This window comes from Methylobacterium dankookense, assembly GCF_902141855.1.
Classification (GTDB): Bacteria; Pseudomonadota; Alphaproteobacteria; order Rhizobiales; family Beijerinckiaceae; genus Methylobacterium; species Methylobacterium dankookense.
In genome coordinates, this window is the sequence record NZ_CABFVH010000019.1 from 55842 (window position 1) to 107024 (window position 51183).

Annotated in this window: 48 protein-coding genes (1 of these 48 cut by a window edge); 25 read left to right on the forward strand and 23 right to left on the reverse strand. The window is 71.8% G+C overall.

All coding sequences use genetic code 11. The features are described from left to right. Both MTDSW087_RS15495 and mnmA read right to left on the reverse strand, forming a co-directional pair. Positions 1-311, reverse strand: partial view of a class I SAM-dependent methyltransferase gene (locus MTDSW087_RS15495; protein WP_144765409.1) — the 5' portion only. The gene continues 343 nt to the left of window position 1, outside the view; only the first 311 of its 654 coding nucleotides appear in the window; it begins with the start codon at positions 309-311; the stop codon falls past the left edge of the window. Between the two features lie 32 nt (positions 312-343). After that, a complete protein-coding gene (mnmA, locus tag MTDSW087_RS15500) occupies positions 344-1501 on the reverse strand; it encodes a tRNA 2-thiouridine(34) synthase MnmA (RefSeq protein ID WP_144765411.1) in 1158 nt (385 codons plus the stop codon). A gap of 277 nt (positions 1502-1778) precedes the next feature. Between mnmA and MTDSW087_RS15505 the strand changes: the two genes are divergently transcribed. The 8 genes from MTDSW087_RS15505 (at position 1779) to flbD (ending at position 9792) form a co-directional block, all read left to right on the forward strand. Then, positions 1779-3185, forward strand: a complete 1407-nt coding sequence (locus MTDSW087_RS15505; RefSeq protein WP_144765413.1) for a flagellar hook-length control protein FliK — start codon at positions 1779-1781, stop codon at positions 3183-3185. A 184-nt stretch (positions 3186-3369) separates the two neighbouring features. Beyond that, a complete protein-coding gene (locus MTDSW087_RS15510; RefSeq protein ID WP_144765415.1) occupies positions 3370-4053 on the forward strand; it encodes a flagellar hook assembly protein FlgD in 684 nt (227 codons plus the stop codon). Positions 4054-4144: 91 nt separating this feature from the next. Then, the gene (gene sciP, locus MTDSW087_RS15515; protein ID WP_142585083.1) at positions 4145-4420 is read left to right on the forward strand and encodes a CtrA inhibitor SciP; all 276 of its coding nucleotides are present in this window, start codon (positions 4145-4147) and stop codon (positions 4418-4420) included. A gap of 177 nt (positions 4421-4597) precedes the next feature. Beyond that, on the forward strand, positions 4598-6214 hold the full coding sequence (gene fliF, locus MTDSW087_RS15520) for a flagellar basal-body MS-ring/collar protein FliF (protein WP_144765417.1): 1617 nt from the start codon (positions 4598-4600) through the stop codon (positions 6212-6214). A 37-nt stretch (positions 6215-6251) separates the two neighbouring features. Further along, positions 6252-7298: a flagellar motor switch protein FliG gene (locus MTDSW087_RS15525; protein WP_144765419.1), complete on the forward strand. Its 1047-nt coding sequence runs from the start codon at positions 6252-6254 to the stop codon at positions 7296-7298. Beyond that, the gene (locus MTDSW087_RS15530; RefSeq protein WP_144765421.1) at positions 7295-7930 is read left to right on the forward strand and encodes a FliH/SctL family protein; all 636 of its coding nucleotides are present in this window, start codon (positions 7295-7297) and stop codon (positions 7928-7930) included. Before MTDSW087_RS15525 ends, MTDSW087_RS15530 begins: the two co-directional genes overlap by 4 nt. Then, complete coding sequence (fliN, locus tag MTDSW087_RS15535; protein ID WP_144765423.1) at positions 7930-8265, forward strand: flagellar motor switch protein FliN; 336 nt, start codon at positions 7930-7932, stop codon at positions 8263-8265. Before MTDSW087_RS15530 ends, fliN begins: the two co-directional genes overlap by 1 nt. 162 nt (positions 8266-8427) lie before the next feature. Then, positions 8428-9792, forward strand: coding sequence for a sigma-54-dependent transcriptional regulator FlbD (gene flbD, locus MTDSW087_RS15540; RefSeq protein ID WP_144765425.1), 1365 nt, complete (start codon positions 8428-8430; stop codon positions 9790-9792). 63 nt (positions 9793-9855) lie between these two features. On the opposite strand, the gene MTDSW087_RS15545 is transcribed toward flbD, so the two are convergent. Both MTDSW087_RS15545 and MTDSW087_RS15550 read right to left on the reverse strand, forming a co-directional pair. Continuing rightward, complete coding sequence (locus MTDSW087_RS15545; protein WP_144765427.1) at positions 9856-10146, reverse strand: hypothetical protein; 291 nt, start codon at positions 10144-10146, stop codon at positions 9856-9858. 101 nt (positions 10147-10247) lie between these two features. Beyond that, complete coding sequence (locus MTDSW087_RS15550) at positions 10248-11558, reverse strand: KpsE/RkpR family capsule polysaccharide export protein (RefSeq protein ID WP_144765429.1); 1311 nt, start codon at positions 11556-11558, stop codon at positions 10248-10250. 307 nt (positions 11559-11865) lie between these two features. On the opposite strand from MTDSW087_RS15550, the gene MTDSW087_RS15555 reads away from it, so the two are divergent. From MTDSW087_RS15555 to MTDSW087_RS15595, 9 genes are all read left to right on the forward strand, one after another. Next, positions 11866-12228 (forward strand): hypothetical protein, encoded by a 363-nt coding sequence (locus MTDSW087_RS15555; RefSeq protein WP_186383860.1) that lies wholly within the window; start codon positions 11866-11868, stop codon positions 12226-12228. Next, positions 12225-13337, forward strand: a complete 1113-nt coding sequence (locus tag MTDSW087_RS15560; protein ID WP_373322006.1) for a lysylphosphatidylglycerol synthase domain-containing protein — start codon at positions 12225-12227, stop codon at positions 13335-13337. The genes MTDSW087_RS15555 and MTDSW087_RS15560 overlap by 4 nt, the downstream gene beginning before the upstream one ends. A gap of 47 nt (positions 13338-13384) precedes the next feature. Beyond that, a complete protein-coding gene (fliP, locus tag MTDSW087_RS15565) occupies positions 13385-14068 on the forward strand; it encodes a flagellar type III secretion system pore protein FliP (RefSeq protein ID WP_238179334.1) in 684 nt (227 codons plus the stop codon). Between the two features lie 53 nt (positions 14069-14121). Beyond that, a complete protein-coding gene (locus MTDSW087_RS15570) occupies positions 14122-15405 on the forward strand; it encodes a beta-ketoacyl-ACP synthase (RefSeq protein ID WP_144765433.1) in 1284 nt (427 codons plus the stop codon). After that, on the forward strand, positions 15402-16157 hold the full coding sequence (locus MTDSW087_RS15575) for an SDR family NAD(P)-dependent oxidoreductase (RefSeq protein ID WP_144765435.1): 756 nt from the start codon (positions 15402-15404) through the stop codon (positions 16155-16157). Before MTDSW087_RS15570 ends, MTDSW087_RS15575 begins: the two co-directional genes overlap by 4 nt. Positions 16158-16165: 8 nt before the next feature. Next, positions 16166-16435 carry an SH3 domain-containing protein gene (locus MTDSW087_RS15580; protein ID WP_144765437.1) on the forward strand — a complete coding sequence of 90 codons (270 nt, stop codon included), beginning with the start codon at positions 16166-16168 and terminating at the stop codon, positions 16433-16435. A 36-nt stretch (positions 16436-16471) separates the two neighbouring features. Continuing rightward, positions 16472-17494 carry a zinc-binding dehydrogenase gene (locus MTDSW087_RS15585; protein WP_144765439.1) on the forward strand — a complete coding sequence of 341 codons (1023 nt, stop codon included), beginning with the start codon at positions 16472-16474 and terminating at the stop codon, positions 17492-17494. Positions 17495-17671: 177 nt separating this feature from the next. Beyond that, on the forward strand, positions 17672-18691 hold the full coding sequence (locus MTDSW087_RS15590) for a lipid A biosynthesis lauroyl acyltransferase (protein ID WP_144765441.1): 1020 nt from the start codon (positions 17672-17674) through the stop codon (positions 18689-18691). 14 nt (positions 18692-18705) lie between these two features. After that, positions 18706-19455: a DUF1223 domain-containing protein gene (locus MTDSW087_RS15595; RefSeq protein WP_144765443.1), complete on the forward strand. Its 750-nt coding sequence runs from the start codon at positions 18706-18708 to the stop codon at positions 19453-19455. A gap of 120 nt (positions 19456-19575) precedes the next feature. Here MTDSW087_RS15595 and tatC read toward each other — a convergent pair whose 3' ends face one another. The 6 genes from tatC to argS all read right to left on the reverse strand — a co-directional run bounded on the left by tatC (position 19576) and on the right by argS (position 25825). Then, positions 19576-20376, reverse strand: a complete 801-nt coding sequence (tatC, locus tag MTDSW087_RS15600; RefSeq protein WP_144765445.1) for a twin-arginine translocase subunit TatC — start codon at positions 20374-20376, stop codon at positions 19576-19578. Continuing rightward, positions 20373-20906 (reverse strand): Sec-independent protein translocase protein TatB, encoded by a 534-nt coding sequence (tatB, locus tag MTDSW087_RS15605; RefSeq protein WP_144765447.1) that lies wholly within the window; start codon positions 20904-20906, stop codon positions 20373-20375. The genes tatC and tatB overlap by 4 nt, the downstream gene beginning before the upstream one ends. 108 nt (positions 20907-21014) lie before the next feature. Then, positions 21015-21287, reverse strand: coding sequence for a twin-arginine translocase TatA/TatE family subunit (locus MTDSW087_RS15610; protein ID WP_144765449.1), 273 nt, complete (start codon positions 21285-21287; stop codon positions 21015-21017). A gap of 146 nt (positions 21288-21433) precedes the next feature. Then, positions 21434-22441, reverse strand: coding sequence for a beta-N-acetylhexosaminidase (gene nagZ, locus MTDSW087_RS15615; protein ID WP_144765451.1), 1008 nt, complete (start codon positions 22439-22441; stop codon positions 21434-21436). A gap of 256 nt (positions 22442-22697) precedes the next feature. Then, complete coding sequence (locus MTDSW087_RS15620; protein WP_144765453.1) at positions 22698-24038, reverse strand: SPOR domain-containing protein; 1341 nt, start codon at positions 24036-24038, stop codon at positions 22698-22700. Positions 24039-24070: 32 nt separating this feature from the next. After that, entirely contained in the window at positions 24071-25825 is a 1755-nt protein-coding gene (gene argS, locus MTDSW087_RS15625) for an arginine--tRNA ligase (RefSeq protein ID WP_144765455.1), read from the reverse strand. 228 nt (positions 25826-26053) lie between these two features. Between argS and MTDSW087_RS15630 the strand changes: the two genes are divergently transcribed. Next, the gene (locus MTDSW087_RS15630; RefSeq protein WP_144765457.1) at positions 26054-26581 is read left to right on the forward strand and encodes a hypothetical protein; all 528 of its coding nucleotides are present in this window, start codon (positions 26054-26056) and stop codon (positions 26579-26581) included. Positions 26582-27069: 488 nt separating this feature from the next. Here the strand turns inward: MTDSW087_RS15630 and MTDSW087_RS15635 are convergent, their stop codons facing one another. Continuing rightward, positions 27070-28317 (reverse strand): deoxyguanosinetriphosphate triphosphohydrolase, encoded by a 1248-nt coding sequence (locus MTDSW087_RS15635; protein ID WP_238178825.1) that lies wholly within the window; start codon positions 28315-28317, stop codon positions 27070-27072. 158 nt (positions 28318-28475) lie between these two features. On the opposite strand from MTDSW087_RS15635, the gene MTDSW087_RS15640 reads away from it, so the two are divergent. Next, positions 28476-28802: a HesB/IscA family protein gene (locus MTDSW087_RS15640; RefSeq protein ID WP_144765461.1), complete on the forward strand. Its 327-nt coding sequence runs from the start codon at positions 28476-28478 to the stop codon at positions 28800-28802. 250 nt (positions 28803-29052) lie between these two features. Then, positions 29053-31005 (forward strand): hypothetical protein, encoded by a 1953-nt coding sequence (locus tag MTDSW087_RS15645; protein WP_144765463.1) that lies wholly within the window; start codon positions 29053-29055, stop codon positions 31003-31005. Positions 31006-31014: 9 nt separating this feature from the next. On the opposite strand, the gene MTDSW087_RS15650 is transcribed toward MTDSW087_RS15645, so the two are convergent. The 3 genes from MTDSW087_RS15650 to MTDSW087_RS15660 are packed head-to-tail and all read right to left on the reverse strand — an operon-like array spanning position 31015 to position 33505. Beyond that, positions 31015-31767: an ABC transporter ATP-binding protein gene (locus tag MTDSW087_RS15650; RefSeq protein WP_144765465.1), complete on the reverse strand. Its 753-nt coding sequence runs from the start codon at positions 31765-31767 to the stop codon at positions 31015-31017. After that, positions 31748-32485: an ABC transporter permease gene (locus MTDSW087_RS15655; RefSeq protein ID WP_144765467.1), complete on the reverse strand. Its 738-nt coding sequence runs from the start codon at positions 32483-32485 to the stop codon at positions 31748-31750. The genes MTDSW087_RS15650 and MTDSW087_RS15655 overlap by 20 nt, the downstream gene beginning before the upstream one ends. 30 nt (positions 32486-32515) lie before the next feature. Next, on the reverse strand, positions 32516-33505 hold the full coding sequence (locus tag MTDSW087_RS15660) for an ABC transporter substrate-binding protein (protein WP_144765469.1): 990 nt from the start codon (positions 33503-33505) through the stop codon (positions 32516-32518). Between the two features lie 212 nt (positions 33506-33717). Here MTDSW087_RS15660 and MTDSW087_RS15665 point away from each other — a divergent pair, with 212 nt between their 5' ends. Beyond that, positions 33718-34095, forward strand: coding sequence for a 4a-hydroxytetrahydrobiopterin dehydratase (locus MTDSW087_RS15665; protein WP_144765471.1), 378 nt, complete (start codon positions 33718-33720; stop codon positions 34093-34095). Between the two features lie 145 nt (positions 34096-34240). Further along, positions 34241-35593: a guanine deaminase gene (guaD, locus tag MTDSW087_RS15670; protein ID WP_144765473.1), complete on the forward strand. Its 1353-nt coding sequence runs from the start codon at positions 34241-34243 to the stop codon at positions 35591-35593. A 222-nt stretch (positions 35594-35815) separates the two neighbouring features. Here the strand turns inward: guaD and MTDSW087_RS15680 are convergent, their stop codons facing one another. From MTDSW087_RS15680 to MTDSW087_RS15715, 8 genes are all read right to left on the reverse strand, one after another. Further along, a complete protein-coding gene (locus MTDSW087_RS15680) occupies positions 35816-37288 on the reverse strand; it encodes an NAD-dependent succinate-semialdehyde dehydrogenase (protein WP_144765475.1) in 1473 nt (490 codons plus the stop codon). Next, entirely contained in the window at positions 37281-39278 is a 1998-nt protein-coding gene (locus tag MTDSW087_RS15685; protein WP_144765477.1) for an acyl CoA:acetate/3-ketoacid CoA transferase, read from the reverse strand. Before MTDSW087_RS15685 ends, MTDSW087_RS15680 begins: the two co-directional genes overlap by 8 nt. A 36-nt stretch (positions 39279-39314) precedes the next feature. Then, a complete protein-coding gene (gene phaC / locus MTDSW087_RS15690) occupies positions 39315-40415 on the reverse strand; it encodes a class III poly(R)-hydroxyalkanoic acid synthase subunit PhaC (RefSeq protein WP_144765479.1) in 1101 nt (366 codons plus the stop codon). After that, the gene (locus MTDSW087_RS15695; RefSeq protein WP_144765481.1) at positions 40412-41212 is read right to left on the reverse strand and encodes a poly(R)-hydroxyalkanoic acid synthase subunit PhaE; all 801 of its coding nucleotides are present in this window, start codon (positions 41210-41212) and stop codon (positions 40412-40414) included. Before MTDSW087_RS15695 ends, phaC begins: the two co-directional genes overlap by 4 nt. A gap of 172 nt (positions 41213-41384) precedes the next feature. Further along, positions 41385-42563, reverse strand: a complete 1179-nt coding sequence (locus tag MTDSW087_RS15700) for an iron-containing alcohol dehydrogenase (protein ID WP_144765483.1) — start codon at positions 42561-42563, stop codon at positions 41385-41387. 171 nt (positions 42564-42734) lie between these two features. Further along, positions 42735-44393, reverse strand: coding sequence for an acetolactate synthase large subunit (locus tag MTDSW087_RS15705; RefSeq protein WP_144765485.1), 1659 nt, complete (start codon positions 44391-44393; stop codon positions 42735-42737). A 173-nt stretch (positions 44394-44566) separates the two neighbouring features. Further along, positions 44567-45913 (reverse strand): MFS transporter, encoded by a 1347-nt coding sequence (locus MTDSW087_RS15710; protein ID WP_144765487.1) that lies wholly within the window; start codon positions 45911-45913, stop codon positions 44567-44569. A 154-nt stretch (positions 45914-46067) separates the two neighbouring features. Then, complete coding sequence (locus MTDSW087_RS15715) at positions 46068-47453, reverse strand: 2-hydroxycarboxylate transporter family protein (RefSeq protein WP_144765489.1); 1386 nt, start codon at positions 47451-47453, stop codon at positions 46068-46070. A 247-nt stretch (positions 47454-47700) separates the two neighbouring features. Here MTDSW087_RS15715 and MTDSW087_RS15720 point away from each other — a divergent pair, with 247 nt between their 5' ends. From MTDSW087_RS15720 to MTDSW087_RS15730, 3 genes are read left to right on the forward strand one after another with little or no spacing between them, the layout of a single operon-like run. Next, positions 47701-48396, forward strand: coding sequence for a response regulator transcription factor (locus tag MTDSW087_RS15720; protein WP_144765491.1), 696 nt, complete (start codon positions 47701-47703; stop codon positions 48394-48396). Continuing rightward, positions 48393-49841 (forward strand): sensor histidine kinase, encoded by a 1449-nt coding sequence (locus MTDSW087_RS15725; protein ID WP_144765493.1) that lies wholly within the window; start codon positions 48393-48395, stop codon positions 49839-49841. Before MTDSW087_RS15720 ends, MTDSW087_RS15725 begins: the two co-directional genes overlap by 4 nt. Further along, complete coding sequence (locus tag MTDSW087_RS15730) at positions 49838-50923, forward strand: ABC transporter substrate-binding protein (RefSeq protein ID WP_144765495.1); 1086 nt, start codon at positions 49838-49840, stop codon at positions 50921-50923. Before MTDSW087_RS15725 ends, MTDSW087_RS15730 begins: the two co-directional genes overlap by 4 nt. A gap of 157 nt (positions 50924-51080) precedes the next feature. On the opposite strand, the gene MTDSW087_RS15735 is transcribed toward MTDSW087_RS15730, so the two are convergent. Continuing rightward, on the reverse strand, positions 51081-51183 hold a 103-nt coding region (locus MTDSW087_RS15735; RefSeq protein WP_144765498.1), incomplete at its 5' end, for a hypothetical protein.

Sequence of the window (51183 nt, forward strand, 5' to 3'; positions counted from 1 at the left end):
TCCATCACCTGCAGGCCGTGCACGTGGCCGAGGCCGCGCCGCCGCACCTTGGCGCGGGCGCGTTTCAGCATGTCCTCCGAGAGGTCGACGCCGCAGACGAAGGCGTCGCGCGGGTAGTAGCCGAGGGACAAGCCGGTGCCGACGCCCGCCTCGAGGATGCGCGGCCCGCAGGCCGCCGCGGCGCGCACGGCGGCGCGGGCGGCGGGTTCGGTGAGCTTGTCGTAGACCACGTCGTAGACGGGGGCCCAGCGCGCATAGGCCTTGCGCATCAGGGCCGTGCTCGGGCCCCTCACCTGCGGCTCGCTCAACATGGTCTGCGGTCGTCCTGCGCTGGAGGCCGGGGTCAGGCGGCCTGGGCGGGGTGCGCCGACACCGTGTCGACGCGGGCGATGGTGCCGCCGCCGAGCACCCGCGCGCGGGGATCCTCGTCGGCGTAGATGACGCAAGCCTGACCGGGCGAGACGCCGTCCTCGGGCGTGGCGAGGTCGACCATCAGGCTGCCCTGCGCCGCGTCGTAGGCGAGACGGGCCGGGCGCGGCTCGCGGGTCGAGCGCACGCGTACGGCCACTTCCAGCCCGTCGAGGCTCTCCACGGCCTGCGAGCCGAGCCAGTTCAGGTCGCTCAGGCGGACGCGGCCGGTGGCGAGCGCGCTGCGCGGGCCCACGACGACGCGGGCCGTCTCCGGCTCCAGCCGCACCACGTAGAGCGGCTCGCCCACCGCGAGCTTGAGGCCGCGGCGCTGGCCGATCGTGAAATGGATGATGCCCTCGTGCCGCCCGAGCACGCGGCCGCCGAGGTCGACCACCTCGCCGGGGCGCGCCGCGTCCGGGCGGAGCTTCGCGATCACGTCGCTGTAGCGGCCCTGCGGCACGAAGCAGATGTCCTGGCTGTCCGGCTTCTCGGCGATGGCGAGGCCGAGCTCGCGCGCCAGCGCCCGGGTCCGGTCCTTCGGCAGCTCGCCCAATGGGAAGCGCAGATAGGCGAGCTGCTCGGGCGTGGTCGCGTAGAGGAAGTAGCTCTGGTCGCGGGCCGGGTCGAGGGCGCGGTAGAGGCCGCGGCCCCCCTCCGGCAGCGGCCGGCTCGCCACGTAATGGCCGGTGGCCAGCGCGTCGGCGTCGAGGTCGCGGGCGAGGCCGAGCAGGTCGCGGAACTTGAGCGAGCGGTTGCACTCGACGCAGGGGATCGGCGTCTCGCCGGCGAGGTAGCTCTCGGCGAAGCGGTCGATCACGGCGTCGCGGAAGCGGTCCTCGTAGTCGAGGACGTAGTGCGGGATGCCGAGATGGGCGGCGGCCGCCCGGGCGTCGTGGATGTCGCGGCCCGCGCAGCAGGCGCCCTTGCGGTGCGTCGCGGCGCCGTGGTCGTAGAGCTGCATGGTGACGCCGACCACGTCGTAGCCATCGCGCTTCAGCAGCCCTGCGACCACGGAGGAATCGACGCCGCCGGACATGGCGACGACGATGCGCGTCTCGTGAGGGGCTTTGGGCAGGTCGAGGGAATTCATGGCCGGATCCGGCGGCCCCTCTCGCGAGGCGGGGCCGCCCGCGGGCTTCTATAGCGACTGGAACCGCCACTTTCCAGGGCAGGCGGGCGGCCATGCGCGCGGGGGCCGGCCCGGGGCCACGACCCGGCAAGTCCTGCCGCCCGGTCGGCAGCTTCCGCCGGGACGATGCCGGGCGTCGTCCGGCGCGTGCGACGTTATCCTTTTCTAATCAATGACTTGCGGCGGAATTGCCGCTGGCTCGCGCCTTGCTCCGGTGCCGTCCGAGGAGCAGGGATGCATGGCGCTCGGACACACGGCACGGATGGATGCACCGGCAAGCGCCGCGAGCCGGACGCCCGTGCGCGCGACGGCGCGCGGCACGGCCGGCTTCGCGGCCGCCCTCGACGCGACGCGCGGGGCCGAGGCCAAGCCCAAGGCCGAGCGGCCACCCGAGACCACGGCCGAGCACAGGACGATGAATCCCGAGCCGGCCGCCGCGCGTCCCACCGAGGCGCGGCGCGAGACCCGGCCCGACGCGCCCAAGCCCGCAGGGCGTCCCGCTGCCGCCCGCAGCCCGGATGGCAAGGTGCGCGCCGGCACGGCCGAGACCGTGGAGACCGCCACACAAGAGAATGAGAGCCCGGCGGGCACCGCCGCGGCTCCGCAGGCCGTGACGGCGCAGCCCGCCCCGCGGGCCGGCACCGTGCCCGACGACGGCACGGTCGCGCGGCTTGCCGGGCTCGTCCTGGACGAGGCCGGTGCGGACACGGCGGAGACGGATAAGGAGACGCCCGCAAGCGAGGCCGCGGCCCCGGCGCCGGGCGCGGTCCCGATCCTGCCGATCCTCGCGGTGCTGACGGCTCCGACTCCGGCGCCGGCCGCGGCGACCGGCACGGCGGCGACCGCCGGCATCCAGGGTGCCGGATCGCCCATATCGGGACCCTCCAGCGGTCCTGTGCCGGGCACGGCCGCAATGCCGACGGATGCCGAGGGTGCGCAGCCCGCGGCCGGCGTCGCGGATGGAATGCAGGCCCGAGCAGTCGCGTCGCTTCCCGGCGAGGGCCGGGCCGAGCGGGGCGAGCGCGCGGGCGAGGTCGCCGCCGCGGGTGACGGCTCCGCTCCGGCGGTGGCGAAGCCCGATGTCCTGGCCGCCCTCGGCAATGCCGCGCCGGGCCTCGCACCGCCCCCCGAGGCGCCGAAGACGAACCATCTCCAGGCAGCCGCCGCTGCCCAGCAGGCGGCGCCGACCCAGACGGCCGCGCCACCCGTGCCGATCGGTCAGGTGCCGATGACCATCGGCCTGCGCTCGCTCGCCGGATCGAGCCAGTTCGAGATCCGCCTCGACCCCGTCGATCTCGGGCGCATCGACGTCACGCTGGAGATCAACAAGGAGCGCGGCACCGTGTCGACCCATCTCGTGGTCGAGCGGATCGACACCCTGGCGATGCTCCAGCGCGACGCGGGCAGCCTGCAGCAGGCCCTGTCCCAGGCCGGGCTCGACGCCTCCGCCGATGGCGGCATCCGCCTGTCCCTGCGCGGGGACGGCACATCCCAGGACCAGGCGCAGGGCCAGGCCCGCGGCGACATGGGCGGCCAGGACGGGCGCGGCCGCCGGGGCGGCTGGGCCGGCGAGACGCCGGAGGCCGTCGAGATCGCGCCGCTGCGCACGCTGCGCGGCCTCGGCAGCCTCGACATCCGGATCTAGGAGGCTTGGTGATGCGCGACGACGGGTTCGGCGAGGATCTTCAAACTCTTGCGGGGCGAGGCTCGCGCAGCGCGCGAGGCCGGTGCACCGCCGGTCCGGCGCGCGAACGGGCGCCGGCAAGCGTTCTCATCACAACGATCTTTTCGGCTCGCGCCTCCGCGCGTCCGCTTCGGGAGACAGCGCCATGACCTCGGGCATCTCGAGCCTCGCCAACACCGCGGCCACGAAGACCTCGTCGACCGGCACGAGCGCGCAGGAGATCGCGGGCAACTTCACGCAGTTCCTGACCCTGCTCACCACGCAGCTCAAGAACCAGAACCCGCTCGATCCGATGGACACCAACCAGTTCACCCAGCAGCTGGTGCAGTTCGCGGGCGTGGAGCAGCAGCTCAAGACCAACGACCGGCTCGACAACATCCTGACGAGCAGCAAGGCGGCGAGCTCCGCGACGGCCACGAGCTATATCGGCAAGTCGATCACCGCGGACGGCTCCGCCGCCGACCTGACCTCCGGCGGCAGCGCGAACTGGAACCTGAACGCCAGCCGGGCCGCATCGAAGGCCGTGGTCTCCATCCTCGATTCGAAGAGCAACGTGGTCGGGACCCAGACCATCGCGCTCACCGCGGGCAGCCAGACCTTCACCTGGAACGGCCGCACCGCCTCCGGCATCAGCGCGCCCGCCGGCACCTACACGATCAAGGTCGCCGCCCAGGACGCCACCGGCGCCAGCGTCACCGTCGACACCAGCACGAGCGGCACGGTGGACGAGGTCGATCTGAGCGGCAGCACGCCCGTTCTCCTCATCGGCAAGCAGCGGGTGCCCCTGTCCAGCGTGCAGACGGTCGGGTTGTCCACAACGGCGGGATAGCGATTCAAATCGGCCGGACCCGTTTCAAGGTCTCTTAAGCGGCCTGACTTAGGTTGAATCCTCGACAGGTCAGTCGAGTGTAGAGCGTATCATGACCGAACCGCACCGCCCGAGAGTGAAGTACGTGATCGGGCCCGATGGCAGCCCCCTGACCATCGCCGACCTTCCGCCGCCCTCGACCCGCCGCTGGGTGATCCGGCGCAAGGCCGAGGTCGTGGCCGCGGTGCGCGGCGGCCTCCTCAGCCTCGAGGAGGCGTGCAAGCGCTACACGCTGACCACCGAGGAATTCCTGAGCTGGCAGTTCTCCATCGACCAGCACGGCCTCGCGGGCCTGCGCACCACGCGCATCCAGCACTACCGGCACTGATCCGGGCCCTCCCCCGGAGCGCTGCCTGAAGCCCCGCCCGTCCCCGAAGGCGGGGCTTTCCACGTTCGCGGACCGGTTATTCGGCCGCGCGCATTAACCGCCCGCTAACCACGTGCCCGGCAATTCTTGCCGAGCGGCCCGGCGGGCGGGCCGGCTGCGAGTGGGCGCGTCAACGTCGTGAAGCCGGTCCTCGATCTCGTCGCGAAGCTCGGACCGGCCCGCATCGCCGCCATGGGCGCGGTCACGCTGACGCTGATCGGCTTCTTCGCCTTCATCATCCTGCGGGTCTCGCGGCCCGACATGGGCGTGCTCTTCGCCGACCTCTCGATGCAGGATTCGGCCGCGGTGGTCCGCGAGCTCGACGCGCGCGGCATCCGCTACGAGGCGCGCGGCGATGCCGGGCAGACCGTGATGGCGCCGCGCCCCGACCTCGCCCGGCTGCGCATGGACCTCGCCGGCAAGGGCCTGCCGAGCCAGGGCGGCGTCGGCTACGAGATCTTCGACAAGGGCGACGCCTTCTCGTCCACCAACTTCGTGCAGAACGTGAACCACCTGCGGGCGCTCGAAGGCGAGCTCGCCCGCTCGATCCGGGCGATCGGCCGGGTCCAGGCGGCGCGCGTGCACCTCGTCATGCCCGAGCGGCGCCTGTTCGAGCGCGACCGCGAGGCGCCCTCGGCCGCCATCGTGCTGAAGCTGATGGGCGACCTCGACCCCGGCCAGGTCCGCGCGATCCGGCATCTCGCGGCCTCCTCGGTGGAGGGCCTGCGCCCGGACCGGGTCTCGATCGTGGACGAGCGCGGGCGGCTGCTCGCCGACGGCGCCCGCGGCGCCGATGCGGAGGCGGGCTCGGCCTTGGAGGAGAAGCAGGTCGGCCTGGAGCGGCGCCTGCGCGCCCAGATCGAGGAGATCGTGGCCGGCATCGTCGGGCCGGGCCGGGCCCGCGTCCAGGTCTCGGCGCAGCTCGACACCAACCGGATCGAGAGCCGGTCCGAGACCTTCGACCCCGAGAGCCGCGTCGTCCGCTCCAGCCAGACCCGCACCGAATCGGCGCTCACCGGCGGGGGCGAGGGCCAGGTCACGGTCGGCAACGAGCTGCCCGGCGCCAACCAGGACAAGCCGCAGGCCCAGAAGGACCAGACCAGCAAGAACGAGGAGACCACGAACTACGAGATCTCCCGCGTCACCAAGACGGAGGTGACCGAGGGCGGGCGGATCAAGCGGCTCTCCGTGGCGGTCCTCGTCGACGGCACCTACGCGACCGGCCCGGACGGCAAGCCCGCCTACAGCCCGCGCGCGGCCGCCGAGATCGAGCGGATCGCCGCTCTGGTCCGCAGCGCGGTCGGTTTCGACAAGGCGCGCGGCGACCAGATCGAGGTGGCCAATCTCCGCCTCGCCGAGGCGCCCCCGGTGCCGGACTTCGCCGAGCCGACCCTGGTGCAGTCGCTGCTCTCCCCCTCCAAGGAGGACGTGATGCGCCTCGTGGAGCTCGGCGTGCTCGCGCTCCTCACCCTCGTCGTGCTGCTCGCCGTGGTGCGCCCGCTGCTGCGGCGGGTGCTCACCGCCGATCCGGACGCGCCCGAGGCGCTGGTCGCCGGGCCGGGCGGCCTGGAAGCCGGGGGCGGCGGCGCGGCGACGCTGACGATCACGGCCGACAACCCGGCCACCCGCCTGATGGAATACGCCAAGATCAACGGCCAGGTGCAGGCCGAGACGGTGCAGCGTGTGGTCGACATGGTCCGGGCGAGCCCGAGCGAGACGGCCGAGGTGCTGCGCAACTGGATCCAGGACAGCTGAGCGGCCCTGAGCCGGGTGCGAGGAGGAGAGTGGGACGATGTCGGCGGGACTGGCAGGGATGCTGCAGGCGGCGGGGGGCGAATCCTTCGCCACCATGTCGGGCGTGCAACGCGCCGCGGCCATGCTGCTGCTCCTCGGCGAGACCGATGGCGCGCCGATCTGGCAGCTCCTCGAGGAGGACGAGGTCAAGAAGGTCTCCCACGCGATGGTGCAGCTCGGCTCGCTCGAGGCCGACACCGTCGACAAGCTGATCATCGACTTCGTCTCCCGCCTGTCGAACAGCGGCGGCATCTCGTCGAACTTCGAGCGGACGGAGTCGCTCCTGCTGAAGATCTTCCCCAGCGATCAGGTCTCCGCGATCATGGCCGAGATCAAGGGCGCCTCCGGCAAGCGCGTCTGGGCCTCGATCGCCCAGGTCGACCCGGAGATCCTCGCCTCGTTCCTGCGCAACGAGTACCCGCAGACGGTGGCCGTCGTGCTCTCCAAGGTGCGCTCGGACTACGCCGCCAAGGTGCTCACCATCCTGCCCGAGGAGTTCGCCATCGACGTGCTCAGCCGAATGCTGCGCATGGAGACGGTGCAGAAGGAGGCCCTGCGCCACATCGAGGAGACGCTGCGCGTCGAGTTCGTCACCACGATCGCCCAGACCCAGCGCCGCGACGCGCACGAGCTGATGGCCGACGTGTTCAACGCCTTCGACCGGCAGACGGAGGGGCGCTTCCTGGCCGCCCTCGACCAGGCCAACCGCGGCTCGGCCAAGCGCATCCGCGAGTTGATGTTCACCTTCGAGGACCTGCTCAAGCTCGATCCGGGCAGCGTCCAGACCCTGATGCGCAAGGTCGACAACGACACCCTGTGCCGCGCGCTCAAGGGCGCCAACGAGCGGGTGCGGGCCTTCTTCATGGGCCAGATGTCCACCCGCGCCGCCAAGAACCTCACCGACGAGATGACCTCGCTCGGGCCGATCCGGCTCAAGGAGGTTGATGAGGCGCAGGCCAAGATGACCGAGGTGGCCAAGGAGCTGGCCGAGAAGGGCGAGATCATGATCGCCAAGAACAGCGCCGAGGAGGAGCTGGTCTATTGAGCGCGACGCCGTTCCTGTTCGACACCGATTTCCGCAAGCCGAAGGCGAACCCGGCGGCCGTGCGCGCCGCCGAGGAGGCCGCCCAGGCCGCGGCGGAGGCCCATGCGAGCGGCCTGGAGGCGGGCCGCGCCGAGGGCCGCGCCGAGGTCCAGGCGCAGCTCCAGGCCCGGCTCGCCGACGCGATGAACCGGCTCAGCCTGTCGCTGGCGGGGCTGCTCGCCCAGGCGGATGCCCGCGAGGCCGAGCGCGAGGCGCAGGCCATGGAGGTCGCGGTGCTGCTCGCCCGCCGCATCGCCGGGGAGGCGCTCGACGCGCATCCGGCGGCGGCGATCGGCGAGGCGGCGCGCCACGCCCTGCAGCACCTGCGCGGCGTGCCCCATCTCGTGGTCCGCGTGCAGGACGGGCTCGTCGAGGAGACCGAGGTGCTGATGCGGCGCCTCGCGCGCGAGCGCGGCTACGAGGGCCGCCTCGTGGTGCTGGGCGATCCCGACCTGGCGCTGGGCGATGCCCGCATCGAGTGGGCCGATGGCGGCGTGGTGCGGGCGCGCGACCGGATCGAGGCCGAGATCGACGCGGCGATCGCCACCTGCCTCGGCAGCGCTTCCGACCCGACCGAACAGGCGAGCTTCTGATGTCCGACGATTTCAGCCTGCCCCAGCTCGGGGATTTCGATCCGAACCTCGCGGCGGACTCGATCCGCGACGCGCCGACCTCGCCGAAGACCGCCGCCGACCTGGAGCAGCTCTTCGACGTGCCGGTGATGGTCTCGGCCGTGCTCGGCAAGTCGCGCATGCCGATCGGCGACCTGCTGCGCCTCGGCCCCGGCGCGGTGCTGGAGCTCGACCGCAAGGTCGGCGAGGCGATCGACATCTTCGTGAACAACCGCCTCGTCGCCCGCGGTGAGGTCGTCCTCGTCGAGGAGCGCCTCGGCGTGACGATGACCGAGATCGTCAAGGGCGAGAACTGAATCTCTTGGAGCCGCTCCCGATCGCGGTGCAATCAGGAGCGGCTCCAAGTCCTTGTCTTAACGCGCTCTCTTTCGCCGAACCGGTATCCACTTCGGCGGAGAGCGCTCCAGGGTTCACGCCCGGCCCGCGCGGCCGGGCGGTGACAGGATGCGGAGTGCCCGATGCGGCTCCTGATGATCGGACGGCTCAACGGCGAGCTCGTCACCGCCTCGAAGATCGCCATGCAGCGCGGCGCCGCCGTGACCCAGGCGGACGCGATCCCGCAGGGGCTCACGGTCCTGCGGGCGCGCGGCGCCGACCTGATCATGATCGATGTCGGCCTCGACATCCGCGCCCTGGTGACGGCGCTGGAGGAGGAGCGCATCCGCACGCCGGTGATCGCCTGCGGCGTGGCGGCGGATGCCCGCGCGGCGGTGGCCGCGATCCAGGCGGGCGCCAAGGAATACGTCCCCCTCCCCCCCGATCCCGAGCTGATCGCCGCGGTGCTGGAGGCGGTCTCGGCCGACAGCCGCGCCTTCGTCTGGCGCGATCCGGCGATGGAGCGCGTGGTGCGCCTCGCCGAGCAGGTCGCCCGCTCGGAGGCCTCGGTCCTGATCACCGGCGAGAGCGGCACCGGCAAGGAGGTCCTGGCCCGGCACGTCCATGCCCGCTCGAACCGGGCGGCCAAGCCCTTCGTCTCGGTGAACTGCGCCGCGATCCCCGAGGCCCTGCTCGAATCCGAGCTGTTCGGGCACGAGAAGGGCGCCTTCACCGGCGCGGTGGCGCGGCGCATCGGCCGGTTCGAGGAGGCCAATGGCGGCACGCTGCTCCTCGACGAGATCTCGGAGATGGATGTCCGCCTGCAGTCGAAGCTGCTGCGGGCACTGCAGGAGCGCGTGATCGACCGGGTCGGCGGCACGGCGCCGGTCAAGGTCGACATCCGGGTGCTCGCCACCTCGAACCGCAACCTCGCCGAGGAGGTCCGCAAGGGCACCTTCCGCGAGGACCTGTTCTACCGGCTCAACGTCGTCCATCTGCGCCTGCCGGCCCTGCGCGAGCGCCCGGCCGACATCCTGGAACTCGCCGGCCATTTCGCGAAGAAATACGCCGAGGTGAACGGCCTGCCCGTGCGCCCGCTCTCGGCTGAGGCCCGGGGCATCGTCACGCGCAATCCCTGGCGCGGCAACGTGCGCGAGCTGGAGAACACGCTCCACCGGGCGGTGCTGCTGGCGAGCGGGGCCGAGATCGGCGCCGAGGCGATCCTGACCCCCGAGGGCGACACGATCGCCGCGGCCGACGGGCCGGCGGTGCGGGCGGCGCAGGTCGCCGAGGCGGCCACGCGCGGCCTCGTCGGACGCACCGTGGCCGATGTCGAGCGCGACCTCATCCTCGACACCCTCGACCATTGCCTCGGCAACCGCACCCATGCGGCCAAGATCCTCGGGATCTCGATCCGGACGCTGCGCAACAAGCTCAACGAGTATGTCGAGGCCGGGCTGGAAGTGGCGGAGCCGGGCGGCGTGCGCGCCCTAGCGGCTTACGGGTAGAGAGGAGATCCCAAAGGAATCATCCCTTTGGCGGGGTGCCGGGGCTGCGCCCCGGTGGAATCCTCAGTTCCGCCCGCGGCCGGAGCGGGTCTCGGCATAGGCCTGGTTCTGGACGGCGAGCGCCTCGTCCAGCTTGCGCATGGCCTCCGCCCGGGCGATGTCCGCCTCGACGTCGCGGATGGTCTCCTCGACGAGGTGGTTCTGCAGGGCGAGGCGCGGGTCGTCGTCGGAGAGCCCTTCGCGCTCCTGCAGGCGGCGCACCGCCTGGCGCACGACGCCGTAGACGGCCTCGCGCTCGGTGCGGTTCATCGTCGGCTTGACGGCCTGGGCGACGAGTTCGGAGAAATCCGGCATCGGGGTTCGGTCACGGTCCTCGGACGGGCACGGACTTCAGTGCAAGCCCGGTGCCCGCATGGCAAGCGCCTTCGGCGGACGCCCTCGAGGGCGCCCCGGCGTCAGAGGCGCTGGTCCCGCACGCCGGCGATCACCAGCGAGACCGAGCTCCAGACCACGAGGAAGCAGAAGAACCCCACGAACAGGGCGTGCCAGCGCATCGGGTAGAGCGTGTCGAGCGGCAGCACCGGCGGCACGAAGACCGCGAGGAAGATCTGCTGCTTGTCGGCGCTGACGCGGGAGCGGTCGAGGAGGTTGATCGCCGATTCGTTGAGCTTCTCCGCGATGGTGCGCTCGACGACGAGGCCCTCGTATTCGAGCAGCGCGTTCGCCATGGTCGGCGTTCCGTCGGCGTTGAGCCCGTCCCGGGTGAGCTGCTCCTGGAGATCCTTGATCTGGTGGTCGATGGCCGCGACGTTCGCCACCAGCACCTGGATCGAGCGCGACTTCTCGTCGAGGTTCGAGGCGCGCAGCACCTGGAGGTCGTTCTCGCTCTTGATCTTGTCCTTCCGCAGGGTGAGGAGCGTCGTCATCGTGCTCTCGGCCGACTTGATCGGGTCGATGATGCCCCAGCGGTTGCGGAAGGATTGGAGGGCCAAGTAGGCGTTGCGCAGGCGCACCTGCGTCGTCTCGGCATCGGCCTTGGCCTGGGCGAGCATGTCGGCCTTGGCGTTCTTGTTGATCTCGTTGATCAGCGTCTCGGCGCGGGCGACGATGTCCTGTGCGAGGGTCAGCGCATCCTGCGGGGTGAAGGCCCGGACGGTGAGCTGGGTCACGCCGGAGATCGCGTCGATGTTCGCCTCGACGTGGCGGCGCCAGTACTTGGTCAGCTCCTCGACCGGCTCCTTCGGGTTGAATCGCGTCCAGAAATCCGCCTCCGAGCGGGAAAAGAGCTGTGAGATCTGGCGCTTCTTCTCCATCTCCTCGACCAGGGTCCGGCTGCGGATGAAGTCGCGGACGATGTAGCTATCCTGGCTGTTGTGCTTGTGGATCATGGTGGAGTACTCGCCGAGGCCGACATCCTCCATCGGCTCGACGTTTCCGCGCACGGCGAAGCGCGCCTCGGCGATGTACTGGTCGGAGGCGAACACGAACAGGTAGAGCGCCACCACGGCGGTGGGCAGCAGCACGAAGGTCGCGAAGCGCCACACCACCATCTTGGCGTAGCTGACCGGGGCGGCATCGGCCGGCCGCAGGCCCGGCAGGCGGGTCCAGGCCAGGCGCTCGCGCACCTGCCGCGCCAGGGCCCGGCTCCGCTGCGACGGGATCGGCTCGATCGTCTGCGCGCCGCGCCGGACCTCGGTGAGGGAGCGCTGCGCGAAGTCGATGATGCCGCGAACCCGGTCGCTCTGCTTGACGTCGTCGACGCTCATCCGAATGCTTGTCCTGGGGGCCCGCTCCGGCCGCGCCGCGTCGCGGTGGAGGCGGCCGTCAGGTCTCCGAAGTCCCGTTCTTTTCGGCCCTTTTTAAGGCACCTCCCCGGCTGCGGTGCCGTGTCCGTTGCACCGCAGCGGCCGGGCGCTGTAGGCCGCAGCGATGATCCCTTCCCCGACGCAGCCCACCGCGGCGACAGAGCCCGCGGATCCCGCGCCCCGCGCCCCGGCATTCCGGGCCGGGGGCAGGACGGCCAGGACCAAGCCGGCGGAGGTGGTTCTGGTCTGCCGCAAATGTGCGAAGCGCGTGGGCCTCTCGCGGAAGGAGGCGCTGCGGCTCGCCAAGCGGGCGGCGAAGGCGATGACCAAGGCGGCGGCGAAGACGGCGGACGCCCGATCCGGAGCCGGCGCGCCGCGGAAGGCGAAGGTCGTCGAGACCGGCTGCCTCGGCCCCTGCCCCAAGCGGCTGCTCGCGGTGGCGACCGGAGCGAGTCTCGCTGTGGGCCGGGTCGCGCTCCTCGACCCGCGCGCCGATCCGCCGGCTTCCCTCCCCGATTTCGGCCCCAATGGCGCGCTACCGGCGCCCGCGGAAGCCGGCGTGCGGAGCGGGGAGCACGGTTCGGCGCCCGACCCGCACCATGACCGACCCGACGCCCCGATCCCGACGTGACCGTGCGAGCCGAGACCGTGCGAGAGCCGACCCAGCCGGGAGCGTCCCGGCCCGCGACCGCCGCCCGCGGCGGGCTCGCCCGCGCGCTCCTGCGCCGCCTGCCGCTCCTCGGCACCCTGCTCGGCCTGGGGCTCGCCGCCTGGCTCGTCGCGACCAACGACCTCTCGGCCGTGGCCGCCGCCTTCGGGCGGATCGGGCTCGCGGGGCTCGCCGGGATCGTGCTGGTGCGGGCCCTGATCGTGCTCCTGTGCGGGCTCGCCTGGGCGCGCATCCTCGACGGGCTCACGCCCGTGCGGGCGGGGCCCTTCGTGGTTCTGCGCTACGTGCGCGAGGGCATCAACGTGCTGCTCCCCGTGGCCTCGATCGGCGGCGACGTGCTGGGCGGGCGCCTGCTCACCTTCTGGGGCGTGGCGGGCGCCCTCGCCACGGCCTCGATCCTCGCCGACATGCTGATCCAGGTCGGCAGCCAGGCCCTGTTCGCCGGCCTCGGCGCCGGCCTGCTCATGCGGCTCGACGGGGAGCCCGCGGCGCAGCTCGCCGCCTGGATGCTGCGCGCGCTCGCCGTCGCCGCCCTCGTCGTCGCGGCCTTCTTCGCCGTGCAGCGGGTGGGTGCCGCCCGCTTCGTCGAGCAGCGGCTCGCCGCGATCGGGCGCCGCTTCGCGCGGGCGGCGGAGCCCGGCCGCCCCGACGCGGCGCCGACCGCCATGCGCGTGCAGGAGGCCCTCGATGCGGTCTGGCACGGGGGGCGGCGCGGGCGGATCGCGCAGGCCTTCATCCTGCACCTCCTGGCCTGGATGCTCGGGGCGGCCGAGATCTGGATCGCGCTCACCTGCATCGGCATCGAGGGCGTGGGCCTCGCCGAGGTGCTGGTGATCGAGGCGCTCAGTCAGGCTATCAAGTCGGCGGCCTTCCCCGTGCCGAGCGGGCTCGGCGTCCAGGAGGGAGGCTTCGTCGTGGTCTGCGCGCTGTTCGGCATCGATGCCGGCACGGCCATCGCCCTGTCGCTGGCCAAGCGCGTGCCGGACGTGGTGCTCGGCCTGCCCGCGCTCCTCGTCTGGCAGAACATCGAGGCGCGCCGGGCGAATGTGCAGCCGCCGGAGGCCCCGTGAGCCCGTTCCTCCGCCGCGCGGGCCTTCCCGCGCTCGCCGTCTTCCTGATGGTCGGGCCGGCCGCCGCCCAGAGCGTCACCGTCGATCTCGGCGCGGGCGGCGTCACCGAGCGGGCGCTCCAGCTCGTCGCGCTGATCACGGTGCTGGCGCTCGCGCCCTCCGTGCTTGTGATGGCCACCGCCTTCACCCGCATCGTCGTGGTGCTCTCGATCCTGCGCTCGGCGCTCGGCACCCAGACCGCGCCGCCCACCGCGGTGATCATCAGCCTCGCCCTGTTCCTGACGGCCTTCGTGATGGCGCCGACCGGCCGCGAGGCCTACCGCGCCGGCATCGAGCCGCTGGTCGCCGGGCAGATCAGCCAGACCCAGGCCTTCGACCGCGCCTCGGCCCCGTTCAAGACCTTCATGCTGAAGAACGTGCGCGAGAAGGACCTGAAGCTCTTCATCGACATGGCCCGGATCTCGGTGCCGCAGGGGCCGGAGCAGCTCGGCCTGGAGATCGTCACCCCCGCCTTCATGATCTCCGAGCTGCGGCGGGCCTTCGAGATCGGCTTCCTGCTGTTCATCCCCTTCCTGATCATCGACCTCGTCGTCGCCTCGGTGCTGATGGCGGTGGGCATGATGATGGTGCCGCCGGCCTCGGTGGCGCTGCCCTTCAAGCTGATCTTCTTCGTGCTGGTGGATGGCTGGGGGCTCGTCGCCGGCTCGCTGGTGCAGAGTTACGGCGGGTGACACATGCCGGGAAACCGCCTCGCCTCCCCGTCCCGATCGTGTAAGACGGCGCCATGACCACGCATTCTCCCCGCGACGCAAAGGGCCGGCCCCGGGTCGCCGTCACCGGAATCGGTCTCGTCACCTCGCTGGGCCGGGGCCAGGACGAGAACTGGGCGGCGCTCACCGCCGGCCGCTCGGGCATCCACGCGATCCGGCGCTTCCCCACCGACGGCCTGCGCACCCGCATCGCCGGCACCGTCGACTTCCTCGACACCGATCCGCTGGTGGCACCCCTCCTCTCCGAGCGCTTCGCGGCGATCGCCGCCGAGGAGGCGGTGGGCCAGGCCGGGATCGGTGCGGTGGGCGACTTCCCCGGCGCCCTGTTCATCGCCGTGCCCCCGGTCGAGATGGAATGGCCGCAGCGGCAGGCGCTCGCCGAGGCCGCGGCGAGCCAGGGCGAGATCGGCTACGGCGACCTGCAGCGGGCGGCCGCGAGCCGGGCCTTCGACGGCTGGCACGACCTCTTCATCTTCGGCACCGTGGCCGAGCGCATCGCCGAGCGCTTCGGCACCAAGGGCTCGCCGATCTCCCTGTCGACCGCCTGCTCGTCGGGGGCGACCGCGATCCAGCTCGGCGTCGAGGCGATCCGCCGCGGCGAGATGACGGCCGCGCTCTGCATCGGCACGGACGGCTCGGTGAACCCGGAATCGCTGATCCGCTTCTCGCTGCTCTCCGCGCTCTCAACCCAGAACGACCCGCCGGAGGGCGCCTCGAAGCCCTTCTCGAAGAACCGCGACGGCTTCGTCATGGGCGAGGGCGCCGCCGCCCTGATTCTGGAGGACGAGGCCGCCGCCAAGGCGCGCGGCGCGACGATCCTCGGCTACGTGCTCGGCTGCGGCGAGAAGGGCGACGGCTTCCACCGCACCCGCTCCAGCCCGGACGGGGCGCCGATCGTCGCGGCGATCCGGGCGAGCCTGGAGGATGCCGGGCTCGGGCCCGAATCGATCGACACGGTCAACGCCCACGGCACCTCGACGCCGGAGAACGACAGGATGGAGGCGGCGGGCCTCGCCGCCGTGTTCGGCGAGCGCGTCGGCGGCATCCCGGTCACCTCGAACAAGTCGATGATCGGCCACACGCTCACCGCGGCCGGGGCCATCGAGGCCGCCGTCTCGCTGCTCACCATCCGGCACGGGCGCATCCCGCCGACCATCAACTACGCGATCCCCGATCCGGCGCTCCCCCTCGACATCGTCGCCGAGGCCCGCGACGTGCCGGTCGCGCGCGTGCTCTCGAACTCCTTCGGATTCGGCGGCCAGAACACCTGCCTCGTCCTCGGGGCCGAGCCGGCATGAGCACGGACATGCGCGCCGGCGAACAGCGCCGCGTCCTCGTCACCGGGGGCGCCGGGGGCCTGGGCTCGGCGATCGTGCGGGCGCTCTCCGCCTCGGGGTTTGCCGTCGACTTCACCTACCGCGCCTCCGCCGCGGAGGCCGAGGCACTCGCCGCCGAGCTCGGGGCCACCGCCCTGCCCCTCGACCTCGCCGACCGGACCGCCCTCGACGCCTTCTGCGGGACGGCCGAGGAGCGCGGCTATTACGGCCTCGTCCACAATGCAGGCCAGTCGGCGGACGCCCTCGCGCTGATGCTCGATCAGGACCGGCTCGAGGCGGCGATGCAGGTCAATTTCTACGCGCTGACCCGGCTGGCCAAGGCGCTGACCCGCGGCATGATCCGGGCGCGCGCCGGCCGCATCGTGGCGATCGGCTCGGTGGCGGCGCTCCGGGCGAATGCGGGCAACGCGGCCTATGCCGCGACGAAGGGCGCGCTGATCGCCTATTGCCGGACGCTCGCCATCGAGTCGGCCAAGCGCGGCGTCACCGTCAACGTGATCGCGCCGGGCTTCATCGATACGCGGATGATGGCGCCCTATGCCGCCCACCGCGCCGGCATGGAGCGCCAGATCCCGGCCGGCCGCTTCGCCGACCCGGCGGAGGTGGCCGCGCTCGCCCGCTTCCTGATGGAGGATGCGGCCGGCTACATCACCGGCGCGGTCCTGCCCGTGGATGGCGGCCTGACCGCGATGATGGGCGTGCACCGCGCCTGAGATCCGCGATGCGCCCGCTACCCCTCCTCGCCCTGCTCCTCCTCGCCGCCCCCGCCGCGGCCGAGCCGCAGAGCTACCGCCTCGACGGCCTGCCCCGCGGGGAGAGCCTGAGCATCCGCGCCGAGCCCGATCCGTCCGCCGAGGTGGTCGGCGAGATCCGGGCCCGGGCCCTGGTCTTCGGCTGCACCAACGACACGCCGAGCCGCACCACATGGTGCCGCGTCAAGGTCGGCCCGACACTCGGCTGGGCCCGCCGGCGCTACCTCGCGCCCGAATAGGGCGCCACATCCCGAGGATCATTCCGAGGACTGCCCATGCAAGCCCTGCAACTCTTCGGCGACCGCGACCTGCGCCTGACGGAGGTCGCCGACGCGTCCGCGCCCGGCCCCGGCGAGGTGCGCGTGCGGATGCGCGCGGTCGGCCTCAACTTCATCGACGTCTGGGGCTTCCGCGGCATGGCCTTCGCCAAGCGCCGGCTTCCGCTGACCGTGGGCGCCGAAGGGGCGGGCGAGGTCGCCGCCCTCGGCGACGGCGTGACCGGACTCGCGGTCGGCGACACCGTCGCCCTCTACGGCGCGAAGACCTGCGGCCATTGCCGTGCCTGCGAGCAGGGCCGCGACAACCTCTGCGAGGAGGTCGGCGGGGTCTTCGGCTTCCACATCGACGGCTTCGCCAGCGAGTACGTCACGGTGCCGGCCCGCCTCGCGGTCAAGGCGCAGCAGGGGGTGAGCTTCACCGACGCGGCCTGCGCCGGCATCGCCTTCGGCACGGTGCAGCACATGCTGTTCGACAATGCCCGGCTGGAGCCCGGCGAGAGCATCCTCGTCCATGCCGGCGGCTCGGGCATCGGCACCAGCGCGATCAAGATGGCCAAGGCGATCGGCTGCACGGTCTACACGACCGTCGGCGACGACGAGAAGGGCGCCAAGGCCGCCGCGCTCGGCGCCGACCACGTGGTCAACTACCGCGAGGAGCGCTTCGAGGGCGAGGTGCGGCGCCTGACCAAGCGCAAGGGCGTCGACGTAGTGTTCGAGCATGTCGGGCCCGACACCTGGAACGGCTCGCTCCTCTGCCTGAAGCGCGGCGGGCGCCTCGTCACCTGCGGCTCGACCTCCGGGGTCTCGACCACGATGAACCTGATGCAGCTCTTCCAGCAGCAGTACCGCATCACGGGCTCGTTCGGCTGCCGCATCGAGAACATCCGCCAGTCACTCGACAAGATGGCCGCCGGGCTCACCCCGGTGATCGACACGGTCTATCCGCTCGGGGACTTCGCAGCCGGCCTGGAGCGGCTCGAATCGCGCAAGGTCTTCGGCAAGATCCTCGTGACGCTCTGATCCTTTCCCTCCTGACGCGAAGGTGATCTAAGGCGATTTGCGGCGGCCCGGCCCGCCGCGGCTCCGCGTCCGGGCGGTTGGGGGCATCCGTCGGACGCGTCGACTTGGCCGCTGGGGCCCGGTCGGTGCAGCCTGTACAAGCTTCGCCGTGGGCGCCGAGTCGCCCGGAGTCTCCGCGTGCTGCGTCTTGCCCTCGTCCTGAAGCGCTCGTTCCCGCGTCTGGCGGGCTACGCCATGCTGCCGCTGATCGGCGCGCTGTTCCATCTCGCGCGCCGGCTCGGCCCCGAGCGGGCGGCCGATCTCGGCGGCGCGCTCCTGCGCGGACTCGGGCCCTACCTGCCCGTGCACCGGACCCTGATGGCGAATCTGCGCGCCGCCTTCCCCGAGCGCGGGCCGGCCGAGCTGCGGGAGATCGCCCTGGCCGCCTGGGACAATCTCGGGCGCACGGGCGCCGAATACGCCCATCTCGACACCCTGTTCGACTACGATCCGGACGTTCCCGAGACGCAGCGCATGGAGGTGGTCGGCCTTGAGCACTTCTACGCCCTGCGCGACGACGGCCGGCCGGGCCTGATCTTCTCGGCCCATCTCGGCAATTGGGAATTGCCGGCCATCGCCGCGGCGAAGTTCGGGCTGGAGGCCACCGCCGTCTACCGGGCGCCGAACAACCCGGCCGCGGCCAAGCTCGTCCGGACGGTGCGGCGCAAGACCATGGGCGGGCTCGCCGCCTCCGGGCCCGGCGCCGTCTTCGCCATGCAGGGCGTGGTGGAGCGCGGCGGCCATCTCGGCCAGCTCATCGACCAGCACTTCACCCGCGGCGTCGTGGTGCAGTTCTTCGGGCAGCCCTGCCTCGCCAACCCGCTGCTCGCCAAGCTCGCCCGCCATCACGAATGCCCGGTCCACGGGGCGCGGGTGGTGCGCCTCGGGAACGGGCGCTTCCGCCTGGAGCTGACCCCGCCCCTCGACCTGCCGCGCGACGCGGAGGGCCGGATCGACGTGGCCGGCGCCATGCAGACGATGACCGCTGTGGTCGAGTCCTGGATCCGCGAGGAGCCCGGCCAGTGGCTCTGGATGCATCGCCGCTGGCGCCCGGCCATGCTGCCCCGTTCCGCGGCCCCGCCGGAGACCGGCGCCGGGGTGCCGTCCGGCGGGTCCGGCCGCTCTCAAGCCAACGTGATTTCCCAAGACCGGGCCTGAGGCGCTGTGATGCGATGATGCTGCCGGTTCCCCGATACGCCGCCCTCGCGGGTGCGACCGCGCTTGTCCTCGCGGGGCTCTCCGCGCGGCCTGCCGCGGCCGAGCCCCTCAAGGCGGTGGTCGAGCTGTTCACCAGCCAGGGCTGCGTCGCCTGCCGCTCCGCCGATCCGGTGATCAGCGACCTCGCGGCCCGGCCCGGAATCCTCGCTCTGACCCTGCCGGTGACCTATTGGGACTATCTCGGCTGGAAGGACACCCTGGCGCTGCGCCCCTTCACCGAGCGCCAGCACGCCTATGCGGGCCTGAGCGGCGTGCGACAGGTCTTCACGCCCCAGGCGGTGGTGAATGGCGGCGCCTCCGCGATCGGCTCGGACCGCGACCGTCTCGACCGCATCCTGAGCGAGGCCGGCAGCCAGGGCGGCCTGCCGGTGCCGGTGCGCGGCGAGGAGCGCGGCGACCGCATCCTGATCGATGTCGGGACCTCCGTCGCGCCGGCCAAGGCCGATGTCTGGCTGATCCCGATCCTGCGGCGCCGCCCGGTCTCGATCGAGCGCGGCGAGAGCCGGGGCCGGGTCGTCACCTACGTCAACGTGGCGCGCAGCCTGCAGCGCCTCGGCACCTGGACCGGCCAGCCCGTGCATATCGAGGTGCCGCGCGCCTCGGTGCGGATCGCCGACGCCGATGCCTGGGTGGTGGTGCTGCAGGGGGCGAGCAACGGCAAGCCCGGCCGCATCTGGGGTGCCGCCAAGGGCCCCGGTCTCTAGATATCGGGATCCCAAAGGGATCATCCCTTTGGCGGGGTGTCGGGGCGGAGGCCTGACGTGGTTTCCCAGGGCTCCGCCCTGGACCCGCGAGAGAGGTGACCCCTCTCGACTCCCGCAACCTTATGGGTCGAGCCCTTCCGCGACCCGCCGCGCGGCGCGCAGCTTCTCGACGCGCGCCACCGAGAAGACCGAGGCCTCGTAGAGGAGGAGCATCGGGATCGCCAGGGAGAGCTGCGAGATCACGTCGGGCGGGGTGAGCACCGCGGCGGCGACGAAGACCAGCACGATGGCATAGCGGCGCTTCTCGCGCAGGAAGGCCGCATCAATGATCCCGACCTGGCCGAGCAGCGTCAGGATCACCGGAAGCTGGAAGGCGATGCCGAAGGCGAAGATCAGCGTCATGATCAGCGAGAGATACTCGTCGACCTTCGGCAGCAGCGCGATGGTCGGCTCGCCGGCGACGCCCACCTGCTGCAGCGAGACCGAAAACTGGATCAGGAGTGGCATCGCCAGGAAGAACACCACCAGCGCGCCGAGTATGAAGAAGATCGGCGTGGCGACGAGGTAGGGCAGGAAGGCCTTGCGCTCGTTGCGGTAGAGGCCCGGGGCCACGAAGGCGTAGATCTGGGTCGCGACGATCGGGAAGGACAGGAAGGCCGCCCCGAAGACGCTGAGCTTGATGTTGGTGAAGACCTGCTCGAGGAAGTGCGTGGCGATGAGCTTCGCGTTCTCCGCGCCGACCACCGAGACGTAGGGGTGCACGAGCACGTTGTAGATCTGGCGCGAGAAGAAGAAGCACCCGAAGAACATCAGCACGAAGGCGGCGAGCGACTTGATCAGCCGCGCGCGCAGCTCGATCAGGTGCTCGATGAGGGGCGCCCGCGAGGACTCGATATCCGCCTCGTCCCGCTCGTCGATCATCGGCCGGTCGTCCCGGGCTTCGCCTCGCCGGCCGGGGCCGCGGGGGCAGGATTGGAGGGCGCGGGCGGCGGCTCGGGCGTGCCGAAGGGGTCGTCGGCCGAGCCCGGGACGGGCGGCGCGGCCTCCACCTCCGTGGGCCTCGGCACGTCGTAGCTGCCGCGCGGCTGGATCGCTTCCGCCGGATGCGGCGCGGCCTCGGCCGGGGCGTCCGGAGCCGGCCGGTGGTGGTCCTTTTCCGGGCGTCCCTCGACGGCGCCCTTCAACTCGTCGCGGATGGTCTGGACCGGGTTGAAGCCCGAGCTGGTCTTGCGCACGGTGTCGCGGATGCCGTCGAACTCGCGCCGCGCCTCGTCGAGCTCAGCCTCGCGGATCGCCTCGTTGAACTGCGCCTGGAACTCGCCGGCCATGCGGCGCAGCTTGCCCGTGACCTGCCCGACGGTGCGCAGCGCCTTCGGCAGGTCCTTCGGCCCGATGACGATGAGGGCGACGCCGCCGATCAGCATCACCTCGCCCCAACTCATGTCAAACATCGTGCCGACGGTCCCGCTGCTCGGGCATGCCGCGTCCCGGCACGCCCCGGATGGGCCTCAAGCCCCCGGCCTTACACCAAGCCGTACCCGGTGGAAGCCCGGATCCGATCAGACCGGCTTGCGCTCGCCGGCCGGCACGTGGCTCGCAGGGACCGCGGTGCCGGGGCTGGTCTCGGCCGTGTGAGGGATGGTGCGCACCGGCTCGGACGGCGTGACGGGCGTCGCCGTCGGGGCCGGCGCGTCGTCTTCCGCCATGCCCTTCTTGAAGGCTTTGATGCCCTTGGCCACGTCGCCCATCATGTCGGAGATCTTGCCGCGCCCGAACAGCAGCATCACCACGACGGCGACGATGACCCAGTGCCAGATACTCATGCTGCCCATGGCAACCTCTCCCGCGCCGCGCGAGGGGCCTCAGCGCGGCGTCTCGACCCGAGACCGAAATTCGGGCCGAACCTAGGGACAGCGCCCCGCGAACACAAGGAGCGGGCGGCCCCGTGACGCGGGATGGTTGCCGGGTGAAATCGGAATCAGGCCGCGGCGGAGAGGGCGGCGGCGAAGCGGGCGCGGGCCTCCGGCAGGTCGAGCCCCTCGCCGGCACCGGCGAGGCGCGCCAGCGCGGCCTCGGCCCGGCGGGCGGCGGCGCCGGCGAGCAGGGGTGCGCCCTCGGCCGCCCCCCGCATCTCGGCCATGTCGCCGTTGCAATGCAGGGCCATGTCGATGCCCGCCGCGAAGGAGGCCTCGGCACGGGCCCGGAACGGGCCGGTGAGCGCGTGCATCGAGAGGTCGTCGGTCATCAGCAGGCCGTCGAAGCCGATCGCGCCGCGGATCACCTGCTCGATCACGATGCGGGACTGCGTCGCCGGGCGCTCCGGGTCGAGGGCCGTGAAGACCACGTGCGCGCTCATCGCCATGGGCAGGTCGGCGAGCGCGCGGAAGGGCACGAAATCCTGGATCGCGAGGGTCTCGAGATCGGTCTCGACCACCGGCAGGCCCTTGTGGCTGTCGCAGCCGGCGCGGCCATGGCCGGGGATATGCTTCATCACCGGCAGGACGCCGCCGGCCATCAGCCCCTCGGCGACGGCGCGGCCGATCTCGGCCACCGCATTCGGCGTGGTGCCGTAGGCGCGGTCGCCGATGACGTCGTGGGCGCCGGCCACCGGCACGTCGAGGACGGGCGCGCAATCGACGTTGATGCCGACATCGGCGAGGTCGTGCGCCATCAGCCGGGCGCCGAGGCGGGCGATGGCCGCGGCCGCCCCGTCGAAGCGGGCATAGGCGCGGCCGGCCGGATAGGCCGGCCAGTGCGGCGGGCCCATGCGCTGGACCCGGCCGCCCTCCTGGTCGATCAGGATCGGCGCATCCGCCCGGCCGACGCAGTCGCGCAAGGCGTTCGTCAGCGCGCGCACCTCGTCGGGCGTGCCGATGTTGCGCTTGAACAGGATGAAGCCCCAGGGCCGCACGTCGCGGAAGAAGGCGGCCTCCTCCGGGGTGAGGCTCCGGCCGGCGCAACCGAGGATCAGGGCACGGGAGGACATCGGGGCGGCTCGCGCGGTCGGCTCGGGTGGAACGGTGGCGTCCGGTTCGTGAGGAACCGGAGGATCGGCCTTCGGCAGCGCCTCGGCAAGGCGAAACCGGGGCGGCCTGTGCGCCCGGGCACGGTGGAGGCGCGGGTGTTGCGCCGCGGACTCGGGAATGAAAGCGTGGCCGTTCGGAGCCGGGCGCGCCCGCAGGCCGGGCCGGCCCGCGGGATCTCTGCCCGCTACGCGATCAGGACTTCGGTCGGGTCTTCGATCAGTTCTTGGCCACGAAGCACTGGCCGCCGGCGCCCTGCAGCTCGCTGCAAAGGCTCGTCGCCTCGGCCTTGGCGAGCGGCCCGACGCGAACGCGGTAGATCGTCTTGCCGTTGACCTCGGCCTGGCGGATCAGCTCCGGCTTGCCGGCGAGCTGGCTGTACTTGCGCTGCATGTCACGGAATGCGGCCTGGGCGTCGCCGGCGCTGTTGCGCACGCCGAGCTGGACCGAGAAGCCGCCGACCGGCGCGTCGCTGACGGCGGGCGTGGCGCTGGCGGTGGTGGCCGCCGTGGTGGCGGGCGCGTCAGCCGGGATCGGGGTGTCCGGCGAGGCGGAGGCGAGGCGCTGCGTCGCCTTCGGGCGCGGCCGGGCGGGTGTCGCCTCGGCGGCGGGCATAGCAGCGGTCTCGGTGACCGCGGCGTTCTGGACCGGGACCTGCGGGGTCGCGGCGGCCTGGCGGCTCGGGCGCTGGCGCGGCGCCGGCTCGTCGCCGGGCATCACCATGGTCGGGATCGGGGAGGCCGGGGCCGCCTCGGCGGCCTGCTCGCGCTGCGGCGGCGGGGGCGGCGTGTCGGGCTTGACCGCGACGGTGCGCACGCGGCGCGGCTCGCCGAAGGCGTCGAGCGACGCGCTGCCCGGGGTCACCGCGCCGGTGGTGGAGGCGGACGGCGCGGCGCGTGTCGCCTGCGCGATGTCGATCGGCTGCTCCTCGCGGTTGACGATGCGGACCGGGTTGTCCTTGGCCTTGGGCTCGTAGATCTGGCGGTTCTGGTCCGGGATCTCGACGCCGTCGGCGACCTTCGGCGCGACCTTGAGCGGCGAGGTGTCGGCCTGGATCACCGGCACGCCGCCGGAGCCGGTGCCGTGCAGGCCCTTGTAGGTGAGCGCGCCGGTCACCGCGACGACGACCACGGCGAGCCCGGCGCCCACCGTCATCAGGCGGCGGCGCGGATCGACGCGCTTGAGCGGGCGCCGATCCTCGGGCGCCGCCTCCTCCTGCGCCGCGTAGGCGTCGGCCGACTGGTCCTGCTCGACGGAGGCGAGATACTGGTCGAAGGCGTCTGCCGGGGTCTCGCGGGGGGCGGCCTCGGGGGCGAAGCTCGGCTCGACCCGGCCGCGCCAGTCGTGATTCGCGGCCGGCGCCTCGGCGCGGCGCTCCTCGCGGGCGGCCAGGAGCTGGCGGAAGGGATCGTCCTGGCCGACGATGCGGGCGAGCTCGGCGAGCGGGTCGGCCTTCTGCGCGGCGGCCGGGGCGGCACCCGCGGCCTGGCTGGCCGGATGCTGCTGCAACGCGCGCGCGAAGTCCTCCAGATCGACGGGCGCACGCGAAGCATTCGTCATGGCAGCATCCTCACTTCAACGCCGGCGGGGCGTCAGCGCATCTCGTCCGGTGCGGTGACACCCAGAATTGCGAGACCGGAGGCGAGCGTGCCCCTCAATGCCTCGACAAGGGCAAGCCTCGCCTCGGTTGACTTTCGGTCGGTTGCATTAACAAACCGTAATTGCGGCAAGTCTTTGCCCTTGTTCCAGAAACTATGCAGCGAACTGGCGATTTCGTAGAGATGGAATGCGATCCTGTGCGGTTCGTGCGCGGATGCCGCCGCCTCCAGCACCCGCGGGTACTGCGCGATCAGGCGCATCATCTCGATCTCCCCCGAATCGGCAAGTGATTCGAGGTCGGCGCGGGCCAGCAGCGCCGTGTCCGTGAAGTCGGTGTCGGGATAAGCCTCGCGCGCCTGACGCTGCACCGAGCGGGCGCGGGCATGGGCGTATTGCACGTAGAAGACCGGGTTGTCCTTCGACTGCTCGACCACCTTGGCGAGGTCGAAATCGAGGGTGGCGTCGTTCTTCCGGTAGAGCATCATGAAGCGGATCGCGTCGCGGCCGACCTCGTCGATGACCTCGCGCAGGGTCACGAACTCGCCCGCGCGCTTCGACATCTTCACCGGCTCGCCGGCCCGCAGCAGCCGCACGAGCTGGCAGAGCTTCACGTCGAGGGTCGCCTCGCCGTTCGAGACCGCCTTCACCGCCGCCTGCATGCGCTTGACGTAGCCGCCATGGTCGGCGCCGAGCACGTCGATCATCTCGCGGGCGCCGCGCAGGAACTTGTCGCGGTGATAGGCGATGTCGGCGGCGAAATAGGTGAAGCTGCCGTCCGACTTCAGGAGCGGCCGGTCGGTGTCGTCGCCGAACTCCCGGGTCCGGAACAGGGTCTGCTCGCGGTCCTCCCAATCCTCTGGGAGCTGGCCCTTGGGCGGGGGCAGCCGTCCCTCGTAGACGAGGCCGCGCCCGCGCAGCGCGCTCAGCAACGCGCCGACCGCGCCGCTGTCCTGCAGCTTGCGCTCGGAGAAGAACACGTCGTGGCGGATGCCGATCGCCGCGAGGTCGTCGCGGATCATGTCCATCATGGCGGCGAGCGCGGCGTCGCGCACCACCGGCAGCCACTCGGATTCGGGCTTGTCGGCGAGGCTGTCGCCGTACTCGGCCGCGAGCTGCTTGCCCACCGGGATCAGGTAGTCGCCGGGATAGAGCCCCTCGCCGACCACCGCGTCGCTGCGGCCGAGCGCCTGGAGGTAGCGGATATGGGCCGAGCGGGCGAGCACCACGACCTGCGCGCCGGCATCGTTGATGTAGTATTCGCGCGTCACGTCCCGGCCCGCCGCGGCGAGCAGGTTGGCGAGCGCATCGCCGAACACCGCGCCGCGCCCGTGGCCGACATGCATCGGCCCGGTCGGGTTGGCCGAGACGTACTCGACGTTGACGGGCCCGCCCGCCATCGCGATCCGGCCGAAGGCGGCGGGATCGGTGGCCGCATGGCGCACCACCGCGTGGAGCACGGACGGCGCCAGCCGCAGGTTGATGAAGCCGGGCCCGGCCACGCTCACCTCGGTGACGCGCGGGTCGGCGCGCAGCGCCGCGGCCAGCGCCTCGCCGAGCTGCTTCGGGTTGGCGCGCGCCTCCTTGGCGAGCACCAGGGCGGCGTTGGTGGCCAGATCCCCATGCGCGGGATCGCGCGGCGGCTCGACCACGACGCGGGTCAGGTCGAGCCCCTCGGGCAGGGTGCCGGAACGGGTCAGCGCTTCGAGGGCCTCGCGCACGCGGGCCTCGAACAGGGCAAAGATGTTCATCGCGATATTTCGAATCCGTCGCCCGGGGCGTCGCCGCGCCGCCGGTGCCTGAAGCGGGCGCCATAGCAAGGGGGGCGGCCCAAGTCACGGATGGCAGGCTTGGGGAGGGGCTCGCCGCGCGCTGTCCCGGGGTTTCCGTCCCCTTGCGTAGACTGCCCCGTTGAAGGTCCAGCCGGACTCTCGCGATCACTCGATCCACGCAAATTCGATGCGCGGGAGATTCTGTCGATGAAGGCCCTTGTTCTGTCCGGCGCCGTTCTCGCCGCCGGCCTCGTGATGGCGCCCCTGACCGCCGAGGCCGGCCCCTACGGGCATGGCGGATACCGCGGCGGCCATGGCTTCGGCCATGGCGGCGTCGCGGGCGTCCGGGGCGGCTATCGCGGCGGCTTCGCCCGGGCCGGCGGCTTCGGCCATCGCGGCTTCGGCTATCGGACGGGCGGCTTCGGCTACCGCGCCGCCGGGCTCGGCTATCGCGGGTACGGCTACCGGGGCGGCTATTACGGCGGGCGCGGCTACGGACGCGGCCTTGGGCTCGGCCTCGCGGGGGCCGGGATCGGGCTCGGCGTCGGGCTCGCGGCCGGCGCCCTCTCGACGGGCTACGGCTACGCCGCCCCGGCCTACGGCTACGCCTATGGCAGCAACGGCTACGGCAATTACGGCTACGCCCCGGTCGGCTACAGCTACCCCGCCGCCTATGCCGCGCCGATCTATGCCGCCCCGGCCTACGGCTACGGAGCCGATTGCTACGGCTGGTGAGGCTGGGCCGGGGCGCTCACCCTCCTTCTGGGAGGATAGGAATGCCACGGTTCTGGATGGTGCGCGGGTTCCCTCCCCCTTGCGGGGAGGGGTAGGGGTGGGGGTGGTGCAGAAGGCACCGCTCCGCTCAATTCTGCGCGACCCCCACCTCCGGCTCCTCCCCGCAAGGGGGAGGAGAGGCCCGTTGCGGCGCACGTGCTTTCGGCCCCGCGCGGATGATCCGCCGGGGGCATGGCTGAAGTCACGGTTGGGGTGACGCGGGACGTCGCGAAGCCCGAAGACGCAACGTTGCACAAGAGCCGGCTCCCCGGCGTCCCGCGGATGAGTGCCGGGTCGCCCGGCCGATCATCCGATTTTGCGTCCGGTGTCCGTTACGCGGGGTCGCGAACTGGCGCTTAAGACAGTCCCGAGGTCGGTGCCCTCGGCGCTTCCGAGCGAGCCTTCGTCGCACGCCGCCCCAGCGCCCTCCCCCGATTCCCGAAGGGGAATCACGGCTCGGCGAGGGGCAGGCCGCGGCTCGGCGGGGTCCAGTGCAGGTCGGGGGTGCTGGCGTAGAGCCGCCGGTGGGCCAGCACCGCGTAGGTGTCGGTCATCCCGGCGATGTAGTCGGCGATGCGGCGGGCGACCTTCGCCTCGGAGGCACCGTCGAGCCCCGCGCTCCACTCCTCGGGCATGCGCGACGGATCGGCGCGGAAGGCCGCGAACAGCTCGGCCACGATGGTGTTGGCCTTGGCGCGCACCGCCATCACCCCGGGATGGCGGTACATCCGCGCGTAGAGGAAGCGCTTGATCGCCGCATCCGCCGCGGCGACCGGCTCCGAGAAGGCGATGACGGGCGCGCCTGCCGCGCGGATGTCCTCGACGCGCGCCGGGCGCAGGCTCCCGATCCGGCGCTCGCCCTCGCGGATCAGGTCCTCCACGAAGCGGGTGATGACGCGGCGTGCCAGCTCGTGGATCCGGCGCGAGACCTCGAGCCCTGGATGGAGCGCCTCGATCTCGTCGAGCAGTCCCTTCAGGAAGGGCACCTCGGCGAGGTCCTCGAGGTCGAACAGGCCGGCGCGCAACCCGTCGTCGAGGTCGTGGGCGTCGTAGGCGATGTCGTCGGCGAGCGCTGCGACCTGCGCCTCCGGCCCCGCATGGAGCGACAGGTCGAGGGGGTGGAGCGCATCGTATTCGAGGATCGCGGCCGGGATCCCGGCCCGGCTGTAGCGCGGCGTCGGGCGCCCCTCGGCATCGAGGAGTGGGCCGTTGTGCTTGACGAGCCCCTCCAGCGTCTCCCAGGCGAGGTTCAGCCCGTCGAAGCCGGCATAGCGCCGCTCCAGCCGGGTGACGATGCGCAGCGCCTGGGCGTTGTGGTCGAAGCCGCCGAAATCCGCCATGCAGGCATCGAGCGCGTCCTCGCCCGTATGGCCGAAGCAGGTGTGGCCGAGGTCGTGGGAGAGCGCCAGCGCCTCGGCGAGGTCCTCGTCGAGGCCGAGCGAGCGGGCGAGCGCCCGCGCCACCTGCGCCACCTCCAGGGTGTGGGTCAGCCGCGTGCGGTAATGGTCGCCCTCGTGGTGCACGAAGACCTGGGTCTTGTGCTTCAACCGCCGGAAGGCGGTGGAATGCACGATGCGGTCGCGGTCGCGCTGGAAGTCGCTGCGGGTCGGCGAGGCCGGCTCGGGGATCAAGCGCCCGCGCGTGCGCGCCGGGTCCGTGGCGTAGGGCGCGCGCCAGCGCTCACCGGAGGGCCGCACCGCGCCGCCTCCTCGCCCTGCTCTTGCTGGATCTCCGCATGGCTCCCCCTCGGCCCTCACGCGTTGCGGGGCTCGTCCTGCGCCCATATCTTGTGGGCGAAGCGGCGCCCGGCAATCGTCGGACCGCACGGTACCCACAGAGCTGTCCGGTTCGCCCCATGACCGAGATCATCCTCACGCCCCGCGCCGCCAAGCGCATCAACGAGATCATGGGCGCCGAGCCGCCCGGCTCGACGCTTCGCATCAGCGTGAACGGCGGCGGCTGCTCGGGCTTCTCCTACGCCTTCGACATCGCCAGCGACCGCGCCGAGCAGGACGTCGCGATCGAGCGCGACGGCGCCACGGTGATCATCGACCCCGTCTCGCTCGAATACATGGCCGGCTCGACCATCGACTTCGTGAACGACCTGATCGGCCAGTCCTTCAAGATCGAGAACCCGCAGGCCACCGCCTCCTGCGGCTGCGGCACCTCGTTCTCGATCTGACCCCTCCCGTCCGGGCCGTTGCAGCGGCACGACAGGTGCGAACCGTCGTGCCCGCCGCGCCGCGCCGCGATTGCGTGCCGTCGCGAACTGCGTCACGGATGGGAACGGCCGGCTTGGCGCCCCTCGCACAACTCCCGCTGCGCCGTCGCGGCCAGGGGAGGATTCCCATGGCTCGGGAGTCGTGCGAGATGCGCCGAGGTGCCGGCCGCCCCGCACACCTCGACATGCCGTCGGCGATCCGGACACGATCATGAGTCACCCGAAGGGCCGCGCCCGCCTCGCGCCGGCGGTTCTCGCGTCCGCGCTCGCCGCCGCCCTCCCCGCCTTCTGCATGATAGCGACGCCGCTGGCGGCGCAGGAGGCGGCCTCGGCGGTGCAGGATGTGACGCTCGCCGACGTGACCCTGCCGCTCGGCACCACGATATTCCGGGCGCCGAAGATCACGGTGAGCGGCACCCGCCTCTCGAAGGACGAGCTCACCGCCCTCCTCAAGGCCGACGCGCCCGAGCCCTGGCCCGCCCGCCTCGCCCGGCTGGAGGCCGCGAGCGTCAGCGCCCCCGTGCTGATCTCCGAGCATGCCGGCCCCGGCGCGATGCGCCAGACCGTGACCTATCGCGAGATCAGCGCCCGCGACGTGCGCGCCGGCCGCATCGCCGAGCTGACCACGGCCGGCGCGGCCCTCACCGTCACCGACGGCACCGAGACCGGCACCGGCACCTACGGCCCGATCCGCGCCACCGACGTGGACCTCGCGGCGCTGACCCGCCTCTACACGGTGGCGGGCGACGGCAAGGGCACGGTGCAGCGCCTCTACGCCGCCTTCCAGATCTCGGACGTGGTCTATACCGACGCCTCGGGCACCACGGTGAAGCTCGGCCGGCTGGAGGGCCGAGACCTCGGCGGGCGCCAGGTGCCCGGCGGCTGGAGCGGCGCCCTCGACGCGATCTCCGCCGGGCTGGCGGCGCTGAGCGCCGATCCCGAGGCCGAGGCGCTGCCCGCGCCCGAGCGCGCCCGGCTCGCCGGGGCCGGCGCCGACCTCCTCGGCGCCCTCGATGTCGGCACGCTCGAGGCGCGCGACCTCTCCCTCAGCGAGACCGACGCCGACGGGCCGCTCCTCATCGAGGTGGGGCGCCTGACCTATGCGAGCGGGCCCGAGGCGGGCTTCCGGATGGAGGGCCTCGCCTTCACGCAGGGGCCGACCCGCGCCCGCCTCGCGCGGCTCGCGCTGACCGGGGTCTCGCTGGCTCCCACCATCGAGACGCTGCGCCGCCTCGCCAGGCCCGACGCCCAGGTCGGCGAGGACGAGATGCGCCGCCTGATGCCGGCGATCGGCGCCCTGACTCTGCAGGAGATGAGCCTCGACCTGCCGCCCGAGCCGCCCGCCGCGAAGCCGGAGGCCAGGTCCGAGAGCAAGCCCGAGCCGAAGGTGGAGGCGCGGCCCGGTAGGCCCGGGGGCAAGCCCGAGTTGAAGACCGAGCAGAAGGCGGCCGGCGACCCCCTCGCCGCCCCGGCCGCGGCCCCGCCCGCCGGCACGCATGTGGCGCTGCGCGACGCGGCGATCAGCTTCGGGCCCCTGAAGGAGGGCGTCCCCACCGCGACCCGCGTCAGCCTGTCGGGCCTCGTCATGCCGGCCGCGATGATGGCGGATGCGCCGGTCCTCGGGGCGCTGTCGGCCTATGGCTACCGCGACCTCGACCTCACCTTCGTGGCCGACCTCGCCTGGGACGAGGGCAAGCGCGAGGTCTCCCTGCGCGAGATGACGCTGACGGGCCGCGACATGGGCACGGTGCGGCTCTCCGGCCTCGTCGGCGGCGTCGGGCCGGAGGTGCTGACCGCCAAGGTCCCGGCCGCGCAGCTCCTGATGTTCACCGCGAACGCCAAGACCCTCGACGTGACGGTGGAGAATACCGGCCTGTTCGAGCGCTTCATCGCGGCCCAGTCGAAGTCGCTGAGCCTGAAGCCGGACGAGCTGCGCCAGGAATATGTGAGCGCGAGCCAGTTCGGCGTGCCGATCATCCTCGGCGGCTCGGCCGGCGCCAAGGCGATCGGCGCGGCGATGGGCCAGTTCGTGACGAAGCCCGGCCGCCTCGTGGTCAACGCCAAGGCCAAGACCGATGCGGGCCTCGGCTTCGCCGACTTCGCCTTCGCCCGCTCGCCGGCGGCGGTGTTCGATAAGATCGAGGTGGACGCGAAGGCCGAGTAGGGGCACCCCCTACTCCGCGATCACCCCCGGATGCGCCGCCGCGAGGGCGGCGCGGGTCGCCTCCGCCCAGGCGCGGTCGCGGGCGTGGCGCGGGCGGTCGAGCGCCACCTCGGCGACGAGGCTCGCGGGCCGTGCCGAGAGCAGCAGGAGCCGGTCGGCGATGGCGATCGCCTCGGCGACGTTGTGGGTGACCATCAGCACGCTCATGCCGAGCCCGTCGACCGTGTCGACCACTAGGCCGCGCAGCGACGCCGCTGCCGCGTCGTCGAGGGAGACGAAGGGCTCGTCGAGGACGAGGAGGCGCGGCGCGTCGGCGAGCGCCCGGGCGAGCGCCACCCGCCGCTGCATGCCGAGCGAGAGCGCCCCGGGATAGCGCCCGCGCCAGGGCGTCAGGCCGAGATGGGCGAACAGGGCGTCGAGGTCGCGCCCGCGCCGGGCCCGCGGCATGGCGAGGCGCACGTTCTGCTCCACCGTCCGCCAGGGCAGGAGCCGCGGCTCCTGGAAGACCATGCCGGGCCGGGCGGAATCCGCGCACGGGTCCGGCTCGACGCGGCCCTCGTAGTCGGCGTCGAGCCCGAGCAGGATGCGCAGGGTGGTCGACTTGCCCGCGCCCGAGGGCCCGATCAGGCAGACGATCTCGCCCGCGCCCACCGCGAAGGCGAGGCCGCGCACCGCCTCGACGGGCTCGGCCGAGGCCGGGTGATAGACCTTGCGGTCGATGGCGACCCGGAGGACGGGGGACTCAGCGCCAGCGCCGGACATGCGCCTGCAGCCGCTGGAGGATCAGGATGTCGATGGCGATCATCACGCTCATGAAGACGATGCTGTAGCCGAGGATCGCCGCCACGTTGGTGCTCTGCACGAAGTAGAAGTTGATCGCGAAGCCGACGCCGTCGGGCCGGCCGAGCAGCTCGATCACGAGCACGATCTTCCAGGCGAGCGAGAGGCCGGAGCGCGCCGCGGCCACCACGTAGGGCTGGAGCTGCGGCACCAGCACGTGGGCGATCCAGGTGCGCCGGTCGAAGCGGTAGGTGCGGGCCATCTCCTCGAGGCCCGGATCGAGCTCGCGGGCACCCTCGCGCACGATCACCGCGACGTTGGGCAGCTTGTTGAGCACCACCGCCAGGATCGCCGCGGTCTCGTTGAGGCCGACCCAGATATAGGCCAGCACCGTGATCACCAGCGCCGGCGTGTTGAGGACGACGAGGAGCGGCGTGTCGAGGGCGATGTTCAGGGCCTTGGAGCGTCCCAGGGCCACGCCGAGCAGCACGCCCAGCACCATGGCGAGGCCGAAGGAGACCGCGACCCGCAGGAGCGTGACGCCGACATTGTGGAACAGGTCGCCGCGGGCCGCCTCCTCGGCGATGAAGGTGGCGACCGTCAGCGGGGCCGGCAGCAGGCGCGAGCCGGCGGCCTGCGCCGCCGCCTGCCAGGCGGCGAGCAGCACCACCACCGAGACGAGGCGGGTGAGGAGGTTCATGCGCGGGGAAGGCGGTTCCGGCCGGCCGGCTCAGCCATTCCGGCTCCCGTCGAAATAGAGGTCCGGCGGCAGCGCGGTGCCCGCGCCGACGAGACGCTCGCCGCCGAGCCGCTGCATCACCGCGTAGAGCCGCTCGCCGTCGACGCGCTCCTCGGCGATGGTCCGGCGCGGGATGCCGGCGAGGAAGTCGCGCTTCAGCGCCTCGAAGGTGGGCTCGTCCTCCGCCGTCATCAGCGGGCGCACGATCTCCCAGGCTTTGGGATCCGAGGCGAGGATGTCCTTGGCCGCCCGCGAGGCCCGGGCGAATCCGGCCACCACCTCGGGCTTCTGCTGCACGGCCGCCCCGTCCACGAGGTAGCCGATGAGAGCCACCGCGCCGGAGGCGCCGAAGGCGCGCATGATGTCGTCGGCCCCGACGAGGCGGCGGAAGCCCTTGGCCTCCAGCCGCGCGCAATAGGTCCAGTAGGTGAGCGCGGCGTCGAGCGCCCCCTGCTCCAGCTTCAGGGTGATCAGCGGCGGTGCGCCGTAGGCGAGCTCGGCCTTGGTCTCCAGGTCGAGGTCGGCGGCGTCGCGCGCCTGCGCCTTCAGGAGGAGCCAGTTCTTGTCCAGCGGTCCGCCCGCCACGCCGAGGCGCTTGCCGGCGAGGTCCTTGAGGCTGCGGATCGGGCTGTCGCCCGGCACCATCACGGCACCCTCGGTGGTCGAGTAGGGGATGAAGCGGAGCGCGCGGCCCTCGTTGCCGAGGCGGGCCGCCCAGAGCAGGTCGCCGACGATGGCGTCGACCTGGCCGCCCATGAAGGCGATGCGCGCCGCGTCGTTGCCGGCGAGCTTCACCACGTCGAGCTCGAAGCCGTTGGCCGTGTCGAGGCCGCGCGCCTTGATCACCGCCGCCTCCCAGGCGACCGTGCCGAAGGGCAGGCTGCCGAGGCGGAAGCTGGGCGCCGCCGCGCTGCCCGGGCGCGCCGAGAGGGCGGCCGCGCCCGCGAGCGCCCCGGCGAGCAATCCGCGCCGTGACAGCATGGCGCCCTCTCCCTGATGTCCTAGGCGGTTCTTCGACGCCGCGGGTCCGGATGCGAGCTTGGCGCGCGCGTTCGGCCGGGGCCATTGCCAAAAAGGTCATAGGGCGCCCTCGGCGAGGCGTCCACCGGCCATCTGTGCTGATCTTGCGCGCTTTCCCGGCCCGGGGCACCCTTCCCCCAAGGCAGTGCCCGAGGCAGTGGAGGAGACGGACGATGAGCGAGCGGCGCGAGGGAGCCCTGGACGACGCCACCATCGAGGCGCGGCTCAAGGCCGAGCTGCCGGACTGGCGCTACGAGGACGGCTGGATCCGGCGCACCTACAAGACGGCGGGCTGGAAGAGCACGCTGATGGTGATCAACACGGTGGGCCACCTCGCCGAGGCGGCCTGGCACCACCCCGACCTCACGGCCTCCTACGCCTGGGTCGAGGTGCGGCTGATGAACCATGCGGCCAAGGGCATCACCGACAAGGATTTCGCCCTGGCCGCCAAGATCGAGCAGGTGGTGGGCTGGCAGCCTGGCACGGAGGGCGGTGCGCTCGAAGGGACGCCCACCGACCCGCGCTTCGCCTACATCAAGTACGACAAGTAGGACTCGGGGCTCCGGCTACATCTTCCGGGTGTCGAGAGGGATCATCCCTCTCGCGGGTCCGGGCGGAGCCCGGGATTTGCATCGGGACTTCGCCCCGATACCCCACCAAAGGGATGATCCCTTTGGAAACCCGGATCGATCTCGCATGACCGACTCGACCGTGCGGGCCCTGCGCGGGCGCGTGCTCACGCTCAAGGGCAACCCGTTCCTCGACGAGCCCGGCGCCTGCCTCGTCCACCACGAGGACGGGCTCGTCGTGATGCAGGGCGGGCGCATCACCGCCTTCGGCGCCTATGCCACCACGCGCTGGGCCCTGCCCGAGGGCGTGGTGCCCGTCGAATATCCCGACAGCCTGATGGTGCCGGGGCTGATCGACACCCATGTCCACTACCCGCAGATCCAGATGATCGGCGCCTTCGGGGAGGAACTCCTCGAATGGCTGACGCGCTACACCTTCCCGGCCGAGTTCGCCTTCGCCGACCGGGTCCATGCCGAGGAGACGGCGCGGCTGTTCCTGCGCTCGGTGCTGGCCTGCGGCACCACCACGGCCGCGGTCTACTGCACGGTGCACCCGCATTCGGCCGAGGCCTTCTTCGCCGAATCGGAGCGGTTCAACACCCGCATGGTGGCGGGCAAGGTCCTGATGGACCGCAACGCGCCGGCCGCCCTCCTCGACACGGCCGAGCGCGGCTACCGGGAGAGCCGCGATCTCGCCGCGCGCTGGCACGGGCGCGGGCGCCAGCTCTACGCGGTCACCCCGCGCTTCGCGCCCGCCTGCTCGGAGGCGCAGCTCGACGCGGCCGGCGCGCTCATCGCCGAGGATCCGAGCCTCTATCTCCAGACGCATCTCTGCGAGAGCGAGGCGGAGGTGGCCTGGGTGCGCGACCTGTTCCCCGAGCGGGCGCGCTATCTCGACGTCTACGCCGAGGCCGGGCTGGTGCGTCCGCGCGCGGTGTTCGGCCACGCGATCCACGTGGACGAGGCGGATCTCTGCACCTGCCACCGGGCCGGGGCGGCGCTCTCGCATTGCCCGAGCTCGAACCTCTTCCTCGGCAGCGGGCTGTTCCGGCTGTTCGACGCCCTCGACCCGCGCCGCCCGGTCCGGGTCGGGCTCGGCACCGATGTCGGGGCGGGCACCTCGCTCTCCCTCGTGCGGACGCTGGGCGAGGCCTACAAGGTGGCCGCACTCCGCGGGGACAAGCTCGACGCGGTGCGCGCCCTCTGGCTCGCCACGGCGGGGGGCGCCGAGGCCCTGCATCTGGAGGACCGGATCGGCCGGATCGCGGGGGGCTACGAGGCCGATCTCTGCGTGCTCGATACCGCGGCGACGCCCCTCATGGCGCACCGGGCGCGCTACTGCACCGATATCGAGGAGCTGCTCTTCGTGGTGATGACCCTCGGCCACGAGCGCGTGAGGGCGACCTGGGTCGCGGGCGAACCGGTCTACGAGGCGGGACGGGCCGAGTCGTTCCGCTATGCGGGGAAGAGCGGTGGTTGATGTGGGATCCCCTCGCCCCGCTTGCGGGGAGAGGGTCGCGACGACCTCGTCGTCGTCGCGACAAGGCGGCAGCCGAGGGTGAGGGGGCGGTTCCGAAGGAGCCTCTTCCGGGGCCGCCCCCTCACCGCCGCTTCGGCTTCGCCTTCGCTTCCCACAGGGACGACGAGGTCCCTGTGGGCCTCTCCCCGCAAGCGGGGAGAGGGGGACACGCGCCGCCGGTCGTCAGGCGCCGAGGCCGCCGAGGCAGACGTACTTGGTGTTGAGGTAGTCCTCGATGCCCTGGTAGGAGCCCTCGCGGCCGACGCCCGATTCCTTGACGCCGCCGAAGGGAGCCACCTCGGTGGTGATGATGCCCTCGTTGACGCCGACCATGCCGTATTCGAGCGCTTCCGAGACCCGGAAGGTGCGGCCGAGGTCCTTCGTGTAGAAGTAGCAGGCGAGCCCGACCTCGGTGTCGTTGGCCATCGCGATCGCCTCGGCCTCGTCGCGGAAGCGGAAGAGCGGCGCGAGCGGGCCGAAGGTCTCCTCCTTGGCGACCTCCATGCCGGGCACCACGTCGACCAGCACGGTCGGCTCGAAGAACGAGCCGCCCAGCGCGTGGCGCTTGCCGCCCGCGATCACCCGCGCGCCCTTGGCGGTGGCGTCGCGGATATGCGCCTCGACCTTCTCGACCGCGGCATGGTCGATGAGCGGGCCCTGGACCACGCCCTCCTCCGCGCCGTTGCCGACCTTGAGCGCGTTGGCCGCTTCCGCCATCTTCGCCGCGAAGGCGTCGTAGATGCCGTCCTGCACCAGGAAGCGGTTGGTGCAGATGCAGGTCTGGCCGGTGTTGCGGAACTTGGCGAGCATCCCGCCCTCCACCGCCCGGTCGAGATCCGCGTCGTCGAAGACGATGAACGGCGCGTTGCCGCCAAGCTCCATCGAGACCTTCTTCACCGTGCCGGCGGCCTGGCTCATCAGCAGCTTGCCGATCTCGGTGGAGCCCGTGAAGGTGATCTTCTTGACGAGCGGGCTGCCGGTCATCTCGCCGCCGATCTGCCTGGCCGAGCCGGTGAGCACCGAGACGAGGCCCGCCGGGATGCCGGCGCGCTCGCAGAGCAAGCCCCAGACCAGGCCCGAGAGCGGCGTCTGCGTCGCCGGCTTGATCACGATCGGGCAGCCGGCGGCGAGCGCCGGGGCGAGCTTGCGGGCGATCATCGAGGAGGGGAAGTTCCACGGCGTGATCGCCGCCACCACGCCGACCGGCTCCTTGGTGACGAGGATGCGGCGGTCGGGCCAGGGCGAGGGCACCACGTCGCCGTAGACGCGGCGCGCCTCCTCCGCGAACCACGTCACGTAGGCGGCCGACATGCCGACCTCGGTGCGGGCTTCCGCCAGCGACTTGCCCTGCTCGGCGGTGAGGATACGGGCGAGATCCTCCTGGTTCTCCAGCACGATCGCGGCGAGCTTCTTGAGGAGCGTGGCGCGCTCGGCGGCGGTCTTGGCGCGCCAGGCCGGGAAGGCGGCGTGCGCGGCTTGAATCGCGCGGCGCGTCTCCTCGGTGCCGGCGTTCGGCACGCGGCCGATGATGCCGCCGGTGGCGGGGTTGTTGACCTCGATGGAGCCCGACCCGCTCTTCGACCACTCCCCGCCGATCAGGCAGGCATCGACGAGCAGGCTCGGGTCCTTCAAGGACAGGGTCTCGGTCTCAGGCATTCGAGGTTTCCTTTGGAGGCTGTGGCGCGGCGTTGCGCGGCTTGATGGGCACGCTCTGGGCCGTATTCCTCGCCTGTGCCTCGGCTTTTGTCTCGAAGACGTGGGGAGCTAGGTCCCGACTTGCCAGCGATGCGCCGAGTTTCAGTCTCATGAACGCGCTCGTCGTATAGCGAGACGCGGTCTCGTAGTAGCGGTTCTCCAGATAGGCGACCGTGGAGAAGTAGGCGTCGCTCACGGTCGGATCGATGTCCACGCCGTCGTAATTGGCGATCAGGTGCACCTTGCGCCCGATCTCCTGGCAGGTGCGCTCGTATTCGCGGCGCACCAGCTCCACGTCCTCGATGGTCCGGACCTGGAAGCCCTCGAGGTTGCAGAACAGGATGTTGCGTTCCTCGTCGTAGCTGAGCCGCTCTGCAAGAGAGAGGCCGAGGAGCCAGGGCTCCAGCCCCATCACCCCGTCCCGGAACAGGCGCGGGTCCATCGGCTTCGGGTCGTGGACGATCGGCCGGAACCCCATCTGCGCGAGGATGTCCCGCTCGATGTCGATGCCGGGCGCCACCTCCACGAGCTCCATGCCGGCCCGCGTGCGGCGGAAGGTGCAGCGCTCGGTCACGTAGAGCACCGGCTGGCCGCGCTCGGCGGCATAGGCGCCCGAGAAGGTGACCTGCTCCACCGCCTCGATGAACTTGCGCGAGCGCCCCTCCTGCAGGATGCGCACGCCGCCGTCCACGACCGCGACCTTGAGCCCGTCCGCCGTGAAGGTGCCGGCGAAGACCAGCGACTTCGCGTTCTGCGAGATGTTGATGAAGCCCCCGGCCCCGGCCAGCCGCTTGCCGAAGCGGCTGACATTGACGTTGCCCGCCCCGTCGCATTGCGCGAGGCCGAGGCAGGCGAGGTCGAGCCCGCCGCCGTCGTAGAAGTCGAATTGCTGGTTCTGGTGCAGCACCGCCGCCGGGTTGAGCGCCGCGCCGAAATCGAGCCCGCCCTGCGGCAGGCCGCCGATCACGCCGGGCTCGGCGGTGAGGGTGAGGTAGCGCAGCACCCGCTCCTCGGCCGCCACCGCGGCGACGCCCTCGGGCATGCCGATGCCGAGATTGACCACGCCGCCCGGCGGCAGCTCGAAGGCGCAGCGCCGGGCGATCACCTTGCGCGCGTCGAGGCTCATCGGGACGATGCGGTCGAGGGGCACGCGCTGGCGGCCCGTATAGGCGTGGTTGTAGGCGGTGCCGTAGGTCTGGCGGTGGTTCTCGGGCTCGCTCAGCACCACGCAGTCGACGAGCACGCCCGGCACCTGCACCTCGCGCGGGTTGAGCGAGCCGGCCTCGGCGAGCCGCTCCACCTGCGCGATCACGAAGCCGCCCGAGTTCTTGGCGGCCATGGCGGCGGCGAGGTTGTCGAGCGTCAGCGCCTCGCGCTCCATGGTGATGTTGCCGGCCGGATCCGCCGTGGTGCCGCGGATCAGCGCGACGTTCACCGGGAAGGCCTTGTAGTGCAGCCAGGGCTCGCCCCCGAGCTCGACCACGTTGACGAGGTCCTCCGTGGTGATCGCGTTGAGCTTGCCGCCCTCAAGGCGCGGATCCACGAAGGTGTTGAGCCCGACCTTGGTGATGTGGCCCGGCGTGTGCGCGGCGATCTCGCGGTAGAGATGCGAGACCACGCCGAGCGGCAGGTTGTAGGCCTCGATCTTGCCCTCGACCGCGAGCGCGCCGAGCTTCGGCACCAGCGCCCAGTGGCCGCCGACGACCCGGCGCACGAGGCCCGGCAGCGCGAGCCGGTTGAGCCCGCGCTCCTTGCCGTCGCCGGGGGCGGCGGCGAACATCAGGCCGAGGTCGCGCGGGCCCTGGCTGGCCTCGAAGCGGCGGGCGAGCGCCAGGATCAGCTCGTCCGGCGTGCCGATGCCGACGAAGCCCGAGACCGCGACCATGTCGCCGTCATGGATGATCGCGACCGCCTCGTCGGCGCTGACGATCTTGTTCTTCAGGTTGCCCAAACCCGGATCCCCCCTCAGCCTCGCTCTCAGCCTCTCTCAGCCGCGCGCGCTCAGCCAGTCGGCGATGCCGGAGCCCAGCAACGCCTGTGCCTTGCCGCCGACGAAGACGCCGACATGGCCGCCGGGCAGGCCCAGCTCCGTGTAGTCCTGCGTGCCGATCTTGCCCGAGAGCGCCCGCGAGGTGGCGGGCGGGATGATGTGGTCGTCCTTGGCGAAGACGTTCAGCACCGGACAGGTGATGTCGGAGAGCTTCACCGTGCGGCCCGACAGCTCGAAGCGGTTCTCCACCAGCTTGTTGTCCTGGTAGAGGTCCTTGAGCCATTGCTTGGCCGCCTCGCCCGGATGGTCCGGCCGGTCGGCGATCCACTTCTCCATGCGCAGGAAGTTCAGGAACTTCTTCTTGTCGGCGAGCGCGTCGAGCAGGTCGAGATTGTACTTCGTCAGCGTCCGCATCGGCGTCATCATCGAGAAGACCGAGCCCATGAAGGCGCCGGGCAGCGAGCCCTGCGACTCGATCAGCCGGTCGATGTCCTCGGGCGAGAGCGAGCGCATCCAGAGGTTGATGAAGCCGTGGCCGGGGCGGTTGTCGACCTGGTCGGCGTGGAAGTCGATCGGCGTGATGGTCAGCACCATCGCGTTGACCTGATCGGGATAGAGCGCCGCGTAGCAGGTGGTGAAGACGCCGCCCTCGCAGATGCCGAGCAGGTTGACCTTCTCGGCAGCCGTCTGCGCCTGGATCGCCGCGACGCATTCGGCGAGGTAGCCGTCCACGTAGTCGTCGATGGTAACGAAGCGCTCGGCCCGGCTCGGATTGCCCCAGTCGACCACGTAGAGGTCGAGGCCGAGATTGAGCAGGTTGCGGACCAGCGAGCGGTCCTCCTGCAGGTCCGCCATGGTGTAGCGGCCGATCAGCCCGTAGACGATCAGCACCGGGGGCAGGCCCTTGGACTCGGCCAAGGGGCGGTAGCGGTAGAGCGAGACCTTGTCCTGGCTCCAGACGAGGTCCTTCGGCGTGGTGGCGATCTGGACGTCGGTGTCGCGGATCTCGCCGAAGAGCTTGGCGCCCTCGGCGATGCGGCGCCCGAGCGCCGAGACCTCGGCCACCGCGTCGGCCGGCGTGATGGTGGGGCGGCTCACGGCGTGGTCTCCTTCTGGCGCGTGGCACCCTTCGCGCGCTTGAGGGCGCGCAGCTCGCGGCGGAGTTCCGTCACCGTCTTGTGCAGGTCGTCGAGCTCCGCCCGCGTCGGGTAGCCGAACATCTGGCTATAATATTCGCCGATATCCTGCTGCGCGAGGCGCAGATCCGTGGCGGCCTTGAGCGATTCCCGCTGGCTCTTCAGGAAGGCGTCGGAGCGCTGCGTCTCCACCAGCACGTCGTTGGCGGTCTCGATCCACAGGGCCATCAGGGCGCGGGCGGATTCGAGCGGCTGGCCGGCCTCGGCCTTGGCGTTGACGGCCTTGGAGAAGGCCCCCGTGGCCCGGGTCCAGGCCTCCAGCATCAGGGTGTTGTGCTCGAGGTTGCGCCGCCGGAGCGCCGTCCAGGCCGTGGTCAGGCTGGCGAACTTGCGCTCCACCTGGAACAGGTCGGCGAATTGCGGCCCCTCGGCGAGGCGGCTCAGCGCCGCGTCGACCTCGCTCGAGGCCGAGAGCCAGCCGCGCGGGTCGAACACCTTGGCGAGCACCTCCGCCGCCACCGGGTCCTGGCCCGACTTGGCGCCGAGATTGGCGCTGAAGCCGGCTGCGACCGCCTGCGCGTCGGTCCAGGCCTTGGCATAGGCCGCCTGCGCCGCGCGGGCCGCCTCGAAATCGGGGGCGGGCGCCGGGCCGGCTGCGGTCTGCAGGGCGCCGAACAGGTTGGCCTGCGCCTCGGCGAAGGAGCGGGCGCCGCGGCTCCACAGCTCGCCCATCGCCTTCATGCTCTCAACGGGATCCATCCCACGCTCCTCCCTATCCGTGCCCGGTCGTCCCGTGCCGGCTGTTCGCCGAAGGGGATGCCGGCCCGCCTCACCGCGGGCCGGTTCCGCTGCGCGTCGCGCCAAGGTCGTGCCCTGGTCGCGTCATCCCGGATCCGCCCGATCCGCTTGGGACGGCGGATCCGGCCTCCGCTCAGGCCGCCTGCCGCGCCTTGCCGTCGAGCGCCTCGGAATAGATCGCGAAGGCGTCGCCGTGGGTGACCTCGCGCGGGTTGTTCACGAGGAGGCGGGTCTGCTTCATCGCGTCGGTGGCGAGGCGCTCCAGATCGGATTCCTTCACGCCGACCTCGGCGAGCGAGGCCGGCACCTTGCAGTCCCGGCAGATCGCGGCGAGGCCGTCCACGAAGCGGGCGGCGGCCTGATCCTCGGGCAGGTTGACCGCCTCCGCGTCGAGGATCGGCGCGAGCTCGGCGTAGAGCCCCTGCGCGTGGCTCAGGTTGAACCGCATCACCCCCATCAGCACCAGGGCGTTCGAGAGCCCGTGCGGCACGTGGAAGATCGCCCCGATCGGGTAGGCGAGCGCGTGCACCGCCGCCACCGGCGCGTTGGCGAAGGCCATGCCGGCGAGCATCGAGCCGAGCAGCATGCCGGAGCGCGCCTCGAGGTTCGTCGGGTCGGTGCAGGCGGTGCGGATATTGGCCGAGAGCAGGGCCAGCGCCTGCTTGGCGAGCTGGTCCGAGATCGGGTTCTTCTTGTGCTTGCTGGTGAAGGCCTCGATGGCGTGCACCATCGCGTCGATGCCGGTGGCGGCGGTGACGTGGGCGGGCAGGCCCAAGGTCAGCTCGGGGTCGAGCACCGCCCAGTCGGGCAGGAGCTTGTGGGAGACGACGCCCTTCTTCTCGGTGGTCGGCGTGGTGACGATCGAGATCGGCGTCACCTCCGAGCCGGTGCCGGCGGTGGTCGGCACGAGGATCAGCGGCAGGCGCTCGCCCTTGGCGAGGCCGACGCCGTAGATGCCGTCGAGCGGCTCCTCGGACTTGGCGAGATAGGCCACGAGCTTGGCCGTATCGAGGGCCGAGCCGCCGCCGATGGAGAGAACGAGGTCGGTGCCGGCCTCGCGGGCGCGGGCGGCGGCGGCCTCGACGATGGTCGTGGGCGGGTCGGCCTGCACGTCCTCGTAGATGTCGAGGGTGATGCCGGCCTCGGTCAGCGCGGCCTCGGCCGCCTTCGTCAGGCCGGCGCTGCGCACGCCCTTGTCGGTCACCAGCATGACGCGGCTGGCCTTCAGCCCGGCCACGATCTCCGGGAGCTTCTTGGCGGCGCCGGCCTCGAACAGGACGTTCGGCGTGGTCTGGAAGGTGAAGGGGTTCATGGTGCGCTCGGGATCCCTGCTGCTGCCGTCTGGCTCACATGGTGCCCGGGCGCCGGGGCGCGCGGGCGGTCCGGTATCGGACGACGCCGATTGTCTCCGGTCTCCTGCCGATCTCCTGCCGGGACCGGCCTCGCGCGGCGGACGAGAACCGCCGCGCGAGGTCCGAGAGCCTCACTCGGCGGGGTCGAGCTCCAGGTCCTTCACCTTCTCGCGCAGCTCGTTGACGAGCACGCGGGTGTTCTCCGAATAGTCGATCGGCACCGCCACGAGGTGGACGCCGCCGGCCTGGAAGGCCTTCTCCAGCGTCGGCACCAGATCCTCCACCGCGCCGACCCGGTGGCCGGTGGCGCCGTAGGATTCGGCGTACTTCACGAAGTCCGGGTTCTTGAAGGTCATCCCGTAATCCGGGAACTCGTCCACCGCCTGCTTCCAGCGGATCATGCCGTAGGCCGAGTCGTCCAGGATCAGCACCACGAGGTTGAGGCCGAGGCGGACCGCGGTCTCCATCTCCTGGCTGTTCATCATGAAGCCGCCGTCGCCGCACACCGCCATGACGCGGCGGTTGGGATAGAGGATCGCGGCCATCATCGCCGAGGGCAGGCCGGCGCCCATGGTGGCGAGCGCGTTGTCGAGCAGCAGCGTGTTGGCGACGTAGGTGCGGTAGTTCCGCGCGAACCAGATCTTGTACATCCCGTTGTCGAGGCAGACGATGCCGTCCTCCGGGATCACGCTGCGCACGTCGCGCACCAGCCGCTGCGGCGTGACCGGAAAGCGGTCCTCGTCGTTGCGGGCGGAGATGCGCTTGAGGATGTGCTCGCGAAGCGAGAGCAGCGCGCCCGCGTTCGGCAGGCGGTCCTCCAGCCGGTCGGCCAGCAGCTTCAGGGTGGGGCCGAGATCGCCCACCACCTCGGCGTCGGGATAGTAGACCTCCTCCACGTTGGCCGGCATGTAACCGATGTGGAGCACCTTCTGGCCGCGCTGGCCCATGAAGAAGGGCGGCTTCTCCACCGTGTCGTGGCCGATGGCGATGATGAGGTCGGCCGCGTCGATCGCCTCATGCACGTAGTCGCGCTCGGAGAGCGCGGCGGTGCCCATGTAGAGGCGGGTGCCGTGGGCGACGGTGCCCTTGCCCATCTGGGTGGTGAAGAACGGGATGCCGGTGCGCTGCACGAAGCCGCCGAGATCGCTCGTGGAGCGCGGGCGGGAGGCGGCGGCGCCCAGCATGATCAGCGGGCGCTTGGCGGCGACGATCATCTCGGCGGCGCGCTCGATCGCCTTGGGATGGGCGACCGGGATGTCGATCGGGTGGGTCGGCACCGAATAGGCCTCGGCCTCCTCGGCGGCGATGTCCTCGGGCAGCTCGAGCAGGACCGGGCCGGGCCGCTCCTCCATGGCGACGCGGAAGGCGTCGCGCACGATGGTCGGGATCGAGGAGGCGGAGACGATCTGGCGGGCCATCTTGGTGATCGGCTTCATCGAGGCGATGATGTCGACGATCTGGAAGCGGGCCTGGCGGGCCTTCAGGATGCCCTTCTGGCCGGTGATGATGATCATCGGCATGGCGCCCAGATGCGCGTAGGCGGCGCCCGTCGAGAAGTTGAGCGCGCCCGGGCCGAGCGTGGCGAGGCAGACGCCCGGCTTGCCGGTCAGCCGCCCGTAGGTGGCGGCCATGAAGGCGGCGGCCTGCTCGTGGCGGGTCAGGATCAGCTCGATCTTCGAGGTGCGGAGCGACTCGACGATGTCGAGGTTCTCCTCGCCCGGGATGCCGAAGATGCGCTCGACCCCCTCGTTCTCAAGCGCCTGGACGAGTAGATCGGATCCTTTCGGCATGACGTGTTCCTTCTTCGAATCAAGGGCCTGGCGCGTGGGTCGGCCGGCCGGGACGACGGTTCGGGCCGCAGTCGAGGGGGTGGTTTCGATGAAGCCGGCCTGCCCGACAACCGGACCGGTCCCGGTTCCGGGCGTGCGAGTATAGGATTCGGGCCGGTTGAAAGTGGTCGACATTACACCGCATTCATTGTCGCCGGCCGCTGCACGGCCGGCGGCGTGCGGCCGCGGCGGCCGAGAATCAGCACCGTCACCACCCCCGCCGCGGTGAGGCAGACCAGGGGCGTCAGCGCCAGCGGGAAGCTGCCGGTGCGGTCCTTGATCACGCCGAGCAGCGAGGTCGCGCCGCCGGTGCCGAGATGCGACAGGGTGTTGATCGCCGCGATTCCCGCCGCGGCGGTGGCCGGGGAGAGCCACTCGGTGGCGAGCGCCCAGAACGGCCCCTTGATCGCGTAGTTGCCGATCAGGACGAGGCTGAGCAGCACCATCACCAGCGTGAGCGAGTTCGTGAGGTTGGTGAGCGCGAGGCAGAGCGAGGTGAGCGCGAGCGGCAGGGCGGTGTTCCAGACGCGCTCGCCGGAGCGATCGGCGCGCAGGCCCCAGAGGATCATGAACACCGAGGCGATGCCGAAGGGGATCATGTTGAGGAGGCCGGTCTCCAGGTTCGACAGGCCGAAGGATTTCAGGATCTGCGGCTGCCACAGCGAGAGCGCGTTGCTGGTGGCCGAGGAGCCGGAATAGATTAGCGCCAGCGCCCAAACCTGCTTGCTCGCCAGCACCTTCCAGAGCGGCATGTGCCCGGCCTGCGCCCCCGGGGCGGCGCGCTCCGCGGCGAGCGCCCCCTCCAGCCACTCGCGCTCGGCCGGCGCCAGCCAGCGGGCCTCGGCCGGCCGGCTCGGCAGGAGCAGCAGGGCGCCGAGGCCCAGCAGCACGGCGGGGATCGATTCCATCACGAACAGCCATTGCCAGCCGTGCAGGCCCGCCACGCCCTCGAGCTCCAGGAGCGCGGCCGAGAGCGGCGAGCCGAGGAAGCTCGAGAGCGGGATCGCCACCATGAAGGTCGCCACCACCCGCGCCCGGTAGGCCTTGGGGAACCAGTAGGTCAGGTAGAGGATCACGCCGGGGAAGAACCCGGCCTCCGCGGCGCCGAGCAGGAAGCGGGCGGCGTAGAACGAGTAGGGGCCGACGACGAACGCCATGGCGATGCCGACGAGCCCCCAGGTGATCATGATCCGGGCGATCCAGATCCGCGCCCCGACCCGCTCCATGGCGAGGTTGCTCGGCACCTCGAACAGCACGTAGGCCACGAAGAACAGCCCGCCGCCGATGCCGAACATCGCCTGGCTGAGGCCGATATCCTTGTTCATGGTGAGGGCGGCGAAGCCCGCATTCACCCGGTCCACGTAGGCGATGAAGTAGCAGAGGATCAGGAAGGGCACGAGGCGCAGGCCCACCTTGCGCATGGTGGCCGCCTCGATGGCGGCGGGCGCGCGCGCGGCGCCAGCGGCGTGGCTGTCCGTCATGGTTTCCTCCGATTGATTCGTTGCGGCGCCTTGCGCGCCCGCCTCCCGCCCGCGGCCGGAGGAGGGATCGACGCCCCCTGCGGGGCGCGAGGTCACCTCTCCCGTTCGGGAGAGGGAGGCGCCCTCCCCCGCGGCGGGGGAGGGCTTGGCCGGGTCAGACCAGCTGCTTCAGGAAGATCAGCACGCCGGTCACCGTGATGGCGCCGCCGATGCGGGTCGCGATCTGGGCGAAGGGCATGAGCTGCATGCGGTCGGCGGCGGTGAGGATGGCGACGTCGCCGGTGCCGCCCTGGCCGGAATGGCAGGCGTTCACGATCGCGGTCTCGATCGGGTACATGCCCAGGCGCCGCCCGACGAGGAAGCCCGTCGCCATCAGGGTGAACACCGTCGAGACGATGACGATCAGGTTCACCAGGGTGAAGGCGGCCATCAGCTTGTCCCACGGGGTGAGGGCGACGCCGATGGCGAAGAGCAGCGGGTAGGTCATGCCGACCTGCACGAACTTGTAGACCACGAAGCCGCCGGCCTGGAGATGGGGCGAGACCGCCTGGGTCAGCTTGGCGAGCACCGCCAGGAACAGCATCGCCACGGGGGCGGGCAGGCCGACGACGTGGTGCATCATCACGCCGAGCAGGTAGAGGGTGACGGCGGTGAGGCCCGCGGCGGCGATGGTGGAGACGTCCATGGCGCCGCCGGTCTCGCTCTTCACGCTCTCGCTCTTGGTGTCCATGTCGTCGTGCTCGCCCGGCTGCAGCCGGCCGTTGCCGGTGAGGTGGGGCATGCGCTTGCCGACATAGTTGAGCGTGCCGGAGAACAGGATCGCCGTGAGGCTGCCGAGCATGACCGGCGGCAGGACCTGGGCGAAGAGGTCGCCCTGGTTCAGGCCGAGGATCGCGGCGTAGCCGATCGAGAGCGGGATCGCGCCCTCGCCGACGCCGCCGGCCATGATCGGCACCACGATGAAGAAGAAGGTCTTGTAGGCGCCGAGACCGAGCGCCATGCCGACCAGGGTGCCGACGCAGGCCGCCGCGACCGAGCCGACGGCCAGGGGCACGAAGATCTTGAGGAAGCCGCGGATCAGGACCTGACGGTCCATGCCGAGGATCGAGCCGACGATGATCGCGGCGATGTACAGGTAGAGGAAGTTGGTGAACTTGGTGAAGTCGACGATCGACTTCTGGATCTGCGGCGGGATCAGGCCGTAATAGGCCAGCGCCGAGGGGATGAAGGTCGCGAAGATCGCGCCCGCCCCGATGGCGCGCAGGACGGGAAGCCGCTTGCCGATCTCGGCGCAGGTGAAGCCGCCGAGCACGAGCACCGCGATCATGGACGGCGCGTCGGGCTTGATCTCGCCCTCGAGGGTCAGGATCGTCAGGAGGGCGACGAGGATGAGGTAGACCGGGATCGGGATGATGCCGATCTTGAAGTCCATCAGCCGCCACCAGCCCTCGGGCCAGAACGGCTTGCGGGCGGATTCGGCGGTCCGGGGCACGGCACCCTGGGCCTCGAGCGGAATCGGTCCTGCGGTGTCGGCGTGCATCAAGTTTCCTCCCGGATCGCTTCGTCACCGGCGGCTGGCTCACCGCTCTTGGCTCTGTTGAACGTGCTTGTTATGCCCCCTCCCTGACGCCAACCTGACAGGTGGCGGACGCACGATCGTGTGATCTTCAGATCCGAACATTGCTTCGGATCTGAAGATCGCCGAGCCCGCGCGGCGCTTGAGCGAAGTCGCGATCCTGACGTCCCGCCCGGGGCGGCCGGATCGCGCGTGGAGGGCGGGTCCGGCGATGCGGATACTGGTCGTCGAGGACACGACCGAGGTCGCCGAGTCGATCGTCGAGGGCTTCCGCCGCATCGGACACAATGTCGACTGGGCGCAGGACGGACTGACCGCCGAGGAGATCCTGGCCACGCAGATCTACGACCTCGTCGTGCTCGACCTGAACCTGCCGGGCCGCGACGGGCCGGCCCTGCTCAAGGATTATCGCGGGCGCGGCGGGACGAGCCCCGTCCTCGTGCTCACCGCCCGCGGCGCCGTGGACGACCGGGTGCGCGTGCTCGATCTCGGCGCCGACGACTACCTCGTGAAGCCCTTCGACTTCCGCGAGCTGGAGGCCCGGGCCCGGGCGCTGCTGCGCCGCTCGGCCGGCGAGGCCACCAACGCGCTCGTCTGCGGCGACGTCGCCATCGACCGGCAGGCGCGCAGCGTCAGCGTGGCCGGCCATCCGGTGGAGATGACCCGCCGCGAGCTGATGCTGCTCGAGATCCTGGCCGCGCGGCCGGGCCGCGTCTTCAGCAAGGACGAGCTGCTCGACCGTCTGTTCGGTCTCGACGAGAGCCCGAGCTTCAACGCCGTCGAGCAATACGTCGCCCGGGTGCGGCGCAAGCTCGGCGCCTCGGAGGTGCAGATCCGGACCCTGCGCGGCCTCGGCTACCAGCTCAATCCGGGACAACCCAATCCGGGGCAGCCGAAGCCCCTATGATCGCGTCGGGCGGCCTCTCCCTCTACCGGCGCGTCACCGGCCTCGTCGCCGCGGTGATGGCGGTGACGGGGATCGGGCTCGGCGTGGTCGCGGCGAGCTACGCCCGCGGCGCGGCCGACGACGCCTACGACCGGCTGATGGTGGCCGCCGCCCTGCAGATCGCCGAGAGCGTCTACACGCAGGACGGGCGGCTGCTCGCCGACCCGCCCTTCTCGGCCTTCGAGACCCTGGCCCTCGCCCCCGACGACCGGGTCTTCTACGCGGTCGCCGGGCCGGACGGCGCGGTGCTCACCGGCTACGACGACCTTCCGGGCGCGGTCCGGGTCGATCCGGCCGGCGCCGGCTCGGCGGTGGGCAACGGCACCTTCCGCGGCGTGCCCGTGCGCGTCGCCGCCGCGCGGCGCTACATCCCGGACGCGGCCACGCCCGGCTGGGTGCGCGTGGCGCTGGCCCAGACCAACGAGGCGCGCGGGGCGCTCGCCCGCGACCTCACCGTGAAGGCGCTCGCGCTGCTGGCCGTCATGATGCTGCTCGGCTTCCTCGCCGCGCTCGTCGCCGTGCGCCTGGCGCTGGCGCCGCTCGCCCGGGTCGAGCGCACCATGTGCGAGCGCGACCCGAAGGACCTCGCGCCGCTCGCGATCGAGACGCCGCGGGAGATCGGCGCGCTCGTGGGCGCCATCAACGGCTTCACCACGCGCCTGTCGCGGCATCAGGCCGTGCTCCAGCGCTTCGTGGCCGAGGCGAGCCACCAGATCCGCACGCCGCTCGCCGCCCTCTCCTCGCAGGTCGAGATGCTGGCCTGGTCCGAGACCGGCACCGGGCCGGAGGCCGAGGAGCGCCGGGCCCGCCTCACCCGGATCCGCGCCCGCACCCGCGAGCTCGCCCGCCTCACCAACCAGCTCCTCGACCATGCCATGGTGAGCCACCGGATCGAATCCGTGCCCTTCTCGCCCGTCGACCTGTCGGAGCTCGGCCGCCAGGTGCTGCGCGACGCGGCGAGCTCTGCGGTCGGGTCGCTGTCGGCGCCCCCCGACCTCGACCTCGCCTTCGAGGGGCCGGAGGCGCCCGTCATGGTCCTCGGCGACGCGATCTCGCTGCGCGAGGCGCTCGGCAACCTCGTCGGCAACGCCCTGAAGCACGGCGCCCGCGCGCGGCTGGAGATCGCCGTGCGCGACCTCGGCGGGGTGGGTGAGATCGCGGTGATCGACGACGGGCCCGGCATCCCGCCGGAGGACCGCGAGCGGGTGACCCGGCCCTTCGAGGGCGGCCCGGGCCGCGGCGAGCGCGGCGAGGGCGCGCAGAAGGGGGCCGGGCTCGGCCTCTCCATCGCCAGCGATGTGGTCGCCGCCCATGGCGGCCGCCTCGCCTTCGTGACCCTCGCCGACGGGCGCTTCGCGGTGACCCTGACGATCCCCGCCGCCGCGGCGCCCGCGAGGGCGGCGTGAGCGCGTCCGCCCGCCTCGCCCTGCTCGTCCTCGCGCTGCTTCTCGGTACGGGCGCGGCGCGGGCGATCGAGACCCACCGCTTCCCTGCGCCCGGCAGCGCGGCGGTGACCCTGAGCCTGCACGCGGCCACCGACATCGCGGCCATGCGCCCGCTGATCGAGGACTTCCAGGCCACCCGGCCGGACGTCGCCATCGTCTATACGGAATACGTCACGGCCGAGCTGTTCGAGCGGATGCGGGTCGCCTGCGAGGGCGCGGGCGGGGTCGACCTCGTCCTGTCCTCCTCCGTCGACCAGCTCCTGAAGCTCGTCAACGACGGCTGCGCGGAGAAGCTCGGCCTCGCCACCACCGGCCTGCCCCGCTGGACCCGCTGGCGGGACGAGCTGTTCGGCTTCACCTTCGAGCCGGCGGTGATCGTCTACAACCGCGACGCCGTCCGCCCCGAGGACGTGCGCCGCACCCGCGCCGAGCTGATCGACCTCCTGCGTGCCGATCCCGAGCGCTATGCCGGCCGGATCGGCACCTACGACGTCACCAGCTCGGGGATCGGCTACCTGTTCTCCGCCTACGACGCCCGCGCCGGCGCCGTGTTCGGACGCGTCATGGAAGCGCTCGGCCGCGCCCGCGTGGTCTTGAGCTGCTGCACCACCGATATCCTCGACGCGCTGGCCGCGGGGCGCCTCGCCATCGGCTACAACCTGCTCGGCTCCTACGCGGTGGCGGCGGTGCGGGCGGGCGCGCCGCTCCGGGTGGTCATCCCGCGCGACTACACCCTGGTCCTGAGCCGGGCGATCTTCGTGCCGAAGCGCGCGCCGCATGCCGAGGCCGCCCGCGCCTTCGTGGCCTACCTGCTCTCGGCGCGCGGCCAGGCCCGCGCCCGCGAGACGAGCTTCGCCTTCGGCTTCGACGGCAACACCGTGCCGGAGGCGGACGGCCCCGCCCTCCCCCCCGCCTCGGCGATCCTGCGGCCGATCGAGATCAGCCCGGAACTGCTCGCGATCCAGGACAGGGCCAAGCGCGCGCGGCTGCTCGGCGACTGGCGCAGCGCCGTGGGGGCGCCCGTCGATGCCGGTGCGCGCTGATCCCGGCCGTGCGTGGGGTCAGGCCTGGTCCGATACCAGACTGCGATGAGCGCGCCTCATCGCAGTCTGCCCGTGCGACTGCACGGCGGCGGTCGTCCGCCGGGCGCATTGATCCCGACCTTGGGTCGGAATCAATGCACTTTGGAATGAGGCGGGCTCAGCGCCCGTAGATGTCCTCGACGCGGATGATGTCGTCCTCGCCGGTATAGGAGCCGACCTGGACCTCGATCAGCTCCAGCGGGATCTTGCCGGGGTTGGAG

What these genes read in the sequence shown, in the direction of transcription:
- mnmA (WP_144765411.1), bottom strand. Translation starts at nt 1,501, where the DNA reads ATGAATTCCCTCGACCTGCCCAAAGCCCCTCACGAGACGCGCATCGTC.
- MTDSW087_RS15505 (WP_144765413.1), top strand. Translation starts at nt 1,779, where the DNA reads ATGGCGCTCGGACACACGGCACGGATGGATGCACCGGCAAGCGCCGCG.
- MTDSW087_RS15510 (WP_144765415.1), top strand. Translation starts at nt 3,370, where the DNA reads ATGACCTCGGGCATCTCGAGCCTCGCCAACACCGCGGCCACGAAGACC.
- sciP (WP_142585083.1), top strand. Translation starts at nt 4,145, where the DNA reads ATGACCGAACCGCACCGCCCGAGAGTGAAGTACGTGATCGGGCCCGAT.
- MTDSW087_RS15525 (WP_144765419.1), top strand. Translation starts at nt 6,252, where the DNA reads ATGTCGGCGGGACTGGCAGGGATGCTGCAGGCGGCGGGGGGCGAATCC.
- fliN (WP_144765423.1), top strand. Translation starts at nt 7,930, where the DNA reads ATGTCCGACGATTTCAGCCTGCCCCAGCTCGGGGATTTCGATCCGAAC.
- flbD (WP_144765425.1), top strand. Translation starts at nt 8,428, where the DNA reads ATGCGGCTCCTGATGATCGGACGGCTCAACGGCGAGCTCGTCACCGCC.
- MTDSW087_RS15545 (WP_144765427.1), bottom strand. Translation starts at nt 10,146, where the DNA reads ATGCCGGATTTCTCCGAACTCGTCGCCCAGGCCGTCAAGCCGACGATG.
- MTDSW087_RS15550 (WP_144765429.1), bottom strand. Translation starts at nt 11,558, where the DNA reads ATGAGCGTCGACGACGTCAAGCAGAGCGACCGGGTTCGCGGCATCATC.
- fliP (WP_238179334.1), top strand. Translation starts at nt 13,385, where the DNA reads ATGGTCGGGCCGGCCGCCGCCCAGAGCGTCACCGTCGATCTCGGCGCG.
- MTDSW087_RS15570 (WP_144765433.1), top strand. Translation starts at nt 14,122, where the DNA reads ATGACCACGCATTCTCCCCGCGACGCAAAGGGCCGGCCCCGGGTCGCC.
- MTDSW087_RS15575 (WP_144765435.1), top strand. Translation starts at nt 15,402, where the DNA reads ATGAGCACGGACATGCGCGCCGGCGAACAGCGCCGCGTCCTCGTCACC.
- MTDSW087_RS15580 (WP_144765437.1), top strand. Translation starts at nt 16,166, where the DNA reads ATGCGCCCGCTACCCCTCCTCGCCCTGCTCCTCCTCGCCGCCCCCGCC.
- MTDSW087_RS15585 (WP_144765439.1), top strand. Translation starts at nt 16,472, where the DNA reads ATGCAAGCCCTGCAACTCTTCGGCGACCGCGACCTGCGCCTGACGGAG.
- MTDSW087_RS15595 (WP_144765443.1), top strand. Translation starts at nt 18,706, where the DNA reads ATGATGCTGCCGGTTCCCCGATACGCCGCCCTCGCGGGTGCGACCGCG.
- tatC (WP_144765445.1), bottom strand. Translation starts at nt 20,376, where the DNA reads ATGATCGACGAGCGGGACGAGGCGGATATCGAGTCCTCGCGGGCGCCC.
- tatB (WP_144765447.1), bottom strand. Translation starts at nt 20,906, where the DNA reads ATGTTTGACATGAGTTGGGGCGAGGTGATGCTGATCGGCGGCGTCGCC.
- MTDSW087_RS15610 (WP_144765449.1), bottom strand. Translation starts at nt 21,287, where the DNA reads ATGGGCAGCATGAGTATCTGGCACTGGGTCATCGTCGCCGTCGTGGTG.
- nagZ (WP_144765451.1), bottom strand. Translation starts at nt 22,441, where the DNA reads ATGTCCTCCCGTGCCCTGATCCTCGGTTGCGCCGGCCGGAGCCTCACC.
- MTDSW087_RS15620 (WP_144765453.1), bottom strand. Translation starts at nt 24,038, where the DNA reads ATGACGAATGCTTCGCGTGCGCCCGTCGATCTGGAGGACTTCGCGCGC.
- argS (WP_144765455.1), bottom strand. Translation starts at nt 25,825, where the DNA reads ATGAACATCTTTGCCCTGTTCGAGGCCCGCGTGCGCGAGGCCCTCGAA.
- MTDSW087_RS15630 (WP_144765457.1), top strand. Translation starts at nt 26,054, where the DNA reads ATGAAGGCCCTTGTTCTGTCCGGCGCCGTTCTCGCCGCCGGCCTCGTG.
- MTDSW087_RS15640 (WP_144765461.1), top strand. Translation starts at nt 28,476, where the DNA reads ATGACCGAGATCATCCTCACGCCCCGCGCCGCCAAGCGCATCAACGAG.
- MTDSW087_RS15645 (WP_144765463.1), top strand. Translation starts at nt 29,053, where the DNA reads ATGAGTCACCCGAAGGGCCGCGCCCGCCTCGCGCCGGCGGTTCTCGCG.
- MTDSW087_RS15650 (WP_144765465.1), bottom strand. Translation starts at nt 31,767, where the DNA reads ATGTCCGGCGCTGGCGCTGAGTCCCCCGTCCTCCGGGTCGCCATCGAC.
- MTDSW087_RS15655 (WP_144765467.1), bottom strand. Translation starts at nt 32,485, where the DNA reads ATGAACCTCCTCACCCGCCTCGTCTCGGTGGTGGTGCTGCTCGCCGCC.
- MTDSW087_RS15660 (WP_144765469.1), bottom strand. Translation starts at nt 33,505, where the DNA reads ATGCTGTCACGGCGCGGATTGCTCGCCGGGGCGCTCGCGGGCGCGGCC.
- MTDSW087_RS15665 (WP_144765471.1), top strand. Translation starts at nt 33,718, where the DNA reads ATGAGCGAGCGGCGCGAGGGAGCCCTGGACGACGCCACCATCGAGGCG.
- guaD (WP_144765473.1), top strand. Translation starts at nt 34,241, where the DNA reads ATGACCGACTCGACCGTGCGGGCCCTGCGCGGGCGCGTGCTCACGCTC.
- MTDSW087_RS15680 (WP_144765475.1), bottom strand. Translation starts at nt 37,288, where the DNA reads ATGCCTGAGACCGAGACCCTGTCCTTGAAGGACCCGAGCCTGCTCGTC.
- MTDSW087_RS15695 (WP_144765481.1), bottom strand. Translation starts at nt 41,212, where the DNA reads ATGGATCCCGTTGAGAGCATGAAGGCGATGGGCGAGCTGTGGAGCCGC.
- MTDSW087_RS15700 (WP_144765483.1), bottom strand. Translation starts at nt 42,563, where the DNA reads ATGAACCCCTTCACCTTCCAGACCACGCCGAACGTCCTGTTCGAGGCC.
- MTDSW087_RS15705 (WP_144765485.1), bottom strand. Translation starts at nt 44,393, where the DNA reads ATGCCGAAAGGATCCGATCTACTCGTCCAGGCGCTTGAGAACGAGGGG.
- MTDSW087_RS15710 (WP_144765487.1), bottom strand. Translation starts at nt 45,913, where the DNA reads ATGACGGACAGCCACGCCGCTGGCGCCGCGCGCGCGCCCGCCGCCATC.
- MTDSW087_RS15715 (WP_144765489.1), bottom strand. Translation starts at nt 47,453, where the DNA reads ATGCACGCCGACACCGCAGGACCGATTCCGCTCGAGGCCCAGGGTGCC.
- MTDSW087_RS15720 (WP_144765491.1), top strand. Translation starts at nt 47,701, where the DNA reads ATGCGGATACTGGTCGTCGAGGACACGACCGAGGTCGCCGAGTCGATC.
- MTDSW087_RS15725 (WP_144765493.1), top strand. Translation starts at nt 48,393, where the DNA reads ATGATCGCGTCGGGCGGCCTCTCCCTCTACCGGCGCGTCACCGGCCTC.